At 68.3% G+C, this 55855-nt stretch carries 50 protein-coding genes and 2 tRNA genes (2 of these 52 cut by a window edge); 25 read left to right on the top strand and 27 right to left on the bottom strand.

The features are described from left to right. A protein-coding gene (locus ACXJLH_RS22660; protein ID WP_457353040.1) for a hypothetical protein crosses the window boundary here: on the top strand, positions 1 to 560 show its 3' portion. The gene continues 376 nt to the left of window position 1, outside the view; the window shows 560 of its 936 coding nt (coding positions 377-936); the start codon falls outside the window, past its left edge; its stop codon occupies positions 558 to 560. Between the two features lie 27 nt (positions 561 to 587). Here the strand turns inward: ACXJLH_RS22660 and ACXJLH_RS22655 are convergent, their stop codons facing one another. After that, positions 588 to 836 carry a DUF4936 family protein gene (locus ACXJLH_RS22655; RefSeq protein ID WP_457353038.1) on the bottom strand — a complete coding sequence of 83 codons (249 nt, stop codon included), beginning with the start codon at positions 834 to 836 and terminating at the stop codon, positions 588 to 590. Positions 837 to 838: 2 nt separating this feature from the next. Further along, on the bottom strand, positions 839 to 1717 hold the full coding sequence (gene ygfZ / locus ACXJLH_RS22650; protein WP_457446409.1) for a CAF17-like 4Fe-4S cluster assembly/insertion protein YgfZ: 879 nt from the start codon (positions 1715 to 1717) through the stop codon (positions 839 to 841). Positions 1718 to 1764: 47 nt separating this feature from the next. Between ygfZ and mltG the strand changes: the two genes are divergently transcribed. The 7 genes from mltG to ACXJLH_RS22615 all read left to right on the top strand — a co-directional run bounded on the left by mltG (position 1765) and on the right by ACXJLH_RS22615 (position 6638). Beyond that, a complete protein-coding gene (gene mltG / locus ACXJLH_RS22645; RefSeq protein ID WP_056201650.1) occupies positions 1765 to 2760 on the top strand; it encodes an endolytic transglycosylase MltG in 996 nt (331 codons plus the stop codon). Beyond that, complete coding sequence (gene tmk, locus ACXJLH_RS22640; protein ID WP_056201653.1) at positions 2757 to 3371, top strand: dTMP kinase; 615 nt, start codon at positions 2757 to 2759, stop codon at positions 3369 to 3371. Before mltG ends, tmk begins: the two co-directional genes overlap by 4 nt. Further along, positions 3365 to 4372, top strand: coding sequence for a DNA polymerase III subunit delta' (locus ACXJLH_RS22635; RefSeq protein ID WP_457446407.1), 1008 nt, complete (start codon positions 3365 to 3367; stop codon positions 4370 to 4372). The genes tmk and ACXJLH_RS22635 overlap by 7 nt, the downstream gene beginning before the upstream one ends. A 15-nt stretch (positions 4373 to 4387) precedes the next feature. Next, positions 4388 to 4828: a PilZ domain-containing protein gene (locus tag ACXJLH_RS22630; RefSeq protein ID WP_082532892.1), complete on the top strand. Its 441-nt coding sequence runs from the start codon at positions 4388 to 4390 to the stop codon at positions 4826 to 4828. Between the two features lie 15 nt (positions 4829 to 4843). Continuing rightward, entirely contained in the window at positions 4844 to 5629 is a 786-nt protein-coding gene (locus ACXJLH_RS22625; protein ID WP_056201658.1) for a TatD family hydrolase, read from the top strand. Continuing rightward, positions 5626 to 6300: an ankyrin repeat domain-containing protein gene (locus ACXJLH_RS22620; protein WP_457446405.1), complete on the top strand. Its 675-nt coding sequence runs from the start codon at positions 5626 to 5628 to the stop codon at positions 6298 to 6300. Before ACXJLH_RS22625 ends, ACXJLH_RS22620 begins: the two co-directional genes overlap by 4 nt. Before the next feature lie 116 nt (positions 6301 to 6416). Then, positions 6417 to 6638, top strand: coding sequence for a hypothetical protein (locus tag ACXJLH_RS22615; RefSeq protein WP_056201663.1), 222 nt, complete (start codon positions 6417 to 6419; stop codon positions 6636 to 6638). Between the two features lie 51 nt (positions 6639 to 6689). On the opposite strand, the gene efp is transcribed toward ACXJLH_RS22615, so the two are convergent. Both efp and earP read right to left on the bottom strand, forming a co-directional pair. Further along, positions 6690 to 7244: an elongation factor P gene (gene efp, locus ACXJLH_RS22610; RefSeq protein ID WP_056201666.1), complete on the bottom strand. Its 555-nt coding sequence runs from the start codon at positions 7242 to 7244 to the stop codon at positions 6690 to 6692. Between the two features lie 96 nt (positions 7245 to 7340). Further along, a complete protein-coding gene (gene earP, locus ACXJLH_RS22605) occupies positions 7341 to 8372 on the bottom strand; it encodes an elongation factor P maturation arginine rhamnosyltransferase EarP (RefSeq protein ID WP_457446403.1) in 1032 nt (343 codons plus the stop codon). Between the two features lie 31 nt (positions 8373 to 8403). Between earP and uvrC the strand changes: the two genes are divergently transcribed. The 7 genes from uvrC (at position 8404) to ACXJLH_RS22570 (ending at position 14456) form a co-directional block, all read left to right on the top strand. Further along, entirely contained in the window at positions 8404 to 10404 is a 2001-nt protein-coding gene (uvrC, locus tag ACXJLH_RS22600; protein ID WP_082532893.1) for an excinuclease ABC subunit UvrC, read from the top strand. A 168-nt stretch (positions 10405 to 10572) separates the two neighbouring features. Next, a complete protein-coding gene (locus tag ACXJLH_RS22595; RefSeq protein WP_457446401.1) occupies positions 10573 to 11100 on the top strand; it encodes a hypothetical protein in 528 nt (175 codons plus the stop codon). A gap of 67 nt (positions 11101 to 11167) precedes the next feature. After that, positions 11168 to 11734 (top strand): CDP-diacylglycerol--glycerol-3-phosphate 3-phosphatidyltransferase, encoded by a 567-nt coding sequence (gene pgsA, locus ACXJLH_RS22590; protein ID WP_439462939.1) that lies wholly within the window; start codon positions 11168 to 11170, stop codon positions 11732 to 11734. A 225-nt stretch (positions 11735 to 11959) separates the two neighbouring features. Next, on the top strand, positions 11960 to 12232 hold the full coding sequence (locus tag ACXJLH_RS22585; protein ID WP_056201680.1) for an HU family DNA-binding protein: 273 nt from the start codon (positions 11960 to 11962) through the stop codon (positions 12230 to 12232). A gap of 26 nt (positions 12233 to 12258) precedes the next feature. After that, positions 12259 to 12334: transfer RNA gene (locus ACXJLH_RS22580), tRNA-Val, on the top strand. A gap of 104 nt (positions 12335 to 12438) precedes the next feature. Beyond that, complete coding sequence (locus ACXJLH_RS22575; protein ID WP_457446399.1) at positions 12439 to 14352, top strand: peptidylprolyl isomerase; 1914 nt, start codon at positions 12439 to 12441, stop codon at positions 14350 to 14352. 28 nt (positions 14353 to 14380) lie between these two features. Further along, a tRNA-His gene (locus ACXJLH_RS22570) sits at positions 14381 to 14456 on the top strand. Between the two features lie 80 nt (positions 14457 to 14536). Here the strand turns inward: ACXJLH_RS22570 and ACXJLH_RS22565 are convergent. Further along, positions 14537 to 14971 (bottom strand): hypothetical protein, encoded by a 435-nt coding sequence (locus ACXJLH_RS22565; RefSeq protein ID WP_056201693.1) that lies wholly within the window; start codon positions 14969 to 14971, stop codon positions 14537 to 14539. Between the two features lie 102 nt (positions 14972 to 15073). Beyond that, positions 15074 to 15535, bottom strand: a complete 462-nt coding sequence (locus ACXJLH_RS22560) for an Lrp/AsnC family transcriptional regulator (protein ID WP_056202466.1) — start codon at positions 15533 to 15535, stop codon at positions 15074 to 15076. Between the two features lie 132 nt (positions 15536 to 15667). On the opposite strand from ACXJLH_RS22560, the gene ACXJLH_RS22555 reads away from it, so the two are divergent. Then, a complete protein-coding gene (locus tag ACXJLH_RS22555; protein WP_457446397.1) occupies positions 15668 to 17911 on the top strand; it encodes an aminotransferase class V-fold PLP-dependent enzyme in 2244 nt (747 codons plus the stop codon). 35 nt (positions 17912 to 17946) lie between these two features. On the opposite strand, the gene ACXJLH_RS22550 is transcribed toward ACXJLH_RS22555, so the two are convergent. After that, positions 17947 to 19026, bottom strand: coding sequence for an NAD(P)/FAD-dependent oxidoreductase (locus tag ACXJLH_RS22550; protein ID WP_056201698.1), 1080 nt, complete (start codon positions 19024 to 19026; stop codon positions 17947 to 17949). 157 nt (positions 19027 to 19183) lie between these two features. Between ACXJLH_RS22550 and ACXJLH_RS22545 the strand changes: the two genes are divergently transcribed. Next, positions 19184 to 20377, top strand: a complete 1194-nt coding sequence (locus ACXJLH_RS22545; RefSeq protein WP_457446395.1) for an MFS transporter — start codon at positions 19184 to 19186, stop codon at positions 20375 to 20377. Here the strand turns inward: ACXJLH_RS22545 and ACXJLH_RS22540 are convergent. From ACXJLH_RS22540 to kynB, 6 genes are all read right to left on the bottom strand, one after another. After that, a complete protein-coding gene (locus ACXJLH_RS22540) occupies positions 20367 to 21290 on the bottom strand; it encodes a DUF3616 domain-containing protein (protein ID WP_457446393.1) in 924 nt (307 codons plus the stop codon). The genes ACXJLH_RS22545 and ACXJLH_RS22540 overlap by 11 nt on opposite strands. Beyond that, positions 21290 to 23107, bottom strand: a complete 1818-nt coding sequence (locus ACXJLH_RS22535) for an aminopeptidase P family protein (RefSeq protein WP_457446391.1) — start codon at positions 23105 to 23107, stop codon at positions 21290 to 21292. Before ACXJLH_RS22535 ends, ACXJLH_RS22540 begins: the two co-directional genes overlap by 1 nt. A 111-nt stretch (positions 23108 to 23218) precedes the next feature. Continuing rightward, positions 23219 to 23893, bottom strand: a complete 675-nt coding sequence (locus ACXJLH_RS22530) for a Type 1 glutamine amidotransferase-like domain-containing protein (protein ID WP_457446389.1) — start codon at positions 23891 to 23893, stop codon at positions 23219 to 23221. A gap of 86 nt (positions 23894 to 23979) precedes the next feature. Beyond that, positions 23980 to 24807 (bottom strand): tryptophan 2,3-dioxygenase, encoded by an 828-nt coding sequence (kynA, locus tag ACXJLH_RS22525; RefSeq protein ID WP_457446387.1) that lies wholly within the window; start codon positions 24805 to 24807, stop codon positions 23980 to 23982. A gap of 101 nt (positions 24808 to 24908) precedes the next feature. Further along, entirely contained in the window at positions 24909 to 26162 is a 1254-nt protein-coding gene (kynU, locus tag ACXJLH_RS22520) for a kynureninase (protein ID WP_457446385.1), read from the bottom strand. Next, positions 26159 to 26800 carry an arylformamidase gene (gene kynB, locus ACXJLH_RS22515; protein WP_457446383.1) on the bottom strand — a complete coding sequence of 214 codons (642 nt, stop codon included), beginning with the start codon at positions 26798 to 26800 and terminating at the stop codon, positions 26159 to 26161. Before kynB ends, kynU begins: the two co-directional genes overlap by 4 nt. A gap of 261 nt (positions 26801 to 27061) precedes the next feature. On the opposite strand from kynB, the gene ACXJLH_RS22510 reads away from it, so the two are divergent. Further along, positions 27062 to 28669 carry a rhamnogalacturonidase gene (locus ACXJLH_RS22510; RefSeq protein ID WP_457446381.1) on the top strand — a complete coding sequence of 536 codons (1608 nt, stop codon included), beginning with the start codon at positions 27062 to 27064 and terminating at the stop codon, positions 28667 to 28669. Positions 28670 to 28745: 76 nt separating this feature from the next. Here ACXJLH_RS22510 and ACXJLH_RS22505 read toward each other — a convergent pair whose 3' ends face one another. Both ACXJLH_RS22505 and ACXJLH_RS22500 read right to left on the bottom strand, forming a co-directional pair. Further along, positions 28746 to 28985, bottom strand: a complete 240-nt coding sequence (locus ACXJLH_RS22505; RefSeq protein WP_457323539.1) for a hypothetical protein — start codon at positions 28983 to 28985, stop codon at positions 28746 to 28748. Then, positions 28982 to 29920 (bottom strand): LysR family transcriptional regulator, encoded by a 939-nt coding sequence (locus tag ACXJLH_RS22500; protein ID WP_457446378.1) that lies wholly within the window; start codon positions 29918 to 29920, stop codon positions 28982 to 28984. The genes ACXJLH_RS22505 and ACXJLH_RS22500 overlap by 4 nt, the downstream gene beginning before the upstream one ends. Before the next feature lie 141 nt (positions 29921 to 30061). Between ACXJLH_RS22500 and ACXJLH_RS22495 the strand changes: the two genes are divergently transcribed. The 3 genes from ACXJLH_RS22495 to ACXJLH_RS22485 are packed head-to-tail and all read left to right on the top strand — an operon-like array spanning position 30062 to position 32053. Further along, positions 30062 to 30946, top strand: a complete 885-nt coding sequence (locus tag ACXJLH_RS22495) for an MBL fold metallo-hydrolase (protein WP_457446376.1) — start codon at positions 30062 to 30064, stop codon at positions 30944 to 30946. Between the two features lie 5 nt (positions 30947 to 30951). Next, positions 30952 to 31647, top strand: a complete 696-nt coding sequence (locus tag ACXJLH_RS22490; RefSeq protein WP_457446375.1) for a DsbA family protein — start codon at positions 30952 to 30954, stop codon at positions 31645 to 31647. 13 nt (positions 31648 to 31660) lie between these two features. Beyond that, on the top strand, positions 31661 to 32053 hold the full coding sequence (locus tag ACXJLH_RS22485) for a nuclear transport factor 2 family protein (RefSeq protein WP_457446430.1): 393 nt from the start codon (positions 31661 to 31663) through the stop codon (positions 32051 to 32053). Between the two features lie 16 nt (positions 32054 to 32069). Here ACXJLH_RS22485 and ACXJLH_RS22480 read toward each other — a convergent pair whose 3' ends face one another. The 4 genes from ACXJLH_RS22480 to ACXJLH_RS22465 all read right to left on the bottom strand — a co-directional run bounded on the left by ACXJLH_RS22480 (position 32070) and on the right by ACXJLH_RS22465 (position 42945). Next, a complete protein-coding gene (locus ACXJLH_RS22480) occupies positions 32070 to 35195 on the bottom strand; it encodes a hypothetical protein (RefSeq protein ID WP_457446373.1) in 3126 nt (1041 codons plus the stop codon). After that, positions 35192 to 40495, bottom strand: a complete 5304-nt coding sequence (locus ACXJLH_RS22475) for a hypothetical protein (RefSeq protein WP_457446371.1) — start codon at positions 40493 to 40495, stop codon at positions 35192 to 35194. Before ACXJLH_RS22475 ends, ACXJLH_RS22480 begins: the two co-directional genes overlap by 4 nt. A 259-nt stretch (positions 40496 to 40754) precedes the next feature. Further along, positions 40755 to 41894 (bottom strand): ABC transporter substrate-binding protein, encoded by a 1140-nt coding sequence (locus ACXJLH_RS22470; RefSeq protein ID WP_457446369.1) that lies wholly within the window; start codon positions 41892 to 41894, stop codon positions 40755 to 40757. 292 nt (positions 41895 to 42186) lie between these two features. Beyond that, positions 42187 to 42945, bottom strand: coding sequence for a reverse transcriptase domain-containing protein (locus ACXJLH_RS22465; protein ID WP_457446368.1), 759 nt, complete (start codon positions 42943 to 42945; stop codon positions 42187 to 42189). A 669-nt stretch (positions 42946 to 43614) separates the two neighbouring features. Between ACXJLH_RS22465 and ACXJLH_RS22460 the strand changes: the two genes are divergently transcribed. Then, positions 43615 to 44517 (top strand): hypothetical protein, encoded by a 903-nt coding sequence (locus ACXJLH_RS22460; protein ID WP_457446366.1) that lies wholly within the window; start codon positions 43615 to 43617, stop codon positions 44515 to 44517. On the opposite strand, the gene ACXJLH_RS22455 is transcribed toward ACXJLH_RS22460, so the two are convergent. The 4 genes from ACXJLH_RS22455 to ACXJLH_RS22440 all read right to left on the bottom strand — a co-directional run bounded on the left by ACXJLH_RS22455 (position 44518) and on the right by ACXJLH_RS22440 (position 49481). Beyond that, positions 44518 to 45765: a hypothetical protein gene (locus ACXJLH_RS22455; RefSeq protein WP_457446364.1), complete on the bottom strand. Its 1248-nt coding sequence runs from the start codon at positions 45763 to 45765 to the stop codon at positions 44518 to 44520. A 125-nt stretch (positions 45766 to 45890) separates the two neighbouring features. Then, positions 45891 to 46667 carry a GH12 family glycosyl hydrolase domain-containing protein gene (locus ACXJLH_RS22450; protein WP_457446362.1) on the bottom strand — a complete coding sequence of 259 codons (777 nt, stop codon included), beginning with the start codon at positions 46665 to 46667 and terminating at the stop codon, positions 45891 to 45893. Between the two features lie 194 nt (positions 46668 to 46861). Continuing rightward, positions 46862 to 48487, bottom strand: coding sequence for an alpha/beta hydrolase family protein (locus ACXJLH_RS22445; protein ID WP_457446360.1), 1626 nt, complete (start codon positions 48485 to 48487; stop codon positions 46862 to 46864). 118 nt (positions 48488 to 48605) lie between these two features. Then, positions 48606 to 49481, bottom strand: a complete 876-nt coding sequence (locus ACXJLH_RS22440) for a LysR family transcriptional regulator (RefSeq protein WP_457446429.1) — start codon at positions 49479 to 49481, stop codon at positions 48606 to 48608. A 151-nt stretch (positions 49482 to 49632) separates the two neighbouring features. Here ACXJLH_RS22440 and ACXJLH_RS22435 point away from each other — a divergent pair, with 151 nt between their 5' ends. The 3 genes from ACXJLH_RS22435 to ACXJLH_RS22425 all read left to right on the top strand — a co-directional run bounded on the left by ACXJLH_RS22435 (position 49633) and on the right by ACXJLH_RS22425 (position 52487). Beyond that, on the top strand, positions 49633 to 50811 hold the full coding sequence (locus ACXJLH_RS22435) for an acyl-CoA dehydrogenase (RefSeq protein WP_457446358.1): 1179 nt from the start codon (positions 49633 to 49635) through the stop codon (positions 50809 to 50811). A gap of 273 nt (positions 50812 to 51084) precedes the next feature. Continuing rightward, positions 51085 to 51816, top strand: a complete 732-nt coding sequence (locus ACXJLH_RS22430) for a DUF6445 family protein (protein WP_457392488.1) — start codon at positions 51085 to 51087, stop codon at positions 51814 to 51816. A 212-nt stretch (positions 51817 to 52028) separates the two neighbouring features. Next, complete coding sequence (locus ACXJLH_RS22425; protein ID WP_457446357.1) at positions 52029 to 52487, top strand: YybH family protein; 459 nt, start codon at positions 52029 to 52031, stop codon at positions 52485 to 52487. Between the two features lies 1 nt (position 52488). Here ACXJLH_RS22425 and ACXJLH_RS22420 read toward each other — a convergent pair whose 3' ends face one another. The 4 genes in view from ACXJLH_RS22420 to ACXJLH_RS22405 are tightly spaced (at most 5 nt apart) and all read right to left on the bottom strand, a layout consistent with a single transcriptional unit that may run on beyond the window. Next, entirely contained in the window at positions 52489 to 53271 is a 783-nt protein-coding gene (locus ACXJLH_RS22420; RefSeq protein ID WP_457446356.1) for a glutaminyl-peptide cyclotransferase, read from the bottom strand. Between the two features lie 4 nt (positions 53272 to 53275). Beyond that, positions 53276 to 53617, bottom strand: coding sequence for a low molecular weight protein tyrosine phosphatase family protein (locus ACXJLH_RS22415; RefSeq protein ID WP_457352970.1), 342 nt, complete (start codon positions 53615 to 53617; stop codon positions 53276 to 53278). Then, positions 53614 to 54999, bottom strand: coding sequence for a TolC family protein (locus ACXJLH_RS22410; protein WP_457446354.1), 1386 nt, complete (start codon positions 54997 to 54999; stop codon positions 53614 to 53616). Before ACXJLH_RS22410 ends, ACXJLH_RS22415 begins: the two co-directional genes overlap by 4 nt. A 5-nt stretch (positions 55000 to 55004) precedes the next feature. Further along, positions 55005 to 55855, bottom strand: partial view of an ATP-binding cassette domain-containing protein gene (locus ACXJLH_RS22405; RefSeq protein ID WP_457446352.1) — the 3' portion only. 1165 nt of this gene lie beyond the right edge of the window; 851 of the gene's 2016 nt are visible here — the last part of the coding sequence; its start codon lies off the right edge, out of view; the stop codon is at positions 55005 to 55007.

Genomic DNA, 55855 nt, shown 5'->3' with positions numbered 1-55855 from the left:
CGGCATCCGATCTTGGCGGGGGAACCACATCACTGACGGCACTGGTGGCGGACAAGGCCGGCCTGAAGGATGCGCGAGTCGAACAGTCAAGAGGTCAGCAGGCGTATTGGGCCTATGGCTGGTCCTATCGATTGGCCGGCAAGCTGCGCTTCGTCTATCTGGACGGTGGGCGCATCCTCGTGTTGAGCGAGGGTGATCTGGAGGTCACGCTCGCGGGTGGCCAGGTGCTGCTGATGCGCAACCTGGCCATCACCTTCAAGACGCAAGAGGAAACCACCGCAGGGCAGTTCGACCTGATCTTTTCGACCGGCCGCGAGGCGGGGGCTTCCATCCAGGTCGACACCCTGGGTGAACTGCGCACTTCGGGAGCCAATGTGGGGCCGGAGCCGGGTCTGCTCCAGCTCAGTGGGCTGAACGGCACCAAGGTGCAGTTGGCGGGACGCTACGAAAGCGGCGTCGGCGGTCGCTTCAAGGTCAGCGCAGACTTCGCTGGAAGCGGGAAATTCACCGAGCTCACCGATGTCGATGACGAAGAGTTCTACCGCTGGTTCAATCAGTAGACGAGGCCGTGGTTGTCGCGGGACTCGTCAGCCCAGCATCTCGAAGCGCTCGATCTTGCGTTCACTCGCCAGCCAGGGCGCCATTGCCGCCGCCACCTGCGGCTCGCGGTGGGTCCAGCCTTCGGGGTAGATCTCCATCCACGTCCACTGCCCGTCGGCATTCGGCTCTGGCCTTTGCAGCAGCTCGATGGGCGCTTCGACACGAGCCTTGCGAAAGGCGATGAGTGCTGCCTCGACGTTGTCGGCGGCGACGCGGTAGTAGACGTAGAGCTGCACGGTCAGTCTTGGGGCGGGATCTCGTAGGGCAGGGCACGCGGCTGCAGCGTGGCGCCGGTAGCGCTGCCCAGGTGCAGGCTGCCGCCTTCCAATGCCGCGAGCTTGATCTCGGCGGCAATGGCGCTCCGGCCGCCCTTGGACCCGCTGCCCGCAACGACCCCAGCGGGTTGTTCCGGATCAGCGCTGTTGAAGATCTCCTGGCCGACGGTGGCGGGCGTATCCGCCTCGAAGACCTGCAGCCGGCGCTTCAGCGTGCCGCGGTACTGGCTGCGCGCGACGATCTCCTGGCCGGGGTAGCAGCCCTTCTTGAAATTCACGCCGCCTAGCACCTCGAAATTGATCATCTGCGGCACAAAGGCCTCGACGGTGGCGCCACGCACCCAGGCCACACCGGCCTCGGCTTCGGCCCAGGCCCAGTCGTCGGCCGTCATCGCTGCGCCGGTCGGTGCGGGTGCGTTGGCGGGCTGCACGCGCAGCGCGCGACCCGTGCCGGGCAGGGCGATCTGTACGGCTTCGCCATCGCTCGCCAGCGTCCAGACCTCGGCGGCCGGCTCGCCCAGCAATCCGTAGACAGCGAACTCGGCGCTCGCGTCGCTGAGCTTGCATTTGGCGCGCATGACGAACATGGACAGCCGCTTCAGCGTCGCCGCCAGCGTCTCGGCCGGCAGGGCCAGCAGAATCTCTTCATCACCGCCGCGCCAGCCCACCATCGTCGCCAGCAGCCGGCCCTTGGCCGTGCAGAAGCCGGCCAGGCGTGCGTGCTCGCGGTCGAGCAAGGCGAAGTCCTGGGTCAGCTGGCTGTGCAGGAAGCTGGCGGCGTCAGCGCCCTGGGCGCGGATCACGCCCCAGTCAGAGAGACGGAGTTGGGAGGCTTGCGACATGACGGGAATTATCATCGGCCCCCTTTTGACCGGGCTTTTCACAGGGCATGAAGTGGTTGTTGCGAGCGCTGCTCGTCTTGTTGTTGATCGCAGTGCTGGCTGCAGGCGCCGTCTGGCAGTGGCTGCGCAGCCCGCTGGCGCTGTCGGCGCCTTCGGTGGAGCTGTCCATCGAGCCCGGCACCAACCCGGTGGAGGTTGCCCGCGCGTGGGTCGCTGCCGGCGTGCAGACCGATACCCGCTTCCTCTACCAATGGTTCAAGTGGTCGGGCCAGGCCAAGCAGATCCGCGCCGGCAGCTATGAGGTCCACGCCGGCATCACGCCGCGGGAGCTGCTCGACAAGATGGTGCGCGGCGACCAGGTCATGGAGCAACTGCGCCTCATCGAAGGCTGGAACTGGCGCCAGGTGAGGGCGGCACTCGCCGCCGCACCTTCACTCAAGCCCAAGACGGCGCAGATGAGCGATGCCGAGATCATGACGGCGCTGGGTGAGCCCGGCGTGGCGCCCGAGGGTCGCTTCTTCCCCGACACCTATGCCTACAGCCGCGGTGTCAGCGACCTGACGGTGCTCAAGCGCGCCCACGCGGCGATGCGGGGCCGGTTGGCGGCAGCCTGGAGCAAGCGGGCGCGCGACCTGCCGCTGAAGTCGGCCGACGAGGCGCTGATCCTGGCCTCCGTCGTCGAAAAGGAAACCGGCGTGTCTTCAGACCGCTCCAAGGTCGCCGCCGTCTTTATGAACCGGCTGCGCGTGGGCATGCCGCTGCAGACCGACCCCACCGTCATCTACGGCCTGGGCGAAAGCTTCGACGGCAACTTGCGCAAGCGCGACCTGCTGGCCGACACGCCCTACAACAGCTACACCCGCGGCGGCCTGCCACCCACGCCCATCGCCATGCCCGGCGCGGCCTCGCTGCAGGCGGCGCTGAACCCGGCGGCCATCAAGGCGGTCTACTTCGTTGCCCGGGGCGACGGCAGCAGCGAATTCAGCGATGACCTCGCCGCGCACAATCGCGCGGTCAACAAATACCAACGCGGCGGCAAGTGACCGGTCGATTCATTTCTTTCGAAGGCATCGACGGTGCCGGCAAGTCCACCCACATCCAGGCGGTGGCCGACTGGTTCCGCGCGCGCGGCGCCGATGTGCAGTTGAGCCGTGAGCCTGGCGGCACGCCGCTGGCCGAGACGCTGCGTGACATCGTGCTCAAGGAATCCATGGGCTCGCTGACCGAGCTGCTGCTGATGTTTGCCGGCCGGCGCGACCATGTCGAGGCCGTCATCAAGCCGGCACTGGCCGCCGGCAAGACGCTGCTCTGCGACCGCTTCACCGACGCCAGCTTTGCCTATCAGGGCGGCGGCCGCGGCCTGCCGCTGTCGGTGCTGGAGCCGCTGGCCGATTGGGTGCAGGAAGGCACCGAGCCCGAATTGACGCTGTGGTTCGACCTGCCCGCCGAACAGGCCGCCGCCCGTCGTGCCAGCGCCCGTGAGGCCGACCGCATCGAGCAGCAGGACCTGGAGTTCTTCGAGCGCGTGCGGGCCGGCTATGCGGCGCGTGCGGCCAAGGCGCCGGGGCGCATCGTGCGTGTCGACGCCAGTGGCACGGTCGAGCAGGTAGGTGCCCACGTGCTGGCCGTCCTTGCAGAACGCTACCCATGCTGAACGCCGATCTCCCCTGGCTGCAGGCGCCGCTGGCCGATGCGCTGGCACGGGCGCGTTCGCATGCGCTGCTGGTGCAAGGGCCGGCCGGCGTCGGCCAGCTCGAACTGGCCGTCAAGCTGGCCCAGAGCTGGCTGTGCGAAGACCGTGGCCAAGCCCAACCCGCCTGCGGCCACTGCTCAAGCTGCAAGCTGTTCGCCAGCGGCACCCACCCGGATTTCCAGCTGTTGATGCCGGAAGCCCTGGACGCATCAGCCCGTGAGTCTCTCGGCCTGCCTTTCGAGGAACCCGACGCGCCCAAGGCCGGCAAGGCCAAACCCAGCAAGGAAATCAAGGTCGAAGCGGTGCGCAACCTGCTCGCCTTTGCCCAGGCGACATCGGCGCGCGGCAAGGCCAAGGTGGTCGTCATCTTCCCGGCCGAGGCGCTGAACGGCATTGCGGCCAATGCGTTGTTGAAGACGCTGGAGGAGCCCTCCGGCCTGTTGCGCTTTGCGCTGGCCAGCCATGACAGCGCCGCGCTGCTGCCCACCATCCGCAGCCGCTGCCAGCCGGTACCCTTGCCGCTGCCCGAACGCGCGGCCGCGCTGGCCTGGCTGGTGTCCAAGGGTGTCGACGGTGCCGAAGGGCTGCTGGATGCCACAGGCGGCCGGCCGCAGCAGGCGCTGGCCTGGTCCGAAGGCGGCTTAACCGATGCGGCGTGGCAGGCCCTGCCCAAGCGGGTGGCCCGCGGCGAGGTGGCGGCCTTGTCGGACTGGGCGCCACCGCGCGTCATCGATGCGCTGCAGCGCCTGTGCCACGACCTGGTGCGCCGCAGCCACGGGCAGCGCGGCCAGTTCTTCGCGCCGGCGGCCCTGCCTGCGCCCAAGCGCGCCGCACCGTTGCTGAGCTGGGACGCCGAACTGCGCCGCGCCGCCCGCCACGCCGACCATCCGCTGAACGCCGGGTTGTGGATCGAGGCCTTGGTGGCGCAAGCCCAGACGGCCATCTCGGCCGCCGCGCGCTGACTACACTCGCCCTTCATGAGCGACGCCCCCTCCTCCAAGTCTCCGCAATTCCAGCCCAGCAAGGTGAGCGGTAGCCTGCCCTTGCCCACGGTGAGCGGTCAGGGCGCATCGTCCGGCGCGCGGCCCAGCGTCATCCAATTGGTCTTCCGCGAGAAGTCGGCGCTCTACGCCGCCTACATCCCGGCCTTCACGGAAGGCGGCCTGTTCGTGCCGACGACGCGAGACTACAAGCTCGGCGAAGACGTCTACCTGCTGCTGGCCCTGCCCGAGGACAACCAGCGCTATCCGGTGGCCGGCAAGGTGGCCTGGCTGACGCCAGCCAACGCGTCGGGTGGCCGCACCCAGGGCGTGGGCGTGCGCTTCCCTGGTGACGAGAAGACCCGGTTGATCCGCGTCAGGATCGAGGAAATCCTGGGCACTGCGATCTCGTCGAGCAAGCCGACTCAGACCCTTTGATTCCTGTTCCCGTCGATGTTCGTTGACTCGCATTGCCATCTCAGCTTCCCGGAGCTGAAGCAGAACCTTCCCGCCATCCTGGCCGACATGCAGGCCGCGCAGGTCGAGCAGGCCATCTGCATCTGCACGCAGATGGAGGAGTTCGAGGCCGTGCATGCGCTGGCTCTTGAGCATGCCCAGCTGTGGGCCACCGTGGGCGTGCACCCCGACACCGAGGACATGCGCGAACCCGACGTGGCGGAACTGGTGCGCCTGGCCGCGCTGCCGCGTGTCGTCGCCATCGGCGAGACCGGGCTGGACTACTACCGCCTCAACGGCCGCAGCATCGACGACATGGAGTGGCAGCGCGAGCGCTTTCGCACCCACATCCGGGCCGCGAAGGCAGCGGCGAAGCCACTGGTCATCCACACTCGCTCCAGCGCGGCCGACACGCTGCGCGTGCTGGACGAAGAGGGCGGTGAGCAGGCCGGCGGCGTTTTCCACTGCTTCACCGAGACGGCGGAAGTTGCCCTGGCCGCCGTCGAACGCGGCTACTACATCTCCTTCTCGGGCATCGTCAGCTTCAAGAACGCCCAGGACCTGCGTGACCTGCTGAGGCTGCTGCCGCTTGATCGCGTGCTGATCGAAACCGACAGCCCCTATCTCGCGCCGGTGCCCTTCCGCGGCAAGACCAATTCGCCGGCCTATGTGCCCCATGTGGCCAAGGCGGTGGCCGATGCGGTGGGCCTGCCGGTGGAGGAGCTGGCCGCCCGCACGACGGCAAATACGCGGCGGCTGTTCGGCCTGCCCGAAGCGGCATGAAGAAGGCATGGATCGCCGCGCTGGCGCTGCTGGCCACGACGGCCCTGCGTGCCGCGCCCGCTGACGAACTCGCCATTGCCGCCGAAATGAACGACGGCCGCGCCGTGCTGGCTCTGCTGCTCAAGGGCGTGGACGCCAACCAGGCTGACTCGCGCGGCCGCAAGGCCATCTTCATCGCCGTGCGTGAAGAGTCGCTGCGCGCGCTGGACAGTCTGCTGGCTTCGCCGCAGACGCAGGTGGACGAAGCCAATGCCCAGGGCGAGACGCCGTTGATGGTGGCTGCCATCCGCGGCTCGCTGCCGGCCGTGCAGGCCCTGGTCAAGCGTGGCGCCGCCGTCAACCGCGCGGGCTGGACGCCGCTGCACTACGCCTGCAGCGGGCCGGACAACGGCGTGGCGGCCTTCCTCATCGCTCACGGCGCCGAGCTCAATGCGCGCTCCGAGAACGGCACGACGCCGCTGATGATGGCGGCGCGCTACGGCAACAGCGATCTGGTGCCTCTGCTCATCAAGGCGGGCGCCGAGCCGCGCGCGGCCAACGAGCAGGAACTGACGGCGGCCGATTTCGCCCAGCGCGGCGGCCGCGATGTGATGGCCAAGGAGCTGCGCCTGATCATTCAGGAACGCCAGCGCGGGGCCAAAGCTGCAGAACCTGCCAAGAGCGCCAATTAGTTCTCGCCCCGGGGGCCGTGTAGGGAAAAGTCTTACAGCGGCTAGCGCGCTGGGCCGACTGTTGCGCCAAGGCGCGGCTGCCTAAAGTGGAGTCATCGTCAAACACGAGGCCCACCATGCTGTCCAACACCCCGAATCTGGCTGACCCCTTCGCGATGCTGATCTCCCCCGCCGAGGTGATGAACGCCATCGAGCGTTCCGACCGCCTGGCGCGCCTGCAGAGCCGCATCTACCGCCCGCTGGACCGCCCATGGATCCCGGTCAAGGCTTCGGCCGATTTCGACAGCGAGATCGACGCCGAGCTGGAAGTCCCCGATCTGTCTGACGACGCCGAATAAAGAAAAACGCCCGCTGATGCGGGCGTTTTGCTGGAGGCCGGAGGCGTCTGCTTAGACGCGCTTGCGGTACTCGTGGGTGCGGGTGTCGATTTCGATCTTGTCGCCGTTCTCGACGAACGCCGGCACGGAGATCTCGAAGCCGGTGCCCTTCAGGCGGGCGGGCTTCATGACCTTGCCCGAGGTGTCGCCCTTGGCGGCCGGCTCGGTCTCGATCTCGCGCACGACGCTGGTGGGCAGTTCGATGGAGATGGCTTTGCCGTCGTAGAAGGTCACTTCCGCGGCCATGCTGTCTTCGAGGTAGGACAGAGCGTCACCCATGTTCTCGGACTCGACTTCGTACTGGTTGTACTCGGTGTCCATGAAGACATACATCGGGTCGGCGAAGTAGGTGTAGGTGCACTCCTTCTTGTCGAGGATGATCTGCTCCATCTTGTCGTCGGCCTTGAAGACCAGCTCGGCACCCGCGCCGTTCAGCAGGTTCTTCATCTTGATGCGCACGGTGGCAGCACCACGGCCACCACGGCTGTATTCGGTCTTCAGGACGACCATCGGGTCCTTGCCCTGCATGATCACGTTGCCGGCGCGGATTTCTTGAGCGAGTTTCATGGTGAATTGCGGTGTGAGGCGCCGGAGATTCCGGCTGGACGGCGCACCAGACTCCAGGAGAACCCGTCTCGGGTTGGCGCGGCAAAGCCCGTCATTCTAGCTGGAAACCCCTAAGAAGCCCTGCAGCTGCGTCAGCAAGTCGGGCTGCGCCGCCAATTGCGCACGCCACCTCGGCGCTTGCTCGGCGGCCTCGTCCAGGCCGGTGAGCGAGGCGGGCAAGGGGGTCAGGCCGTTCCAGCCACGCCAGACCGCGCGCCAGGATGCAGGCAGTTCGGCACGCGCCATGAAGGCTTCGAGCTTGGCGTGGTGGGCGTCGTCGTGCTGGGGATAGATATGCCAGACGAAAGGCTTGCCGGCCCATTGCGCGCGCACGAACGAGTCCTCGCCGCGCACGAAGTTCAGGTCGCAGGCCCAGAGCAGCCGGTCGTAGTCGTCCTGGGCCAGATAGGGCAGGGCGATGGTGCGCAAGCCTGGGCGTTCGTGAACCTGTGCCTGCAGCGGGCCGGGGCAGGCGAGCAGCAGCGTGGGCTCGCTGCCCAGCGCGTCGAGCAGAGCCGGCAGGGCCGCATTGGCATAGGCGAACAGGCTGACGACGCGCTCGCCAGGCAGCGGCGAGCAGCCCCGTTCAGCCAGCCAGGCCGCGCCATCGAAGCCGGCGATCCGCTTCAGCAAACCCGGTTCGCGCAGCAGGCCGCCGGTGCGTGGCGTGAAGCCGGGATAGAAGAAGTGCTTGGTCAGCCCCGCGCCCGGGCCGCTGAACTGCGGTGAGGCGAGGCCATGGCTGCGCTCGACATAGTCCTCGGCGCTGAGGTATTCGAGGTTGATCCACCGCGCTGGCTGCTGGCGCGCGGCCATGCGGGCCGCAAAGGCCGGCGGCAGTTCGCAGCCAAAGGCCTCGATGACGATGTCGCCGGGCTGCGCGAGCACGTCGCCCTCGGGCCAGGCGCGCACGTCGATGGCGGCGGGGCGGTCCGGTGCCATCCAGGCCAGGGCCGACGGCTCATCAATCCACAGCCTGGCCTCATCGCCGCGCGCCGCGAGGTCGCGTGCCAGCCGCCAGCAGACGCCCAGATCGCCATGGTTGTCGATGACGCGGCAGAAGATGTCCCAAAGCATCGGCGCTCTCATGGCCCGATTCTCCCAGGCCACAATTCCAGCCATGTCGAGTACGACCCCTTCCAACACCGATGCCGGTGATCCGCAGCAGTCTGAGCAGGTGGCCGAGCGGGCCGCCATCGCAACCGCCGAAAAGCAGCGCACCGCCGAGGTGGAGGCCGCCGCGCGCGAGGGCCGCGAAAGGCTGCTGACCGAAGTCAATGCGCTGCCGGCCCTGCCGGGCGTCTACCGCTATTTCGATGCCAAGGGCGAGGTGCTCTACGTCGGCAAGGCGAAAGACCTGAAGCGCCGCGTCAGCAGCTATTTCCAGAAGAACCATGGCGGCACCCGCATCGGCCTGATGGTGGCCCGCGTTGCGCGCCTGGAAACCACGGTGGTGCGCACCGAGGCCGAGGCGCTGCTGCTCGAGAACAACCTGATCAAGACGTTGAACCCGCGCTTCAACATCGTGTTCCGGGATGACAAGAGCTACCCCTATCTGAAGATCACCTCGCACGCCTGGCCGCGCATGGCCTACTACCGCGGTGCGGTGGACAAGCGGCACAAATACTTTGGCCCCTTCCCGAGCGCCTGGGCGGTGAAGGAGTCCATCCAGCTGATGCAGAAGGTCTTCAAGCTGCGCACTTGCGAGGACAGCGTCTTCAACAACCGCAGCCGGCCTTGCCTGCTGCACCAGATCAAGCGCTGCTCGGGCCCTTGCGTGCCGGCCGGGCAGACGCCCGAGTACGCGCGTGATGTGGATAGCGCCGAGCGCTTCCTGCGCGGCGAGACCAACGAGGTGATGGCCGCGCTGCAGGAGCAGATGGGCGCCTATGCCGAGCGCTTCGAGTACGAGCTGGCGGCCGAGGTGCGCAACCAGATCCAGGCGCTGTCCAAGGTGCTGCAGCAGCAGGTCATCGAGGAAAGCAGCGCCACGGGCCGCGACCGTGATGTCGACGTGCTGGCCGTCAAGGTGCAGGGCGGCAAGGCTTGCGTGAATCTCGCCATGGTGCGCGGTGGACGGCATCTGGGTGACCGCGCCTTCTTCCCCAAGCATGTCGATGACGCGACTGCCGTTCAGCTCAACGATGAAGAAATGCTGTCGCCTGAGCGGCAAGTGCTCGAGGCCTTCATGGCCCAGCACTACCTGGCCTCGCCGGCTCCCGGGTTGATCGTCGTCAGCGAGATGGTGGATGCGGGGCTGGCCGAAGCCCTCGGCATCCAGACTGGCAGCCGCGTGACTGTGCAGGCCCAGCCGCGCGGGCAGCGGCGCATCTGGCTGGAGATGTGCGTCAAGGGCGCGGAGCTGGCACTGGCACGGCTGCTGGCGGAGGAAGGCTCCCAGCATGCGCGCACGCGGGCCCTGGTCGACGCGCTGGATCTGTCGGTTGCCGAGATTGACAAGTTCCGTGTCGAATGCTTCGACATCAGCCACACGGCAGGCGAGGCGACGATGGCGAGCTGCGTCGTGTTTGAGAACCACCAGATGCAGAGCAGCCAGTACCGGCGCTACAACATCGAGGGCATCACGGGCGGCGATGACTACGCGGCCATGCGCCAGGTGCTGACGCGCCGCTACAGCAAGATGGCCGAAGCCGCCCAGCTGGGCACCGGCCGCCTGCCCGATCTCGTGCTCGTCGACGGTGGCCGCGGCCAGGTGTCGATGGCGCGCGAGGTTTTCGAGGAGCTGGGGCTGGACCTCGGCCTCATTGCCGGCGTCGAAAAAGGCGAGGGCCGCAAGGTCGGGCTGGAGGAACTTGTTTTTGCCGACGGGCGCGCGAAGATCTACCTCGGCCGCGACTCGGCGGCGCTGATGCTGATCGCGCAGATCCGCGATGAGGCGCACCGCTTTGCCATCACGGGCATGCGCGCCAAGCGCGCCGCGACCCGCACCGGCGGCTCACGGCTGGAGGACGTGCCGGGGGTCGGCCCGAAGAAGCGTGCTCAGTTGCTGCAGCGCTTTGGCGGCGTGCGCGGCGTGGCGGGCGCGAGCGTGGACGAGCTGTGCAGCGTGAAGGGCGTGTCGCGCGAACTTGCCGAGGAGATCTACCGCGCGCTGCACTGAAGTGCAGAACGCGCGAGTTGGCCGAAGAAATCTACCGCGCGCTGCACTGAGGTGTAGAACGCTTACGCTGCGTTGCATTGCGCTACCAGCGCCGCAGTTGCGGTGAGAAATTCGTCGCACCTCGAGCAGGGGACGAAGCAGAACAATGCGAGCCATGAGGAGAACGCCGTGCCCACCATCGCCCCCTTGAAACGCGCCGCACGCTGGCTGATCGGTCCGCTGCTGGCCGGCTGCGCGGCAACGCCACGTGCCCCGGCGCCTGTGGTGCCCACTGACGGCGTGCCACGCGCCGTGGTTCTAGAGCCCGCGCCGCAGCCGTCGCCAACCGTTGTGGCGGCCCCCAAGCCCGCCGGCTTGCCACCGCCCAAGCCGGTGCGCACCCACGACGAGTTGCGTCGCCAGGCCGCGGAGCGCCTCGTCATGGCCAACCCGGAAGGCAGCTTCATGACCAAGGCGCCCTCGCATGTACTGAGCGTCGTGGTGCTGGAGATCGAGGTCAAGGCCGACGGCAGCGTGCGCCGCGTCAACGTGGTCCGCAAACCCAGGTTTGCGCCGGAAACCCTGCAACTGGCCATCGATGCCGTCCATCGTGCCGCGCCCTTTGGCGACGTGCGCCGCATGCCCGAGCCTTGGAAGTTCACCGAGACCTTTCTCTTCGAAGAGGACCGGCGCTTCAAGCCGCTCAGCCTGAACTGAGGGCTGGCCGCCACAGTTGCGCCGGCGGCGCCCCGGGGGCTGGCGTCGACATGGGCACAATGCTGGCATGTTCCTGACGCTGCCGACTCTGCTGACCTGGGCCCGCATTGTGGCGATCCCGCTGATCGTCGGCGTGTTCTATCTGGAAATGACGCCGGCGCACCAGAACCTGTTCGCGACGGTTCTGTTCGTCGTGGTCGCGTTGACCGACTGGCTGGACGGCTATCTGGCGCGCAAGCTCAACCAGACTTCCTCCTTCGGCGCTTTCCTCGACCCGGTGGCCGACAAATTCCTGGTCTGCTCGGCGCTGCTGATCCTGCTGGAACTCGGCCGAGTCAACGCCTTCGTCGCCCTCGTCATCGTCGGCCGCGAGATCGCGATCTCGGCCTTGCGCGAATGGATGGCCCAGATCGGCGCCTCGCGCAGCGTCGCCGTGCACATGGTGGGCAAGCTGAAGACGACGGTGCAGATGGTGGCCATCCCCTTCCTGCTCTATGACGGCCAGCTTTTCGGCCTCATTCCGACGCGGCTCTGGGGTACCTGGCTGATCTACGCAGCCGTCGTGCTGACCATCTGGTCCATGGTCTATTACCTGCAGAAGGCCTTGCCGGAAATCCGTGCCAAGGCCCGCTAGGACGCCGTCCTGGTTCACGCCGGACGCCGAGTTGTATCGGGACTTTTCCCGCCCCGCCCACCGCCAGACGCGCGTCTAGAATCCGCTTCCCCGCGCGCGCCTTGGTCGCTTTAGTCGGCCTGTCACAGGCTGCGCAGTGCGCGGGATCGACATCTGCATCGCAGTCCTGCAGCCGGTCACGGTGCAGGGCTCAACAGTCCGCTGAATCGTCATGAGGGGGCACGAGTGAACAAGTCCGAATTGATCGAGCACATCGCCAAGCAGGCCGACATCTCCAAGGCTGCCGCAGGCCGTGCGCTCGAAGCCGTGATCGGCGGCGTCAAGACGACGCTGAAGAAGAACGGCACCGTCTCGCTGGTAGGCTTCGGCACCTTCAGCATCACCAAGCGTGCTGCGCGCGCCGGCCGCAACCCACGCACCGGCGATACCATCAAGATCAAATCGGCCAAGGTGCCCAAGTTCAAACCCGGCAAGGCGCTCAAGGACGCCGTGAACTGAACCTTCGGCCGATCCCGGTTTTCACCGGGCGCTTAGCTCAGTTGGTAGAGCACCTCCCTTACACGGAGATTGTCGGCGGTTCGAGCCCGTCAGCGCCCACCACCCGACCCCAGGGCGGCGTCCGCCGTCTCGCATTTAGAATGCGGCTCCCTCGAAGGCGAACCCCGGTTCGCCTTCGTCGCGTTTGATCCTCAAGGCTCCCCGAGATGTTTGAATTCGTCCGCCAGCACAACCGCCTGTTCCAGTTTCTGTTGATGCTGTTGATCCTGCCGTCCTTCGCCCTCGTCGGCATGCAGGGCTACACCAGCATGATGGGTGGTGCCAACACCGGCGTGGCAAGCGTCGATGGCCGCAAGATCACCCAGGCCGAATGGGACGTCGCCCAACGTGAGCAGGCCGACCGCATCCGCCGCCAGAGCCCGGGCGTCGATGCCAAGCTGCTGGATACGCCGGAAGTGAAACGCCAGGCCCTCGAAAACCTGGTCAACGAGCGCACGCTCAAGGCCGCCGCGGAGCACCAGCACTTCACGCCCAGCGTTGAGTCCGTCAACGCCCGCTTCTGGAATGACCCGCAATTCGCCTTCCTGCGCAACCCCGACGGCACGGTCAACAAGGCCCTGCTCGCAGCCCAGGGCATGACGCCTTCCATCTTCATGGAGCGCCTGCGCCAGGACTACGCCGTCCGTCAGGTCACGGCCCCCATCGAGTCCTCGGCTGCCGTCGGCGCCGCCAGCCCCAAGCTGGCCTTCGACGCCCTGCTGCAGCAACGTGAGGTGCAGTTGCAGCGTTTCGACGTCAAGGACTTCGCCGCCAAGCTCAGCCCGAGCGATGCCGACGTCGAGGCCTTCTACAAGGAACCGGCGAATGCCGCCAAGTTCCAGCTGCCTGAATCGGCCCAGATCCAGTACGTCGTGCTCGACCTGGATGCGCTGAAGAAGGACGTCAAGTTCAGCGAAGACGACCTGCAGAACTACTACAAGGAAAACGCTGCACGCTATGGCGTGCCCGAGGAGCGCCGCGCCAGCCACATCCTCATCAAGGTGGAGCGCAATGCGCCAGCCGAAGAGCGCGCCAAGGCCAAGGCCAAGGCTGAGGAGATCCTGGCGCAAGTGCGCAAGAACCCCGGCGAGTTCGCCGCGCTGGCCAAGAAGAATTCCCAGGACGAAGGCTCGGGCGCCAACGGTGGCGACCTCGACTTCTTCAGCCGCGGCGCCATGGTCAAGGAGTTCGATGCGGCGGTCTACGCGATGAAGCAGGGCGAGATCAGCAACCTTGTCGAGACCGATTTCGGTTATCACATCATCCAGCTGACCGGTACCCGCGGCGGCGACAAGAAGCCCTTCGAGGCCGTGCGCACCGAGGTCGAGAACGAAGTGCGCAAGCAGCTCGCCCAGCGCCGCTACTCCGAGGCTGCCGAGCAGTTCGGCAATCTCGTCTACGAGCAGTCCGACAGCCTGCAGCCCGCAGCCGACAAGCTCAAGCTGCAGGTCCAGACCGCCACCGTGCAGCGCCTGCCGCAGCCTGGCGCAGCGGGCCCGCTCGCCTCGCCCAAGCTGCTGGAAGCCGTCTTCGGCAACGATGCACTGCGCAACAAGCGCAACACTGAAGCCGTCGAGACCGGTCCCAGCCAGCTCGTGTCGGCTCACGTCACCCAGCACAACCCGGCCCGCGTGCCGCCGCTGGCCGACGTGAAGGACAAGGTGCGCGAGCAGCTCGTGCACAAGCTCGCCGCCGATCAGGCCAGGAAGGCCGGCGAAGCCCGCCTGGCCGCGATGAAGGCCAACCCGGCGGACACCGCCGGCCTGGAAGCTGCCGTCTCCGTTTCGCGCGCCAAGCCGCAGAACCTGACGCGCACCCAGCTCGAAGCCGTGCTCGGCGCCGATGCCGCCAAGTTGCCGGCCGCCGTTGGCGTGGCGGCCGACGACGGCGGTTATGTCGTCGTGCGCATCAACCAGCTGCAGCCTCGCGACGCCGCCGTCATCGACGACAAGCGCGCCGCCCAGCAGTACGCCGGCGCCTGGGCGCGTGCCGAAGGCGCCGCCTATCTGGCCGCTTTGAAGTCGCAATACAAGGCCGCCATCAAGGTCGAGGCACCGGCCTCGGCGGCCAGCGCACCCTGATTTATCGGTTATACTTTTTGGCTCTGCGGTGGCTGTAGCTCAGTTGGTAGAGTCCAGGATTGTGATTCCTGTCGTCGTGGGTTCGAGTCCCATCAGCCACCCCAAATAAAGCAAGGACCTGGAAGCGAAAGCCTCCAGGTCCTTTTTGCTTTTGGGCGGCCGCCGTACGCGGCCGGTTCACGCCTCAGCGCATCGTGTAGCCGCGCCCGTCCATGCAGGCTTCGACGGCGCGTTGGAACACACCGGCGTCGGACATGGCGGCCTGCTGAGTCGTCGCCCAGCGGTTGCATTCGCGGCTGTCGGCTTCCAGTTGGACGCCGCTCTGGCCGTTGCGCGGATAGATGATCGGCACGGCACGCGACGGCTGGGTGTAAACCGGTTGCACGGGCTGCACATACACCGGCTGCGGTGGCGGGGGCGGCGGCACATAGACCACCTCGCGCTCAGCCTGATTCGCCATCGCGATCAGCGGCACCGCCACTGCCAGGCCGAGGACCAAGCCACCGAGACCGGGGCCGCGGTGATGATGGTGATGGTGGTAGTAGCGGGGGCCGGCGCTCGCCAGGCCTTGGGCGGCCAGCAGGGCCAGAACAACAGAGGCGCGGACAAGGGTCTTCATGACAGGCTCGCTCAGGTCGAATGCGGTGAACTTAACGCTGCAATGCCTGTACGGTGTACTGCGGCTGCCCGCAATTTGCAACACGTCGTAGCAAATGGCGCGTCAACCGGCATAGCCCAAGGGCAATGCCGTCGTCAGCTTGAGTTCCTCCATGGCGAAGCTGGAGCTGACGTCGCGCAGCTGAGTGCCGGCGATGAGGCGCTTGTAGACCCTGTCATAGGCGGCAATGTCGGGCACCACCACCCGCAGCAGATAGTCCACGTCGCCGCTCATGCGATAGAACTCGACGACCTCGGGGATGGCCTGCACCGTGGCCTTGAAGGTCTCGAACCAATCCTGGCTGTGGGTGCTGGTGCGCACCGAGACGAAGACGGTGACGCCGACATTCACCTTCTGCGCGTCCAGCAGCGCCACCTGGCGTGTGATGACGCCCGATTCCTTCAGACGCTGGATGCGCCGCCAGCACGGCGTCGTCGACAGGCCGACCTGCTGCGCCACCTCGGCCGTCTGAAGCTCGGCGTTCTGTTGAAGGATGTCGAGGATGCGGATGTCTATGGAATCCAGTTTCATGGAATCGATCATATAAAGCATTGCATGCCCGGTCCGGGCGATTGAAAGCCGGCTTGCGCAAACCGTTTGTGCCCGAAGCTGGCAACAATACCGCCAGCGCATCCCACTGCCGCAGCGGCCAGCACCATGGAAATCTATCTCGACGCCAACGCCACCACGCCCGTCCTGCCGCAAGCCCGCGAAGCCGCCATGGCCGCGATGGCCGATGACTTCGGCAACCCCAGCAGCGTCCACAGCACCGGGCTGAAGGCGAGGGCGCTGATGGACGGCGTTCGGGCCCGTGCTCGCCGCGTGCTCGGGGCGAGCTCGGGCAAGCTGCTTTTCCTCAGCGGAGCGACGGAGGGCATCCAGACGGCCGTGCTGTCGGCGCTGAGCGCCTTGAGGGACGTGCCAACCCGGCCCAAGCTGCTGCTCTACGGCGCCACCGAGCACAAGGCGGTGCCCGAGGCCATCAAGCACTGGAATGCGCTGCTCGGCCTGAACCTGCAGGTGCTGGCCATTCCCGTCGGCCGCGACGGCCGCCATGACCTCGCCTGGCTGCGCGAGCACGCACCGCGCGCCGGCCTCGTCTGCACGATGGCGGCCAACAACGAGACCGGCGTCATCAGCGATCTGGATGGCATCGAGCAGGCGCTTTTCGGCAGCGCGGCGCTGTGGATGGTGGACGGCGTGCAGGCCCTGGGCAAGCTGCCGCTGCGCCTGGCCGAGCGCCGCATCGACTACGCGCCGTTCTCGGGCCACAAGCTCTACGCCCCCAAGGGTATCGGCCTGCTCTATGTGCGCGAAGGCGCGCCCTTCACGCCGCTGCTGGCTGGCGGCGGGCAGGAAGGTGCGCTGCGCTCGGGCACCGAGAACATGTCCGGCATTGCCGCCCTGGGCGCCGTGCTGGCGGCGCTGGAGGACGGCAAGACCTTTCGCGATCACGCCACCCTCGTCGCCTTCCGCGACCGCCTGGCTGGCGCGCTGCAGCAGGCCTTCCCCGGTCTCGTGTTCAATGCACCGCCCGAGGTCTGCCTGCCGACGACGCTGAACTTCGCCGTGCCGGGTGTCAGCTCCAAGCTGCTGCTGGACCTCTTCGATGCTGCAGAACTGCGCGTCAGCGGCGGCTCGGCCTGCAGCGCGGCCAAGGCCCAGCCGAGCTATGTGCTGGAGGCCATGGGCCTGCCGGCCTGGCAAGCGGCCGCAGCAGTGCGCCTGTCCTTCGGCCCGGTGGCCGATGCCGCCTTCATCGACGAGGCCTGCGCCCGCATCCGCATCTGTGGCGAGTCCCTGCGCGAGAGCTGCCTGGACCCGAGCGCTCCCGGCCAGGCCCTGCCGGCCGATGGCCTGACGCGCTTCGTTGTCGATGGCGCCTGCTGCTATCTGCTGGCCGATGCCGCCAGCCGCCGTGCCGTTGTCGTCGACCCGTTGCCCGAGCTGACCGAACGCCTGGCTCAGTGGCTGACCTGCCAGGGTTATGAACTCGCCGCCGTGCTCGACACCCACAGCCATGGCGACCACGCCTCGTCCGCGTCCGAGCTGCTCGCTGCCGCCGGCCAGTCGCGCGGTGATGTCGACGGCCTGGGCTGGCCAATCGGCGCCGACGCCATCGCGCTGGGCACCTCCCGGCTGAGCCGCATGCCGATTCCCGGCCACACCCAGGACTCGACGGCCTATCTGCTGTACGACGCGGGCGGATTGCGCCTGGCCTTCGTCGGCGACACCGTCATGCCCGGCGCCCTGGGCCGCAGCGACTTCGAACAGAGCGCGCCGCTGGCCTACGGCAGCTCGCTAGGCCGCCTGGAAAAGGCCGTCGGCCCCCACGCCCTGCTGCTGCCCGGTCACGACTACGACGACCGCTTCGCCAGCACGCTGGCCGTGGAGTGCGTCGCCCAGCCGCTGCTGGGCGACGTGCTGGGTGGCCGCATCGACGGCGCCGGCTTTGCGGCCGCCAAGGCCCAGCTGGAGCAGGGCCTGGCGCTGACCGAATACCAGACCGTGGCCTGCGGCGCGCGCGTCGACAGCGCTTGCCCGCTTGCTTCCAGCGAGATGAGCCTGGACGAACTGAATGACCTGCTGCGCGAGCACCCGCAGCTTCTGCTCGTCGATGTACGCGAGCCCTACGAGCAGCGCCTGGGCCAGGCGCCCGAGCTCGGCGCGGGCGTGCGCCGCGAGGCCGTGCCGCTGTCGGGCCTGCCCAATGCGCTGGCACGCTGGCTGACCCTGCCGGCCGAGACGCCCATCGTCTTCTTCTGCCGCAGCGGCAACCGCAGCGCGCAAGCCGCGCAGGCTCTACGGCGGCTTGGGCATGAGCAGGCCTGGAGCCTGGGCGGTGGCCTGGCGCTGTGGCCGCGGGCGCTGGCCGGTGCCGACGCCGCGCTCGCCATCTGAGCGCCGGACCTGAAACCAGTTTCAGCGTCCTGGGTTCAAAGCCGGGCGGCGACCTCTTCGGCCAGGGCCAGCGAGGCCGTCAGCCCGGGCGACTCGATGCCGAACAGCTGCACCAAGCCCGGCGTCGCGGTGTCGATGCGGAAGTCCGCCGCCGCCTCGCCCGGGCCGCTCAGCTTTGGCCGGATGCCGCTGTAGGCCGGCTGCAGCGCGCCCGCGGGCAGGCCCGGCCAGTAGCCGCGCACCTCGGCCTCGAAGGCCGGTGCCAGGGCAGGGTCGACGGCGTAGTCCAGCCTGGCCGGCGCGCGCTCGGTCAACCACTGCACATCAGGCCCGAAGCGCGCCTGGCCGCCCAGATCCAGCGTCAGATGCACACCCAGGCCGCCGTCTACCGGCAGCGGGTAGATCAAGTGCGAGAACGGCGCCCGTCCGGCGAGTGAGAAGTAGTGGCCGCGGGCAAAGCGCAGTGGTGGCACAGGCGTGCCCAGGGATTCAGCGACCTGCGCAGCAAACAGCCCAGCTGCATTGATGACGCAGCGCGCGCCCAGCTCGAAATCCTCCACCAGCAGCCGCCAGCCATCACCCTCCCGCGCGCCACCGGTCACCGCACTGGCCAGGGCCAGCGTCGCGCCGGCGTTCTCGGCGTCAGCCAGCAGGGCTGTCATCAGGCCATGGCTGTCGACGATGCCGCTGGACGGCGACAGCAGCGCACCCGCGGCGTTCAAGGCCGGCTCCAGCGCCAGCGTTTCGGTCCGACGCAGCAGGCGCAGGTCGTCAACGCCATTGGCCACGCCAGCCTCGGCGATCTGCTCCAGCCGCGGCAGGTCCTCGGCGCGTGTTGCCACCACCAGCTTGCCGCAGCGACTGTGCGCAATGCCGCGCGCCGCGCAGTAGTCGTAGAGCAGCATCTTGCCGCGCACGCACAGCCGCGCCTTCAGGCTGCCGGTTGGGTAGTAGAGGCCGGCGTGGATGACCTCGCTGTTGCGCGAGGAGATGCCCGTGCCGATGGCGCCAGCGGCCTCGATGACGACGACCTCACGCCCGCGCAGCGCCAGCTCGCGCGCGATCGCGAGGCCGACAACGCCGGCACCGATGACGGCAATATCCACCTGATCCATGAACGGAGTTTGCCTTGCCTAAAATGCGCGGCGCTTCGCGGCGAGTGCCGTGACGCCGTCTCTGCCGAGGGGTGCTGCGACGAGGGTCATGATGCCTTCGCCACGCTTGGTGAGGACGACAGGACAAGGGCGCCCTCTGTGAAGAAGAGGCTCCCGCATGCATTCCCCTCCCGCATCCCCTTCCGCATCGATACGCACCATCCTGCCGCTGGCCTTCGTCACCGGCGTCAGCATGGCCGCGATGGATCTCTACCTGCCCGCCGTGCCGGCCCTGCAGGCCGGCATGGGCATCAGCGTGCCCTTGGCCCAGGCCACCGTGGCCGTCTACCTGGCCGGCCTGGCAGGCGCCCAACTGCTGTGGGGCGAGCTGCTGAACCGCCTCGGTCCGCGGCGCTGCGTCGAGGTGGGCCTGCTGCTGCTGGTGCTGACCAGCCTGGGCTGCGCTTTAGCGCCCAACATCGAGACGCTGCTGGTGCTGCGCCTGCTGCAGGGTGTGTCGGCCGCGGCGGCCACGGTGGTGGCACCCACCGTCGTGCGCGCCACGCTGGCCGATGCCGATGTGGTGCGCGGCATCGCCGCAATCTCCATGGTCGAGGCCATCGTGCCCGCGGCCGGGCCGGTGCTGGGCGCGCTGATGCTGCGCGTGACGGACTGGCGCGGCACCTTCTGGGTGCTGGCGGCCCTGGCGCTGCTGTTGCTGCCGTGGGTGGTGAAGATCGCGCCGCGCAGGCTGCCTGGGCTCAACCTCGAGCACGACGCCGGCTATCTCGGCATCCTGCGCAACCGCAGCTATCTGCGGCTGGCCGGTTCGCATGCGCTGTGCATCGGCGCCTTGCTGACCTTCTTGGCCAGCGCGCCCCAGCTGCTGCAGCACACCCTGGGGCTGGGCACGGCAGCATTCGCGCTGCTGCAGGTGCTGGGTGTCGGCTCCTTCATGCTGGGCGCCTCGCAGTCGGGCCGGCTGGCCGCGCGCCTGGGCCATGCGCGCGTCGTGAGGCTGGGCAGCGTGGTGCAGCTGGTGGCCTGCACGCTGGCGCTGCTGGCTGCCTGGAGCGGGGCGCAGCTGCCTTATGCGGCGCTGGCAGCCTACTGGATGTGTTTCTGCGGCGCCCTGGCCATCCGCGGGCCGGCGACCTTCGTCGATGCCCTGGCGCTGCCGCCCGCCCAGATGGGCCGCGCGACGGCCTTGCTGGTGCTGGCGCTGCTTGCCGCCGGCGCCGTCGGTACGCAGTTGGTGGCGCCTTTCCTCGGGCATGCGGACAGCGCAGTGCCGTTGTTCAGCGGCGTGCTGTTGATGCTGCTGGCCAGCGCGGCGCTGGTGTGGCGCTATCCCTTGGTGCCTAAGGCTTGAGGTCCAGGGCGCGGAAGGCGCGCTTGCCCTTGTCCGCGTCCTTGCAGGCCTTCTTGCCGACCATCACGCCGCCGTCGTCGCTGAGCAGCGTGAGCAGCCCGTCCGGCCAGGCGAACAGCGCCTCCGGGCGCAGCGTGCCGAGTTCGGCCTTGACGGGCGCCGGCACATCGGTGGCCTTGCCGCTCCAGCGGAACAGCGCGAAGCTGCCCACGTCGGCCGGCGGGCCAGCGGCGATCAGATAGCCGCTGCCCACGCGCTCGATGGAGCGCACGCCGCGCCCACCCAGGTCCAGGCGGATGGCGCTGCCAAAGCGCGCTGGGCTCTTCCCGCTCACCAGCTCGGCCGGGTTCAGCAGCGGAATGACGAGGGCACGCCCCTGCGGAATCGGGTTGCGCAGGCCGATCAGCAGGCTGCCATCGGGCGCCGCGGCCAGGCCTTCGATGTTGAAGCCGCCTTCCGCCTCGGCCGCGCGGCCAGCAGCGTCGGAGAGTTTCAGCGGCGCCAGGGCCGGCGCCGCCAGCAGGTCGGCCAGCAGGCCCGTGTAGGGCTGGCCCACCGGCTCCACCGTCGTGCCGCGGATCTCGGTGGCGAAGAAGCGCAGCCGGTCTTCGCGTACCTTGCCGGCGCTGTTGCGCGCATGCGAGGCGATCCAGTAGATGCGGCGGCCGACCTGGGCCGCGCCTTCGAGGTCGGCTTCCTTGTCGGCCTTCAAGAACTTGTCGAGGTCGATCCCGCCGACGCTTTTGGCTTCGCCGCGCCTGTAGATGGTCAGCCGGTTGTGCTCATCATCGGCAACGACGAAATGACGCGCATCCAGCGCCACCGCCGCCGAGGCGTCGCACAGGCCCTCATAGCGCGTCTGCGCCGCGGCCGCGCCTACCGCACACAGCAGCAGCGCAGCCAGCGCGCGCATCAGGCCGCCAACGGCGCGGTGCGCAGCAGCAGCCAGGCCAGGGCCGGGCCGCTGACCTTGGCGCTCAGGCGCTCTCGCACGGTGGCGTGGTAGCGGTTCAGCCAGTCGATCTCGTCGGCGCGCATCAGGCTGATGTCGATGCAGCGCGTGTCGATGGGGCACAGCGTCAGCGTCTCGAACTCCAGCATCTCGCCGAAGGCGTTCTTCTCCGGCGTATCGATGGCGACGTTGAGCACCAGGTTCTCGATGCGCACACCCCACAGCCCCGGCCGATACAGGCCTGGCTCGATGGACGTGATCATGCCGGGCTCCATGGCCATGGCCGGCTCGGCAATCGCCTTGCTGATGCTCTGCGGGCCTTCATGCACATTCATGAAGTAGCCCACGCCGTGACCCGTGCCGTGGCCGTAATCCAGGCCGTGCTCCCACAGCGGCGCGCGGGCGATCGCGTCCAGCATGGGGCTGAGCGTGCCGCGCGGGAAGCGGGTGCGCGACAGCGCCAGCGTGCCCTTGAGCACCAGCGTGTAGTCGCGCTTCTGCGCCGCGCTGACGGTGCCGATGGGCCAGACGCGTGTGATGTCCGTCGTGCCACCCACGTACTGGCCGCCGGAGTCGATCAGCAGCAGGCCGTTGCCTTCGATCTGGGCGTGCGACTCGGGCGTGGCGCGGTAGTGCGGCTGGGCGCCATTGGCCATCCAGCCCGCAATCGTCGAGAAGGACAGGCCCACGAAGCCCGGGCGCCTCTTGCGCGCGGCCGTCAGCTGGGTGTCGACGTCCAGCTCGCTCCAGCGTTCGCCGCGGGCCATTGAGGCTTCGAAGTCGGCATAGAACTCGCACATCGCCGCGCCGTCCTCGGCCATGGCCTCGCGGATGAAGGCGGCCTCGGCGGCGGTCTTGCGGCTCTTCAGCAGCGTGCTCGGGTTGATCTGCTCGACGACGGCCACGGTGGCCGTCACGGCCTCGCGCAGGCCCAGGGTCACGCGGCGTGGGTCGATCAGCAGCTTGGCCGAAGCGGGCAGGGCAGCCAGGGCGGATGCGGCTTGTTCGTAGGGCGCCAGCTGGATGCCGTCCGCGGCCAGACGGGCCGCCACGTCGGCTGGCACCTTGCCGTCGCCAATGAAGAGGCGGCCGCCGGTGGGGTCCAGCAGCAGGTGGGCGATGAAGACCGGGTTGCACTGCACGTCGCTGCCGCGCAGATTCAGCAGCCAGGCCACGTCGTCCACGGTAGACACGAGGTGGTGGGTCGCCTGCACCGTCGCCATCGCGGCGCGCACGCGGGCCAGCTTGTCGGCGCGGGACACGGCGGCCTGCGGCGCGGCGTGCTCGTAGACGGGTTCGGTGGGCAGGCCGGGGCGGCTGTCCCAGGCGTCCTGCACGAGGTCGAGGTCGGTGCGCAGCGTGATGCCGGCGCGCTGCATGGCCGTGCGCAGGGCATTGGCCAGGGACAGCCCCAACACCTGGCCGTCCACGGCGATCGACTGGCCGGGTTGCAGGGCCTTGGCGATCCAGTCGATGTACTGCGTCGACGCGCCCGAGTTCATCTTCTCAAGCTGGATGCCGCTGCCGTCGATCTGCGCCTCGGCCTGGGCCCAGTAGCGGCTGTCGGCAAACAGGGCGGCCTGGTCGCGCGTGACGACAAGGCTGCCGACCGAGCCGGTGAAGCCCGACAGCCATTCGCGGCCCTGCCAGCGGTCGGGCAGGTATTCGGACAGGTGCGGATCACTGGACGGCACGAGCACGGCATGCACGCCGTGGGCGTTGAGGGCATCGCGCAGGCGCTCGATGCGCAGGCGGGTTTCGTGGGTGCGGGTGTCCATGGCGTCAGGACCTCGGTGATGGTCCCGCGCCGGGTGGGCTCGGGACCGTGAAAAGGGTGCCTGGGATTGTAGAAGCCGGGTGCACCATGCCGGTGGGCACGGTGCCTGCCGTCAGCGGGCGAAGAACTTCCAATGCCCTGCCGACACGACTTCCGCGGCGCCGTCCACCACCTTGATGGCGCTCTCGTCGTCGAGGGCGTAGGCCGGGCAGCCGATGCCGGCCGCCCATGCCTCGGCGGCGGCCATCGAGTTGCTCGGCCAGCCCGGGTAGTCCAGGTGGGGAAAGATCGCGAAATCGACCATGCCGAGCGCCCTGTCATCGCCCGTGATGGGCGGCCTGGTTTCGACGAAGGCCTCGCCGACGCACGGCGTCATGACCATGCTCCCTGCGCTCAAGCCCACCCACACCATGTCCGGCAGCGATTGCAGCAGGTCGGCCAGCCCCGACTGGCGCATCCAGTGGCACAGGTACAGCGCGTCGCCGCCGTTCACCAGCAGCACGTCCGCCTGCCGCACCCAGCCTTGCCAGCGCGCCCTGTCGATGCTCGGCAGCGCAGTGAGTTCCAGCACCCCGACCGACTTCCAACCCAGCTCGCACATCGGCGTGGACGGCTCCTGGCCGCTGATGAAACGCCACGTGTTGTCAGGGCTGCCGTGCGGATGCCCGTACAGCGCCGTGGGGATGCACAGCGCATGGCACTCGGCGATGGGTTTGCCCAGCAAGTCGAGCAGCGCGGCATGGATGCTCGCGTTGCGGATGCCGGCGGAGGTGAGGAGCAGTTTCATCGGGTCCTTTCCAAACCCGGCCGACCGGGCCGGGCCAGGAACGACGATCGAGGCCGGCCGAAATCGACAACGCCCGGCGTTTTTCCCTACAGCTCCGTGCGCAGCGCCCACAGCTCCGGGAACAGCACCACGTCCAGCATCTTGCGCAGATAGCTGACGCCGCCCGTGCCGCCGGTGCCGCGCTTGAAGCCGATGACGCGCTCTACCGTCGTCACGTGGCGGAAGCGCCAGAGGCGGAAGGCGTCTTCCAGGTCCACCAGCTCCTCGCCCATCTGGTACAGGTCCCAGTTTTTCTCAGGGGCGCGGTAGACCGTCAGCCAGGCTTCCTTGACGCCCTCGTCGGCCACGTGGGGCTGGGTCCAGTCGCGGCTGAGGTTGGCCGCTGGCACCGGGATGCCACGCCGCGCCATCAGCTTGAGCGCCTCGTCGTAGAGGGACGGCGCGTCATAGGCTTCCTTCACCTGGGCCAGCAGGTCGGGCCGGTGCTCGTGCGGCTTGAGCATGGCGGCGTTCTTGTTGCCCAGCAGGAACTCGATGCGCCGGTACTGCGCGCTCTGGAAGCCGCTGCTCTTGGCCAGGTAGGGCCGGATGGCGCTGTACTCGGGCGGCGTCATCGTCGCCAGCACGTCCCAGGCGTGCACCAGCTGCTCCATGATGCGCGACACCCGCGCCAGCATCTTGAAGGCCTCGGGCAGGCGGTCGGCCGCCACGTTCGCGATGGCGGCCTGCAGCTCGTGCAGCATCAGCTTCATCCACAGCTCCGAGGTCTGGTGCTGAACGATGAAGAGCATCTCGTTGTGGTCGGGCGAGAGCGGCTTCTGGGCGCTGAGGATGGCGTCGAGCTGGAGATAGTCCCCATAGCTCATGTCCTTGGAGAAATCGAGCTGGGCGCCGTGATGATCAGTGGTTGCCATGGGAATGCGTAGTGCCTTACCGAGTGACTGCCGTGGAACCGGCTTGCCGGGCCATTGGCAGTGCCCCCTTGAGGGGGCTCGCGAAGCGAGTAGGGGGTGGGTCAAGTCACCTTCGAGCGAGACGTGAACTGCGGCGCGTCCCAGGAGCGTGAGTCAAGGATGTCCCCCAGCACCCGCACCGCGCACGCCACATCGGCGAAACCGTTGTACAGCGGCGCGAAGCCGAAGCGCAGCAGCTCGGGGTCGCCGGCGCGGAAGTCGCCGATGACGCCCTGGGCAATCAGCGCCTGCATGACCGCATAGCCATCGATCCCCTGGGGCAGCGAAAACGACACCTGCGAGCCGCGCATGGCCGAGTCCCGCGGCGTGGCAATGACGGCGCCCGGCACGCGCGCCTCCACGCCACCGATGAAGGCCTCGGTCAGCGCAAGCGACTTGTTGCGCAGCGCCTTGATGCCGCCCAGTTTGTTCGCCGCGTCGTACACGTCCAGCGCCGTGTCCAGCCCCGTCATCGCCAGCACGGCGGGCGTGCCGCACTGGTACTGCTGGATGCCCGGCGCGGGCTGGTATTCGCTGTCGAAATCGAAGGGGTTGGCGTGTCCCAGCCAGCCGGTCAGCGGCTGCCACACCTGGCCCTCGTGGCGCGGGTGCATCCACACGAAGGCCGGCGCGCCCGGGCCGCCGTTCAGGTATTTGTAGCCGCAGCCAATGGCGAAGTCCGCCGCGCTGCCCAGCAGGTCGATGGGCACTGCGCCGGCGCTGTGCGCCAGGTCCCACACGGCCAGCGCGCCGGCCTGCTGCGCCCAGCGCGTCAGCAGACCCATGTCATGCATGCGGCCGGTGCGGTAGTTCACATGCGTCAGCATGAGCACGGCGCAGCGCTCGTCCAGCAGCGGCGGGATGTCCTCGGGCTGCTCGGTCAGGATCAACTCGCCGCCATGCGCCCGCACCACGCTCTGCGCGATGTAGTTGTCGGTGGGGAAGTTGCTGCGCTCGCTGATGACAACCTTGCGCTTGCCCTGCTGCAGTTGCAGCGCGGCATGCAGCACCTTGTAGAGATTGACGGAGGTCGAGTCCGCCACCAGCACCTCGCCCGGGCGCGCGCCCAGCCACGGCGCCAGCCGGTCGCCCAGGCGGCGCGGCAGGTCGATCCAGCCGGCGGTGTTCCAGCTCTTGATCAGGCCCTGGCCCCACTCCTGCTCCACCGCGCGCTGGATGCGCTCGGGTGTGGCGCGGGGCAGGGCGCCCAGCGAGTTGCCATCCAGGTAAGTGACGCCGTCGGGCAGCGTGAACAGCTCGCGCAGGCTGCGCAGGGGGTCGGCGGCGTCGAGCCGCTTGGCGTCTTCGATGTTCATTTGAGTTCTCGCAGAACGGCGCGCACCGGGCTGGCACAGGCGCCTTGTAGTTTGAGTGGCAGGGCGATCAGCTCGTAGTCGCCCTCGGGCACGTCGTCGAGCACCAGGTTCTCCAGCACGCGCAGGTCGTGGCGGCGCAGCTGCTGGTGGCTGTCCAGCACCTTGGAGTCGGCCGGGTCCACGCTCGGCGTGTCGATGCCGATCAGCCGCACGCCGCGCGCGGCCAGCCATTCGACGGCCTCGGGCGCGTAGGCGGTGAAGGCGGGGTTCCACACCGTGTCGGCCTCTTCGCAGCAACGCACCAGCACGCGCGGCGGCAGGTCGTTTTCGGCGTGCTGAAGATGCTCGACCGTGATCAGCGGCGCGGCGCCGATGGCGTGGATGACGCGGCAGCGGCCGAGATAGGTGTCCAGCGGCACGTCGGAAATAGCCGGCGCATCGTTGGTGTAGTGCAGCGGCGCATCGGCATGCGCGCCCACATGGGGGCTCATCGTGATGGCGCTGAGATTGACTGGGCAGCCGGGCGACAGCTGCGCCGTCCAGCGCAGGCTGTAGGGCTCGTCGCCCGGGAAGATGGGCGCGTCGGGGCCGACGGTGGGAGAGATGTCCCAGAGTCTGGGAGAGAGGTTGGAGCTCATGGCGGCGGCACCTTAGCGTTGCAGCGGCCCGTGTGGTGTCGGTTAATTCCAACTGGCTGTCAATCGGGCGCGGCAGCCGCCCTGGGCGCTGCACCTTCTCGCAGCTGCGGCTTTATGCCGTTTTAAGTGGAATGGACGGCCGGCACGGCAGGTGGTTGATCGCAACCGCGCAGCAGGGCCGGGTGATGTCAATATGCGTATGGGTCGGGGCGAATAAGTCATTGGTCGAATTGTTCGCGCGGACAAAGACTGTGCGGTTCCGTGGCGTTCAAGAAATTTACATTGCTACCTATACGCAGACATTTCCTGGCACGGGCCGTTGCGCTCGTTGCCGCGCTGCCGGCCTGCTCGTTGGCAGCGCCGCCCATACCAACGAGTTCGCTGTTCGACGTCAGGCGTTTCGGCGCCAAGGGCGATGGCCGCACGCTCGACTCGCCGGCGGTCAATGCGGCCATTGCTGCCGCGGCGGCCGCGGGCGGGGGTACTGTCTATTTCCCGCCTGGGCGCTACCTGTCGGCGTCGATCCGGCTCAAGAGCAACATCACGCTCTACCTGGAAGCTGGCGCGGTGATCGAAGCGGTTGACGCCAGCGTGGCGCGCTACGACCTGCCCGAGCCGAACGAGGCCGGCGGCAACTATCAGGACTACGGCCACAGCCACTGGCAAAACAGCCTGATCTGGGGTATTGGCCTGAACAACGTGGCGATCGTCGGCGGCGGCTTGATTCATGGCAAAGGCTTGATCAGCGGCCACGACAAGTACACCGGCTACTACACCGACAAACCGGACCAGCCCGGCGAAGCCGACAAGGCGATTGCGCTGCGCGAATGCCGCAACGTGACCTTGCGCGATTTCTCGATCTTGCATGGCGGCCATTTCGGCATATTGGCAACCGGCTGCGGCAATATGCTGATCGACCACTTGACCATCGATACCAACCGCGACGGCATGGATATCGACGGGTGCAACAACGTGCGCGTCACGAATTGCAGCCTGAATACACCCTGGGACGACGCGATCTGCCTCAAGGCCAGCTACGGCCTGGGGCGCATCCAGCACTGCGAAAACATCACGATATCGGATTGCCTCGTATCGGGAAATTTCGACGAAGGCAGCGTGATTGACGGCACCTTCAAGCGCAGTGCGCCGGAATACCGGTCGGGGCGATACGGCCGCATCAAGATGGGCACCGAATCGAACGGCGACTTCAAGAACATCACCATCACGAACTGCATTTTCGATGAGTGCCGGGGCCTGGCGATCGAAAGCGTGGACGGTTCGCACATCGAGGACCTGACGATTTCCAACATCACCATGCGCAATGTGGTGAACGATCCGATCTTCATACGCTTGGGCGCGCGCCTGCGCGGACCGAATCAGCCGCCGGTGGGCACGATCAAGCGCATCAATATCAGCAACATTGTGGTGTCCGGTGCGCACGTCAATCACGCCAGCACCATTGCCGGGCTGGAAGGGCATCTGATCGAGGATATTCGCATCAGCAATGTGCAGATAGAAACGCAAGGCGGCGGCGATGCGGCCTGGAGCAAGGTGGTTCCGCCCGAAAACGCAAACGGATATCCGGAGCCCGGCATGTTCGGCAAGGCCCCGGCGTATGCGTTTTACATGCGCCATGTGAAGGCCATCGAGGTTCATCACGTCAAGGTTGGCTACGTCAAGCCGGAGGGGCGAACCGCGGTCGTGCTGGACGATGTCAGCGATGCCAGCTTCCATGCCGTCAATCTGCGGCGCGGGCAGGGCGGGGCGGCGCTGTTCGCGCTGCGCGGGGTCAGCGAATTCTCGGCCAGGGATGTGCGCGGCATGCCGGACCGCGAGGTCCAGGGGCGTGTGGATGCGCTGACATTTTGAGGGGCTCGCGGCCGGCCAGCGCCTGACCCTGCACCTGAGCGGCCGCCAGGCCGGCCTGCGCGAGCTGTCGCGCCAGTTAAAGACGCAGCTGCCGCTCCAACGCGTCCAGCTCCTCGGCCAGCCCGAGGCGGCGGCGCCAGTCTCGGCCGGCCTTGCCGTACCAGTACTCGGCGTCCTCCAGGTCGCCCTCCTGCACATGCACCAGGGCATGCAGCCAGGCGGCCTCGGGCGAATCGTGGCGCTGCACCTCGTCGTGCGCCTGCACCCATTGGCCGGCGCGCAGCAGCGCCAGCACGTCGAGCAAGGGCTGGTTCATGCAGTCTCCTCGTGCGCAGCCGCAGGGGCGGCGTTCAGTTCACGGTCCCAGGGCTCGCCTGCGAAGCGTGCCGCCAGGAAGTCCACCAGCAGCCGCAGCGCCAGCGGCTGGTGCTGGCGCGACAGGTAGATGGCATGGATGCCCAGCACCTCGGGCTGGTGGTCGGGCAGCAGGGGCAGCAGCCGGCCGGCGCGCAGATCATCGCCCAGGTAGTAGGTGGGCAGCATGCCCACACCAGCCCCGGCCAGCACGGCGCGGCGCAGCACGGCGGTCTCGTTGGTGTGCAGGCTCCATTCCACCGGCACGGTGATCAGCTCGGCACCGCGCATGAAGCGGTACTGCTTGCCGATGCCGAAGGCGTGGGCCACGCAGCGGTGCTGGCGCAGCTCGTCGGCGGTGCGCGGCGTGCCGTGCTGCTGCAGATAGGCCGGCGAGGCGCACAGCACCGAGCGGCACACCGCCAGCGGGCGGGTGATCATGGCCGGGTCCAGCGTGTTGGTGATGCGCACGGCCAGGTCGACCCGCTCGGCCACCAGGTCGGCCGCCTTGTCGGCCACCGACAGCATCACTTCCACCTGGCGGTACTGGCGCTGGAAATCCACCACCGCGGCCGTCAGCTGCGCTTCGGCCAGCGAGCCCGGCGTCGTCACGCGCAGCAGGCCGGCCGGCTCGCGGCTGCGCTCGGCGGCCAGGTGCTGGGTCTCCAGCGCCAGGTCCAGCATCTGGCGGCAGGCGGGCAGCACGGCGCTGCCGGCGTCCGTCAGGCTGACGCGGCGCGTCGTGCGGTGCAGCAGCCGCGCGCCGAACCAGTCCTCGGCCGCCGCCAGATAGCGGCTGACCATGGCGGTGGACATCTCCAGCTGATCGGCCGCCTGGGTCAGGCTGGCGCGGTCGGCCACCTCGACAAAGACGCGCATGGCGGTCAGGCGATCCATGTTCTCTTTCCTGATTGCGGCGAATTACGAAATAAACAGTCAACCGAATCGGTCTTTATCAACCATACCGCAAAACCTAGAGTTCGCTCCACACCCCGCCGACACCTCGGCACGTCCCCCTGATCACCACCGGAGATGCTCATGTTCCCTCTCAGCCAACTCGCCCGCCGCCTGCTGCCCACCCTGGCTCTGGGCATGGTTGCCACGGGCAGCGCCCTGGCCCAGGCCCCGCTGGCCGTCAAGGTCTACAACGCCGACGGCAACAGCTTCCACGTCAACGCCGTCGTCATCAGCGGCAAGACCGAGGCCCTGGTCATCGACAGCGGCTTCACCCGTGCCGACGCTCTGCGCGTGGCTGCCAACGTGCTGGACAGCGGCAAGACGCTCAAGACCATCTTCATCAGCAACGCCGACCCGGACTACTACTTCGGCGCCGAGACACTCAAGACCGTCTTCCCCCAGGCCCGCGTGGTGACCACGCCCGCCGTGCGCGAGAAGATCCAGGCCAAGCTGGCCGGCAAGCTGGCCTTCTGGTCGCCCAAGATGGGCGCCAACGCGCCCCAGCAGCCGATCGTGCCCGAGGCCCTGCAGGGCACAACCCTGACCGTCGACGGTGAGACCATCGAGGTGCGCGGCACCACCGGCGTGCTGGCCCACCGGCCCTATGTGTGGATCCCGTCCATCAAGACCGTGGCCGGCAACATCGCCATCTTCGGCAACCTGCACGTCTGGACGGCCGACACCCAGAAGCCCGCCGAACGTCAGGCCTGGCTGGCCCAGCTCGACGAGATCGAGGCCCTGCAGCCCGCCACCGTCGTGCCCGGCCACATGGCCGCCGGCACCGCGCTCGACACCAGCGCCATCCGCTACACCCGCGACTACCTGCGCCGCTTCGACGCCGAGGCCGCCAAGGCCAAGACCGGCGCCGAGCTCATCGCCGCCATGAAGCAGGCGTATCCCCAGGCCGGTCTGGGCATGGCCCTGGACATCGGCGCCAAGGTCAACAAGGGCGAAATGGCCTGGTGAGCACCATGACGAGCCCTGTCCTCCACTACATCTACGACCCCCTGTGCGGCTGGTGCTGGGGCGCCGCGCCCCTGGTGCGCGCGGCCCGCGGCCTGCTGCCGGTGCGCCTGCATGCCGGCGGCATGATGACCGGCCCGCAACGCCAGCCCGTCACGCCCGAGTTGCGCGCCTACGTGCTGGCGCATGACCAGCGCATCGCCCAAGCCACCGGCCAGCCCTTCGGCGACGCCTACCGCGACAGCCTGCTGTGCGACCCACAGGCGGTGTTCGACTCCGAGCCGCCCACCGCCGCCATCCTCGCCGCCGAAGCCCTTGCCGGCCGCGGTGCGGACATGCTGGCCGAGCTGCAGGCCGCCCATTACGTGCAGGGCCGCCGCATTGCCGAGCCCGCCGTGCTGATCGAGCAGGCCGTTGCCATCGGCCTGCCAAGGGCGGAATTCGCGACCGAGCTGGGCCGCCAGAGCCTGGGCCCGGTGCAGGCCCACATCGAGCAGACGCGCAGCTTCATGGCGCAGACGGGCGCGCGCGGATTCCCGAGCTTTCTGCTGGAGACCCAAGCCGGCCTCAGCCGCGTGGACGCCTCGGCCTATCTGGGGCGGCCGCAGGACTTCGCGTCCGCCTTGCAGGGCATGCTTGGCCAGGCGCCAGCGCAGCCGGGCGACGCAGCCGCGCTCTGCAGCATCGATGGCTGTGCTTCGTGAGCCGGAGGCAGGCGTGAAGAGCAATCTGCAAATCATCAGCGACCACTACGCCGCCTCGGCGCGCGGCGACATACCCGCCATGATGGCCGACATGGCCCCCGACGTGGCCTGGACGGAGATGGCCGGCTTCCCCTGCGCGGGCACCTGGATCGGCCCCGCGGCTGTCGTCAGCAACGTCTTCGCGGTGCTGGGCCGTGACTGGGACGACTATCGCTTCACGCTGGAGCAGCTCATCGACGGCGGCGAGCAACTGGTCGCCCTGGGCCACTACAGCGGCCGCCACCGCGCCACGGGCAAGGCCGTGCATGCGCGGGTGGCCCACGTGTGGCGGCTGAAGACGGGGCGGGTGGTGGCCTTCGAGCAGTTCACCGACACCTTGCTGGTGGCCAGGGCGATGACGGCCTGAGCCACCGCCGCCGGCGTCACACCGGCGTGGCGGTGACCCGCAGCAGCGGCGCCTCGCGGCCGACCGGGTCGACCAGCACCAGCGCCAGCTGCAAGGCCGGCACCGGCGGCACGGCAGGCACGGCACGCTCGATGACGAGGTCCAGCGCGCCGCTGTCCAGCGGCACCGCGGCAGCCTCGGGCGCCCAGTCGCCGTCATCCAGCTTCAGATGCACCTGCACCCTGAAGCCGCCCACCGCGCGTGGGTGAGCCACCGGGCCGCCGCGGATCGCCAGCGTCAGCCGCCACGTGCCGGCTGCGGCACCGGCGCCTACCGTTGCCGTCACGCTGCCGTCCGGCAACGCCGGGATATCCGCCGGCACGAACATGGCCATCGCGGGCGCGGACGCGCTGCTGAACGCGCCCGGCGCGTCCAGGCGCTGCGCCGGCTGGAGCGGCTCGACGGCGCCGGCGGGTAGCGGGATCTCGGCCACGCCAGGCGGCAGGCGGCGCTCGGGCGGCATGCGCAGCTCGGCCCAGTAGTGGTAGCGCACATAGGCGCTCAAGCCCTCGGGCGTTGGCGAGTCGCCCACCTCGGCGACGAACTCCCCGCCGCCGCGTCGCAGCATGCCCCGGCCGATCTCGCGGGCGTAGAGCGCCTCGGGCACGCCGCCGCTGGCGCGCCGCAGCCGGTACTCGGGCGGCTGCGCGTCCGCGGCCGGTGGTTCGTCGAACAGGCCCGGCTCAGCGGCGCGCAGCGCCACCAGGTCCAGGCCCGGCGCGCGCACCGTGACGGTGGCCACGCCGCTGGCCGGGTCGACGCGGGTCTCCACCTGCGGTGCGGGCGGGCGCCGGTCGCTGGGCACGGCCACCGGCAGCAGCGGGCAGCTCTCGAATGCGGCCTCGTTGCCCTGGCTGCTGAGTGGCACGAAGCGCAGGAACTGCACGGTCTCCAGCGCCCGCGGCAGGCGCGTGTCGAACAGCACGCTGCCATCGCCGCCGGGCGTCAGCGGCGTGTCGGTGAGCAGGCGGAAACGGTCGCGCAGCCCCAGGCCTGCCAGGCCCCGCTGCGCGCCATCGACGGCCACCTCGGCGCGGGTACGGGGCCGCTCGCCGTCCATCAGCGCGATCTCCAGGCCGCGCGCATCCGCCAGGTAGGCGCGGTAGCGGGCGCCGGCCACGCCGGTGAAGCGCAGCCGGAACTCGACATCGGTCGCCGGCGCCGGGCGGCTGCTCCAGACGATGGCGACGCCCGTCTGCGGCACCGGCGGTGTGCGCGGGTCGTGGATGGCGATGGTCGCTGCCACGGTGGGGCCGGGCGTGCCCGCGTCATCTTCAAAATGGGCCGTCGCGGTGACGGCGCGGCTTTCCATCGGCAGCAGCGCAGGCAGCTCGAAGTCGAAGTGCAGCACGCCGCCGTCCTGCGGCGCCGCGGCGTCCTGCAGTGCGCCATCAAGGTCGATCACGACGCGCGACAAGGGCCGCGAGCCGGCCGTCATCTCGTGCAGCGCGGGCACCACCACCGACCAGCGCACGCTGCCGGCCACGGCCGCCGCGTCGCCAGCCGCCCGCCCGACCAGTTGCAGGTGTGAGCGCAGCACCGGCTGCGGCATGGGCGGCCGCGGCGGCGTCGGCACGACGACCTCGGTCGCTGCGCCGAAGCGGCCGAACACGTCGGCCAGGGCCACGCGGTAGCTCCAGGGCGCGTTGCCGGCGTCGATGTTGGCATCCGACACGATGCCGAAGACGCCGTCGTGCAGCTTGTCGGCGTTGCCCAGCATGCGCGGGGCGGCGCGCTCGGCGGGGTCGGCATCGGGCGTGGCGGGGGTCAGGTCCACCATGTCATGGCGCGTGCGCCAGCCGTCGGCCTCCAGCCGGCCCAGCGCCACCAGCGTGGCCAGCGCCGGCGTGGCGATGCGCAGCTGCTGGCGGAACCGAATGCTCGGCCCCTCGTCCTCGCGTTGCCAGCCGGCATCGCCCAGCAGCACCTCGGGTGCGGCTGGCAGGTCGGGCGGCGGCGCGGCCAAGGCGGTGGCCACGAAGGCACGCAGCGTCAGCCCATGGCGCTGCACGGCCAGTTCGGCCGGGCCGCGCAGCCCGGGTTGCAGTTGCATCAGCCGCTCGATCAGTTCCAGTTCCGTCGCGTCGGCGTCAGGCAGCTCGAAGCGCATGGCCGGGCCGACGGCAAACAGGCCCGCCGCCAGCCAGCCGCGCGCGCCGGGTGGCTGGAACGGGTTGTCAGGCACGAGCAGGTTGTCCAGCAGCGTGGCGGTGCCCAGGTACCGCCCTGCGCCAGGGTCCAGCGCCTTCATCAGCAGGCTGCTCTGCACCCATTCAGTGGCGCGCTGCCACGGCCGGCGCTTGCCGTTGAGGGCCACCGCAGCCTCCCAGAGGTGTGTGCGCTGTACCAGCGACGGCGGCTTCTCCGCGTCGCCCACCAGGCGTTGGGTGTCGTCGTCCAGGTCGGCCTGCAAGGCGGCCACGCGCGCGCGTTCGGCAGAAGGCGGCAGCGCATCGAAGGGGCCGTCGGGGCGGTCGGGGCGGGTCCAGCGCTCAGGCGCCGCACGCTCGGCGCGCTGCAGCGCAACCGCGGCGCCTTCGCCGCCTGCATACCAGGGCTGGTCGCCCTCGATGGGCAGCGACAGGCTGGCGAAGGGCTGCTGGCCGAGCAGCGCCTCGATCGCCCGCCCGGCCGAGATCCCCCAGCCTTGCAGCGTGACCCGACCGCGGCCGCGCAGGCGCAGGCCGGTGATCTGCGGCGCGGCCACCAGCCAGCGCGGCGAAGACCGAGCCGCCACGACACGGTCGCCGCTGCGGCCCAGCAGGGCCAGCTCGCCGCTGCCCTGGAAGCGCGCCTCGATGCCGGCCACGCGGGCGTCGCTGGGCGCCTCGAGCTGGCGGCGGCCGATGAGCTGGCCGCCCCCGACGTCGAGGTTCAGCGCGGGCAGCAGCCGGCCGTCGCGGGCGAACCAGTCCATGGCCGGCGCATCGGTCGCGGACGCCTCCACCGGCCACACCAGAAAGGGCGCCAGTGGAAAGCCGAGGGCCGCCGACGGGAACAGGCGCAGATGCGTGCCCTTGGGCAGGTCGGGGTCGGGGGCGACGATGCCGGCCGCCGCTGCGTGGGCCGAGAAATAGCGCGGGTCAACGAGCCAGCTGTTCATGCGGCCTCCTGGGCAAAACTGGGCTGTAGCGGAACTTCAAGCAGCCCCTGCAACGGCTTGGGTGGCAGGCCGATGGGCTGGTCGGTGCAATGCAGGCGCAGCCTGGGCATGACCCACGCGAAGCCGATGCCGCGCCGCGTGCGCCGCGGCACGAAGGGCACGGACGCGGCGAACAGCAGCCGCGAGCCGCTGCGGTCGCGCAGCCGCACGTTGAAGTTGGCGCTGTTGGCGCCGCTCACGAGTTGCAGGTCGGTCACATCGAAACGGCCGTCTCGGTGCACCGGCTCGGGCGATTCGATCAGCGCGCCGGCGCACAGCCAAGGTGTTCCCGCGGCCACCGGCGGCAGCCACAGCAGGCTGATGCGCGGCTCGGCGGCGGCGGGCCAGCCGTCCATCCCGAGGCCGTCGAGGAAGGCATCGAAAGCGGCGTCGTCCCCCTTGCTGACATGCGCGGCCAGCACCGTGCCGGGCTGCAGCGCCACGTCGCCCTGCGGGTGACCCGCCAGGCCGCTGATCGGGAAGTGCAGGCCCGCCAGCATCTCGGTGCCGGTGGCCCAGCGCGAGGTGCGAAAGCTCACGCCGGGCAGCCGCCCGTCCGCCACGCCTTCCCGCTTTGACTTGGCCAGCGCGAACACCTCGTACCAGGTGTCGCGCGTGAGCGTCACGTCCACGCGCAGCTCGGCCACGTTGGGCGCCAGGCCGCAGGTCGAGGCGAGATAGGCATTGGCGATGACGGCGGCGCTGCCGGCCAGTTGTGTGGTGCTGGTGACCCAGGCGAGCTTGGGCACGAGCAACTGGTCGGGCTCCACCTCCTCGGGCTGGTCGAGCCGGCGCAGGCCGCACAGCAGCTCGTACTTGTAGGCCGCGGCCAGCAGCGCCACGTGGCCCGGTGCGAAGCGCATGCGCACGGGGTCGTGGGCAAACCGGTGCAGTTCGCTCTGCGCGGGCTCATAGCCCAACAGGTAGCGCTGGAGCATGGCCGGGTCGAAGAAATCGCGCTTGCGGTGGATCAAGTCGAGATAGGCATGCGTGCTGGGTGCCGGCTTGCCGCCCGCCCCGAGCAGCGGCGCGGTGCGAAACCAGTAGCTGCGCACGCTGTCGGTCGTGCCATCGGCGGCTTGCGGCACCAGCACCTGCTTTTGGCCCTTGTCATCCACCTCGTACAGCGTGCCGGACCAGCGCATGCGCACATCGATACGGTACAGCCGCCCGGGGTCGAGCACGGCGCGGCGCGTTTTCGATGGCTTTGCGTCGGCCTTGGGCGGCCCGTCGTCGGCAGCCTTCTTCTGCTTGGCCGCTTCGGCTGCCGTGGCGGCATTGCGCGCCGCAGCGGCAGCGGCCGCCGACAGCGTGATGCCGCCCAGCGCCAGCAAGCCCAGCCGCGTCCCTGCGACGCAGCTCGCCTCGATGAGCTTGACGGCGCCGTCGGCGGGCGGCAGCCAGCGCACGGCCAGCCAGCCGTCGCCCAGATCCGCTTGCAGATCGGGTGCCCAGCGGCGCGCCAGGTCGTCGACGACGACGAAGGGCCGCACCCCGGCGGCATTGGCCTGCCAGTCGGTGGCGCGCACCACCAGCCACAGGCGCGGCTGCGTCAGCGCCTCGTCGGGCACGATGCGCAGGTCGTGCCGCGGCTGCACGCGCTGGAAGGCGAAGTCGATGCGCGGCGTGAACTGCACGGCGCCGGGGTCGAGCCAGGCGTTGAACTGCCGCCCGTCCAGCGACTGCGGCGCGAACGGCCACACGCGCGGGCCGGTGTAGCCCATGTGCAGGGGCAGCAGGTTCGCCGCGGTCTTGTCGAGCACGACGGGGGCTAGCGCGGGCTGCGTCAGCAAAAGCTCCACGCGCGCCCGCACCTGGCTTTGCAGCGGGTCGGCGCTGTGCGGGTCGGGCGGCAACCGGAAGCCACTGCCTTCGCGCGCGGCCGAGCCGCCCAGCGCCCAGCCGAAATGTGCATCCGCCCGCAGATGACAGATGTCGGCGAGCGCCTGCAGCGGCTTTCCCGCCACGCCTGCGCCCGCGTCGCCCACCGCATGCATCCACGGGTCGCGAAAGGGCGTCAGCAATAGCAGCTCGGCCGGCTGCGGCTGGCCGCCGGCATCGCCATGCTTGCCTCCGTGCCAGGCACTGCTGAAGGGCCCGGCGACCACCACGTCGGCCTCGGTGGCGTCGATCAGCGCCACGTCCAGCAGCTCCCAGTCGTAGCTGAGCAGATCGCTGCCGAGGGGCTTGGCACGCAAGCCCTCGGGGTAGCCGCCGGCATCGGGGAATTGCGCCGAGGCGAACGACAGCTTGGGCGCGGTACTGAAGGCCAGCAACGGGATGCTGTCGGGCCACACCGCACTCTCGGGCGTCGCATCCTCGGGCTTGGTGGCCAGCGGCGCCAGGCGGTGGTATTGGTCGTCCACCAGCGAATGCCCGTGGCCATCCAGCGGGTGCTCGGGCTCGGGCACCTTGTCCTTGGGCGACGGGCTGCCGTACTCCAGCGTCACGCACTTGCGGATCTCGTCGAAGAACAGGTCGATGCTGCCGCACAGCTCGGCCTTCACGTGCGGGTCGGAACCGTCCACCAGCACGACGTTGATGGTCGCGTCGATGCCTACCGAGAAGATGCCGATGTGCAGCCCGCCGCCGATGGTGCCCGCGCCGACGAAGCTCATCGGGTGCGTGGCCACCAGGATGTCGGCCCGCGCGAACACGTCCGCCCAGACCACGGGCTTGAAGCCATAGACGATGTCGAAGCCCACGCCGAAGGCAAGGACGAAGCTGCCCGGGGCGGCGCAGAAGGTGCCGCCGCGCGGCCAGTTGTTGATGCCGTTGCCGCGGATCATCAGATAGGCGTCGGAGCTCTGGCCCACGATGTCGGGCAGGAAGATGGAGCGCACCGGGCCGCGCTCGCGGCTTTCGGCGGGGTAACCGTCGGCGCCCAGATGGATGAACCAGTCCGCTGATTCCGTCGGGAAATGCGCGCCCACGGGCACCGTGGTGGTGACGATGTGCGGGATCTTGTACTCGCCCTCGACGGCGATGGTGACACCGTCGGCCGGGTCCACCAGGATGACGCCCTTGGCCTGCAGCAGCGACAGGTCGTTGCCGCCGCGTGCGATCTTCATGCGCGGGCCCATGTAGCGGCCTTCGACCGAGCCGCGCACGATGATGTCCGGTGTGGTCACGAACAGGCCGGCACGGGCGCTGAAGGTGAAGCCCATGTCCGGCGCCGTGCCGATCACGGCCTCCAGGCCGAAGCTGAAGGCGCCGGTTTCCTCCACGAACATGCCCGCTTCGCGGTAGTCCCAGTCCAGCGCCGCCTGCACCGGGTCATCGCCCGGCGGCACCGGCTTGGGCTTGGCGTTGATCGCGAACATGCCGCCCACGCCGTAGATCGCCAGGCCCGAGTTGGCCAGCGGCAGCGGGCCGGGCAGGTCCACGCCCAGCGCCAGCTTGAGCATCTCGCCTTCGGTCTCGATCTCGGCGCTCGCGCCCAGCTTGCCCAGAGGCATGATGCTGGCTTCCATCGCCGCACGAAAACCATTGGGCGTCAGCATCACCGCGCCGCTGCCGGTGATCATGGGCTGCAGCGCGATGGACGCTTCCAGCCCGCGCAGCTCGCCGCTCAGCTTGCCGTTCTCGTCGAGCGTGCCGCGGATGGTGCAGCCGCTCACCTTCACCGGCCCCAGGTCGAGCTTGAAGCGCAGGTCCACCTCGATCCACATCGAGCCGCGGCCCGAGCGCGTGCCCAGCACGTCGAAGAGCGAGCCCGGCCCCTGCACCAGCCAGCCGCCGGGGTCTTCCACCTCCATCGAGCTGCGGGCGTAGTCGAGATGGAATTTCTCCAGCCCGGGCTTGTCGGGGAAGATGCTCAGCACCACCTCACGCACCCGCACGCGCAGCGGCTGGTTGGGCTGCATCTGCACTGACAGCACGCCCACGTCAATGCCGGTGACGGTGGCCGCCACCGAATAATCGAGCTTCAACCGCACCGCGTCGCCGCCCGGCAGCTTGGCACCGCTGCTGATCAGCTCCGCGCCGTGCAGCACCAGCTCGCCGTGCTCCAGGAAGCTCGACAGCCCCGTGGCCGCCACCAGCAGCGTCTGCAGCACCACGCCGCTGTCGTCGCCGCCGGGCGGTGGTGGCTGCTGGGCAATCAGCGCGGTGGCCAGCGTGGCCGCGGTGACGGCGATCTTGGCGCCCAGGCCACCCGGCGTGCTGTCGATCTTCAGCAGCCCGTCCGGCCCCTGGCTTTCCAGCGCCAGGCTCATTTCAGACGCGGGCGCCGCGGCGGCCGATCCCGGCTTGCGCGCATAGCGCAGCCGCGCCAGCACCGGCGTGCCTGCCGCAAACGTCAGCGCGTGGCCGAAGTTCTCGGTGCGGCCGTTCAGTGGCAGCTCCATCACCGCCTCGACCAACGTGGGCACGAAGCCGTCCAGCCCCGTGGCCGTGGGGTCGCGGCATTCGATGCGCACGGCAATGGCCGGCCGGTCGCCGTCGGCCGGCACCTGGGCATTCACGATGAGGTCGATGCCCGGCGTGGGCGGCAGGCCGAGCTGCAGCCACGCGTCCACCGCATGGCCGCCGAGGAAGGGCACGCCCTGGGGCAGGAAGAAGCGCGCGCGGTTGACGGCAATGCCCTGCCAGGCGGGTGCGTCTGCAGGCGTGGCGAGCGCGACGCCATCGACCACCACGCCGTCCGCCGGCCCGGCCTCGCTGGAAAAGTCCAGCACGATGCCGTGCGTGAACTCGAACCCGAAGCTGGTGCCACCCAACAGCACCGTGGGCGGCTGCACCTGCAGCACGACGACGTCGTCAGGCGCCTCGCGGTTGGGCGACAAACTCAGCTTGACGCTGCCACCGGCCTGCCCCTGCAGCACCAGGAACAGGCCCTGGCCGACGAGTTGCACCGGCGGGTTGCCCGGGGCGGCCGTCAGCGACTGGCCGTCTGCCGCCAGCGTGGCCGCCACCAGGCCGTGCGATGCCACCGAGCGCGCCAGGTTGAATAGCGGCCGCTGCGCGCCTTCCTCGAGCGACACCGCCAGTCGGAAGCCCGTGCGCGCGCCAGGCGCGCCGTCGAAGGACAGGAAATAGTCGCGTTCGGGAACTGCATCAGGCGGTGGAACCAGATGCAGGTTGAACACACCCAACGCCTGCTCGTCCGCGGCCAGCAACATCCGGCCTTTTTCGGTCTGATCGGACAGCACCGTGGTGGAGACGATCTGCAGCGTGGAAAGCAGTACGTCCACCGGCACGCTGGTGATGAGCTCGGCCAGCAGCTTTTCGTCGGACAGATGTTGTCTGGTGCTCTTCATACGTCCCTGCCTCGCCTTGCTGCGGCCCATGCATGCGCCGGCCTAGGCGGCGGACTGTTGGACGTGGGGCGGGCGGGCGCCATCCCGCAGAACACAGGGCGGGAGCGGGCTGCTGGGCGGCCCTCCATGGCCGCGCGCGCCGGTGCACTCCGGCGCCTTCATCAATCGGGAGGAAGAGGTGCGTGCTGGGGTGTGCGCGAAGCCGCGCCGTTAGCAGAAGAGGAAGAGGGCGAGGGCGGGCGAGCGCCGGGTCAGCCTCTCAGCGGCGGAACTTGCCGCTCTGGTCAATGATGGCCAGGTCCACATAGTCCAGGCCGCTGTGGTCGGTCGGGCTGTAGCCCAGCTCGATGCCGCCCAGGTCATAGCGGCTCATGCCCTCCAGCGCCTTGCGCAGGCCGTCGCGCGTGGGCTGCTTGCCGGCGCGCTTCAGGCCTTCCACCAGCACCTTGGCCGACACATAGCCCTCGACGACGGTGGGCGTCACGTCCACGCCGGCCTTCTGGGCTGCCTCGGAGATCTCCTTGATGATGGGCTTGGCGATGGAACGTTCATAAGGGAACACCTGGCTGACGATGACGCCGTAGCCGATGTCGCCCAGGTCCTTGATGAAGCCCATCGAGGCGTTGTTGGACAGGGTCACCAGCTGCGCATTCGAGCCCGCGGCGCGCACCGCCTTCATGCCCTGCACAACGGCCGTGCCCGAGCCGATGAACATCACCGCCTGGGGCTGCTTCTCCAGCAGCTTGGGCACGATGGGGCCGAAGTCGGGCTTGGCGCGGTCGTACTTCTCGTGGGCCACGGGCTTCTTGTTCGTCTTGGTCAGCCCGGCCATGGCGCCCTGCACGGCGTCGTCGCCAAATGAGTCGTCCACCTGCACGATGGCGATGCGCTCCATGCCGATCAGGCTCAGGTGCTCGATGGCCCGCTCGGCCTCGCGCTGGTAGGTGGCGCGCACGTTGAACAGCCACGGGTGCACGGGCTTGTGCAGCACCATGGCGCCTGTGGACGGCCCCACCAGCGGTACCTTGTGCTCGGTCAGCAGCGGCATGATGGCCTGCGTATGGGGCGTGCCGCGGTTCAGGAACAGCGAGATGACGCCCTGGTCGATCAACTGCTTGGCATTGGTGACGGCGATCTTGGGGTCGAACTTGTCGTCAAGCGACACCAGGTTGATCTTCTGGCCATTGACGCCGCCGCCGGCGTTGACGATGTCGAAGTAGAGCTTGGCGCCCTTCGTCGCCTCACCCACGCTGGCCGCCACCTGGCCGGTGTGGCCGGCGGTCTGGCCGATGGTGATCTGGGCATGGGCGGTGTTGGCTGAGAAGCCGGCCGCGAGGGCTGTTGCCGCGGCGGTAGTCAGGAAGCAGCGGCGGGCGAGCTGCCGGAGGGAGGTCTTCATGTTGGCTGTCTCCAAGGGGCCCCTGGGTGCGGCGGCTCTTGGTGCGCTAGGTGGCCTGCTCGCGGGTGTGCAATTCAAGCATGCGGCGTGCGTCGGCAGGGCGTCGCCGGCGTGTGGACTTCACGTATGCGTGGCGCCGGTGCTTGCTTGAGATCCAGCGGGCAGGTCACCTCCACGGGCGACCAAGCCAGCACTACAAATTTAAGCCCCCCGATCCTGCGGGACTTTAGATTAAGGACCTTACCGCGATCCGATGTTATCTCCACAGGTTGAAATCTTCGCTGGATTCCAACTAGACTAAAACTCCGGCTTGAGCGTCGTTGATGGACGTTACATAACTCTTAATGCCTGCCTTAGAAGGCGGTCCTGTGGCGATGTCGAATGCGTTTTTGAGTTCGAGCATGCGCTGCTGACGGATCTGCATGCCTTGATGCCAGACTTCTACGTTGAATGCAGTAATTAGCGGTGCAGGGCCTTCCTGTTTTTCATCGTTCAAGTCAAATGCCGACTTAACGGCCAGAGCCGCCAATTCCTGAAGGTAGCTCAGCAGCACTGCTTCGTCGCTGCACGATACGACAATATCGTCTACATAGACGCTAACAACCACGCCACCAATCTTGGATAGCTGATCCAGCCGTTTGCCAAGGGCACTGTCAAAAAGCGCCAATGACGCCAATAGCGGCGATTGGATAAATCCGTACGGCAGCATGTACCGGTTGGCTTGAGTGGGATGGCGTACGGTACTGTCGTTTGCATATTCGCGAGCGACCGAATAGCCAACGCGCGATTTGAGACAGCGCGTGATTCGAGACCTATTCACGCGACTAAAGAAGTCGCGGATATCGAGATGCAGGAACGCCGTGCTATTTAAATGCGCCTTAAGCGCAGCTACATGACCACCTTGACGTAGATGGTAGTAGTAGCCCGGCGGGGTCCAACATTTCCGTACCGCCAGTTTAATTTTCATACCAACGATTCGGGCCTCATCTGATGGATGAAATACCCATTTCCCTGGCTTTAGCTGATACTTGTGAATCCACTTCTGCTGCATGCGCAGGATAGTTATTTGCCATGTTCACGAGTGCAGCTGCAAGGCGCATTGCGGCGCTTGCAAAATTAATGCACGCGAGAACCAGGCGATGTTTACGAAAATTGTTCATAACATCTCCTTATCTCTATCCCTGGCTGACCCAGCGCTACGCGCATGGCGAAACACTAAACAGCATGGCGAAACTGAGGAGTACTCAGGGACACCTAAGTAAATCACATAGTGACAGTGAGACAAGGACGCTAGGCAGCAAGTGCCTAATGCCAGGGCGCGCGGATGCTAGCAGCGTCTAGCGTGTTTGTGGGGATTGCCGTCGAGAGGTCAAGCTCATGTCGATCATGCGCAGGCAATGGCGCCTCATCGCCTGTGGTCTCAAGGGATCGGGTCGGGTTCAGCGGGGGCGGGGGGCGGGGTCAAGTCTTAAGTTTTAAGTCTTGTCCGACATCGTGCGCGAGGATCCGAGGATCGGGGTCAGCCGAGGATCGGCGAGGATCGGGGTCAGGTCTCAACTTTTAAGTCTTACCGGGCATCGTGCGCGCCCGTTTGCCCGCGAGCAATTCATCGTGCAGGTAGAGGATGTGCAGGGCGCGACCACCGCCTGTTGCCGTTGACAGGCCAGCGATGCAGGCGCAAAACGGGGCGTTGCCGGATTCGGCACGCGGGGAGCGCAGCATGAACGACGTTTCGCAGGCGGTTCGCAGCTCTTGGCTTCTTGCCGCACTTGTAGGCCTCCTGCTCTGTACGCCGGCGCTGGCCGACCCCGTGCCGGTGGTGCATTTTGAGCATGAGGACGTCGACAAGTTCGGTGATCTGTCTCAGAAGAATGTGGCTCCCTGTCCCAACATGGCCTGCGGGCCGGTGGCAGCCGTCAACTCCTTTGTCTTCCTGCAGCGCGAGTACTCCCTGATCTACGGCTCCAAGCTGATCCCGGCAGTCGATGGCACCAAGCCCACTCAAGCCGAACTTATTGCGGTTGCCGCCGACCTGGCGAAGAACTACATGGACACCTGCTGTGAGAAGGGCACTCACATCACGAACTTCATCAACGGCAAGCAGAAGTACTTCGACACGGTGGCGCCCAACACCACTGTCATCCACGGGCAAGTGAAGGACTGGGATCCGGTTGAGGGCGGTGCCAAGCCCGACAACATCGACGAAACCAACCCGACGCCGCAATTCCTGCTGAACGAGTTGAGCCACAACCAGGATATCGAGCTGCTGCTCGACTTCGGCACCGACGGTGGCCACTACGTCACGCTGACCTCTTTGTTCTGGAGCGACGACGACGGCGACGGAAGCATCGACGCCGGTGAGGCCGCGAACATTGGCTATATCGATCCGGAGGATGGCAAGTCCACCAGCGCACGCCTCGGCGAGTTGGCGGGCGCCCTGACCGTTCAGTACCTCAGCCCGGTCACGGGCAACGTGCGCAGCGGCACGATCTTTGCCGCCATCGCGGAGTCGCCCGAGCACCGCACCAACCCTGAACCCGCAAGCGCGGCCCTTGTGCTGGCGGCGTTAGCGGCCGTGTGGTGCGTCAGGCGCCGGTCGGCCTCTGCAGACCGAGGGGGATGACTACCAACTCGCCTGGAATGAATCCCCGCTGAACCGGCTATCACCCGTGATCGCTCCCATGTCCACGAACTCAAAGTCCGACGCCCGCAGCGACTTCAAGTTCGAGATCGTCGCGTCTTGCCACTGCGCACTGGGCTCGCCCTGCACGTACAGGTCGGAGCCGATGTCGGCGACGTAGAGGCCATAGCGCTGCATCGCCACCGCGACGGCCTTGGCCTGGGCGCTCCAGGAGGCTGGCGGTAAGAAGCTGGCCTTCAGGCGCAGCACGGCGCCAAAGGGCACGCCGCCGGCCGTCTCGCCGCCGGCGTGATGGCGCGCCGGCCAGACGTGGCTGCGGGCCAGCACGCTGTCGCGCAGCGTGACGCGCAAGGCATGGCGGATCTCGCCCGCGCTGGCTTCGTTTGCCCGCGCCAGCAGCGGCAGCATGGGCAGGCCGGCGGCGTCGCCCGAGGTCCAGGTGTCGGGTCGCATGGCGTTGCTCTTCAGGTCCCACGCAGCCGTCGAGTAGCTGTACCACTGCGCGTTGACCTTGTAGCTGGCGTAGCTTTCCCACAGTCGGCAACTGCCTTGCTCGACCACCAGCACATGGCGGTCACCGCATTGCTGGGCGTCATTGCAGGCGCCGCCCTCGGCCTTGAGCAGGTCGTCGCGCGGGAAGGGGAAGCGGCGGTTGGGCGCGGTCAGCGTCGTGCAGTCGCGCACGAGGCTGTAGCCGCCGCCCACGGGTGCGCCGCAGTCGCTCTCGTCGGGCGCGCCGTCGCCGCTGCCGGCGCGTGGGTCGGTGGGATTGAAGGCCACCGTCGGCCAGCTGCTGGTGGCCGTGGCGGCGGTGCTGCCGTCCACCACGTTGTACGGAATGCCGTAGTAGTCGGCCGGCTGCTGCTGGTTTTCGCTGGTGCCCCAGTCGGGATGAAATGACCTCGTCGCGCCGATGCTGGTGATCCACGCCGCGCTGCTGGCGTGCACGGGGAAGCGCTGCGCGTCGTCGATGCGCGTGTTGAACACGGCCGTGGCGGGGAAGACATCGCAGCCGCCGATCTGCGGCGCGGCGCCGGGTGCGGGGGAAGGCGTGGGAGCCGGAGCAGGGGCCGGCGGAGGTGGCGGCGGCGCAGGAGAGGGCGTGGGAGCGGGCGATGGGGCTGGCGGCGGCAGGGGGCTGCCACCACCGCCGCCACAGGCCGTCAGGCCGACGGCCGTGGCCAGCAGGACGAGCCCGCCGATGCTCTTTTTGATCGGGTCGCTTTGCATTTGTTCTTCTTCAACAGGGCGCCGGCCGAAGTGCCGGCGGCCATGTTGAAACAAGTGCGTCGCAGCGAGCACGCCCAGGTGTACGGGGATGTAAGCGCGGCCGTGCTGGCCGCGCTTTGCCGCGGCTACCTCACGGTGACGGAGAAGTTCCTCGACCCGAAGTTCATGCCGCCCGACGACGACGTGATCTCGAAGCCGTACTGCACGTCACCCACGACCAGGTCGGCCATCCATCCGAGGTTCCTCAGGTAGTTGAGGATGCCCAGCACGTCGATGGTCGTGTTGTTCGTCTTGGAGGTGCGCAGGAAGGAATAGACCATGTTGGCGCCGTTGTTGCCGCGGTAGACGTTCCAGGTGGCGCCGCCCACGTTCACGTTGGTGTAGACGGGGATGGCGCAGCCTTGCGCGTTCCAGTTGTAGGAGATGGGTTTGACGTTGCCGCAGCCGGCCGCGGTGCCGGTGTAGTTCAGCCACAGCATGATCTCGTGGGCGTTGTTGCCCACCCAGACGTCGAAGGTCGATGACCAGGCGCCGCCGGCCGGCGTGGTGGCGGCGATGGTGGACGACAGCTGCGACAGCGAGCTGATGGTGCGGTTGACCGCGTAGCCGATGTGCGGATAGGACTTGATCCCGCCGGTGTTGGGCTGGTCGGACCAGACACCCCAGTCGGCATTCGAGTTGACCCAAATGGTCTGCGGGCCGACGGCGGCGCCGCCGCACGGGCCCCAGACGTCGTTGTTGAAGTTGTAGCTGCCGTAGTTCCAGCTGGCGAACAGGTTGGGGGCCGAGCAGGATGACGTGGCGGGCGAGGAGGCCCCCCAGGTGGCGGCCTGCGCGCCCGGGGAGGCGAGGGACATGACGACAAAGGCGGCAGCGCCCAACGCGCGGTGGATTGATTTCATATGTCTCCGTTATGGTTGAAAGGGTCATCGCCCATGACCGCTACCTTGTGAATGGCAGCGTTGTCATGGGCAAATAAATTCGAGCCGCGAACAATTAGTTCGACCATCGGGCTTACCCGCTGATGTGAAACAAGTCGTCGGGCCGGCTCCGCTTCGCCGTCGTATGCGAGCGTGCGCTTGGAGCGATCAGGCGGTCAGCGCTTGTCGGTCCCTTGCCCTGTCAGCCCGTGCGCCTTCAGCCAGCGCACCAGCGTGGGAAAGTAGTCGGCGTGAAAGCCCGTCGTCGTGGCCGCCTTGTGGCCGCTGTCGAGGTCGGTCGCCCACAGGCCGTGGGCGGCGTGGTCGAGGAGGGTGATCTGGTGGTCGCGGTTGCCGGCTTGCGCGAGGGCCTGGCGCAGCAGCGCCACGCTGCGCTCGACCGGCACGAAGGCGTCGCGGTCGCCGAAGACGGCGAGCATGGGCACCTTGACCTGGGCGTAGGACGGCATGGGGTCGAAGTACCAGAAAGTCTGGGCGCGCCGGCTCGGTAGGTCGGGCAGCTTCTCGTGGAACTCCACGAGGTGGGCCCAGCGCGCGTCGAGCTTGGTGCGCGCCGCGTCCTGCAGCCACTCGCGGCCTTCGCCGGTCTTCACCCAGTGCATCAGGCGGCGCTCGTAATCGGCCGCTTCGGCCACTTCGGCAGCGCTCAGGCCTTCGTTGCGGGCACTGGTCTCGACGCGGTAGATCTCCTGTTCGGCCGCGGTGACCGACGGCCCGGACTGGGCGATGACGAAGGCGACGTCGCTGCTGCGCGCTGCCGCGATCGGGGCGACCCAGCCGCCCTGGGAATGGCCCCAGACGCCGATGCGCTGCGGGTCGACGCCCGGCGTCTGCTTGAGCAGCCGGACGGCCGCGACTGCGTCGTCGGCCAGGTCGGTGAGGCCGGTTTCGCGCACGTCGCCCTTGGACTCGCCGACGCCGCGCTTGTCGTAGATGAGGGCGGCCAGGCCCTGGCTGACGAAGAACTCGGCCTGCTGGCGGTAGGCCTCGCGCGGTGCGTCGGTGGACATCGGCGACAGCACGACGGCGGCATGCGGGCCGGGTGTGGGCGGCAGCATCAAGGTGCCACCCAGGCTCAGCGCCCCGTTGGTCCAGCGCATCGGGCGCTCGACGATGTCCACCCGCTCGCCAATCTGCGGCGCGGCGCCGTTCTCGCTCCACAGCAGCCGCTCGGCCTGGCCTTGCGCGGGCAGGCGCTTGAGCGTCAGGCGCACCGGCCACGGAGATTGAAGCGATGGCCCCGCGGTGGCCTCGCCCGCGCCGCGCTCGAACAGGAAAGCCCAGCGGCCGGTGCCGAACTCGATGACGGTCGGCTGCGGGAAATCGGTGAACGAACCGACCGACACGAGCCGGCCGTCACGCAGCCGGTACAGGCCGGGTGTGATGGTGGGCTGTGGCGGCGACGCGACCTGCACCATCGACAGGCGGCAGTTGTCGGTCGCCACTGAAAGCAGTGCGTCGCCCTCACGCCGGGCCGTGCAGGAGCCACTGCCCATTGCGGCCGGCAGCGTGAAGCCGATGCGGCCATCGCCCATCGTTGCGCCGGGCAGCGGCTGCCAATCGCCACCGGCGTTCACGCCGCCGCCAGGCATGGCGTAGGCCAGGCGCGGCTGGTTGTCGACGAGTTCGGTGCGCAGGCGCCAGAAGGAGGGGCGGCCGGCCACCTCGATCAGGCCGGCCCATTCGCCGCGGGTGGGTTCAGCATGCGCGCCGGTCAGCGGGGCGAGCAGGAGGGAGAGCAAGGCGGCGCCGAATCGGGCGCAAAAGCGGGAGCGGGTCATGAAAAAAGTTGTCGGATCAGTCGAACGAAGCCGGCATCTTGCTGAGCCGAGGCCGGCGGCGCCGCCGCGTTGCGACGGATTGCGGGATGGCAACGATGAAAAGTTGCACAGCGGCCGGTCAGCCCGCCGGCCGTGCGGCCAGGAAGCTTTCCCGCAGCACCGCCTCGGCATCCTTGCGCCACGCCGCAAACACCGCAGACGCCTCGATGGCTTCGGCCAACGGCCGGAACACCGCGCCCTGCACGCCCGCGCGCTGGAAGGCGGCCGGCACGATGCTGATGCCCATGCCCTGCGCCACCAGCGACACGACCGACAGCCAGTGCCGTCCCTCGTGCTGCAGCCGCGGGTAGAAGCCGTGCTGGCGGCAGATCTCGACGATGCGGGCGTGGTAGTCGGGTGAGCCCTTGCGGGAGAAGAGGATGAAGGGCTGGTCGCTCAGCGTCGCCAACGGAATCTTCTTCAGCTTGGCGCCCGGGTGGTTGGCGGGCAGGCAGGCGAGGAAGGGTTCGCTGTAGAGGGGCTGCGAGGCGAGGGCGGGGGGCAGGCGGTCGGTGTGGACGAGGCCGAGATCCAGCTCCTGCCCCAGCAGCGCCTCGATCTGGTCCTGCGAGTTCAGCTCGATGACGATCACCTCGACCTTGGGGTGGCTGGCCTGGAAGGCCTGCAGCCACGCGGACAGGCCGTTGAACAGCGTGGAGCCGACAAAGCCCAGTCTGAGCCGTCCCACCTCGCCGGCCTGCACCTCGCGGGCGAGGGCGCAGGCGTCTTCGGCGCGGTCCAGCAGGGCTTGCGCGCTGGTGCGGAAGGCGTCGCCCGCGGGCGTGAGGCGCACGCCCTTGCTGTCGCGGTCGAACAGGCGGGCGCCGACGCTGGCCTCCAGCTGCTGGATGGCGACCGACAGCGGCGGCTGCGAGATGGCCAGGCGCTGGGCGGCGCGGCCGTAGTGCAGCTCCTCGGCCAGGGCGATGAAGTAGCGCAGGTGGCGGAACTCCAAGGAGCGGGTAACGGTGTCCGTTGTCTTGGCAATAGGCATTGCGAATCGTCGAAGTCGTTTCTTGAATTGGACACGAATCGGGTCGCGGCGCAATACTTCTGCCATTCGCGCCCGGCGCTTTTGCCGGGCGTTGCTCATTAGGACGCGCACCATGGCCACCAAGGCAAGCTTTCACTGGGACGACCCGCTGCTGCTGAACGAGCAGCTCACCGACGATGAACGCATGGTGCGCGACGCCGCCGCGGCCTATTGCACCGATCGCCTCAAGCCGCGCGTGCTCGAGGCCTTCCGTAACGAGAAGACCGATGCGAGCATCTTTCGCGAGATGGGCGAGCTGGGACTGCTGGGCCCGACCATCCCTGCCGAGTACGGTGGCGCCGGCCTGAATTACGTCAGCTACGGCCTGATCGCCCGCGAGGTGGAGCGTGTCGACTCGGGCTACCGCTCGATGATGAGCGTGCAGTCGTCGCTCGTCATGGTGCCCATCAACGAGTTCGGCAACGAGGCCACCAAGCAGAAGTACCTGCCCAAGCTGGCCAGCGGCGAGTGGATCGGCTGCTTCGGCCTGACCGAGCCCAACCACGGCTCCGACCCCGGCTCCATGGTCACGCGCGCCCGCAAGGTCGACGGCGGCTACGAGCTGACCGGCAGCAAGATGTGGATCACCAACAGCCCCATCGCCGACGTCTTCGTCGTGTGGGCCAAGGACGACGGTGGCCAGATTCGCGGCTTCGTGCTGGAGAAGGGCGCCAAGGGCCTGAGCGCCCCGGCCATCCACGGCAAGGTGGGCCTGCGCGCTTCCATCACCGGCGAGATCGTCATGGACGGGGTGTTCTGCCCCGAGGAGAACGCCTTCCCCGAGGTGCGCGGCCTGAAGGGCCCCTTCACTTGCCTGAACAGCGCGCGCTACGGCATCGCCTGGGGTGCGCTCGGCGCCGCCGAGGACTGCTGGCACACGGCCCGCCAATACACGATGGACCGCAAGCAGTTCGGCAAGCCGCTGGCGGCCAACCAGTTGGTGCAGAAGAAGCTGGCCGACATGCAGACCGAGATCACGCTGGGCCTGCAAGGCTGCCTGCGCCTGGGTCGCATGAAGGACGAGGGCACGGCGGCGGTGGAGATCACCTCCATCATGAAGCGCAACAGCTGCGGCAAGAGCCTGGACATCGCCCGCATGGCGCGCGACATGCTCGGTGGCAACGGCATCTCCGACGAGTTCGGCATCGCCCGCCACCTGGTGAACCTGGAGGTGGTGAACACCTATGAGGGCACGCATGACATCCATGCGTTGATCCTGGGGCGGGCGATCACGGGGATTGCTGCGTTCTGAGAATTGGAAGGCTGACGGGCGACCCCTGCAGGCTGGACGACCGGCGCCAGCGCTGGCCTCACCTATCATTCTGGGCACCGCAGTTGACGGGCCGTCAGCCGTGTGGGCTCACCGCCATATTCACCAGTCGAAAGACAACGCTGCCAGTACGCCGGCCGCGTAGCTCCTTCCTTTCGGGCAGAACTGCGCACCTCGCCATCGCAGCCCTTCGGACGAGCCCGCCGCGGTTTCCAGGATGAACGAACACAAGACAGGTTGGAGAGGAGCGCCGTGTTGACAGAGTGGCTGGACGCCGAGGGTCGTTTTTTTCATCCCGAGCCGAGCGTGCGGGTCGTGCCTCTGCCGCATGGCAGCCACTGCGTGGTGGTGGACAACGCCCTGGCCAATCCGGAGGGCGTGCGCCAATGGGCGGCCTCGCAAGCTTTCCGGCCGCCGACGCACTTTCCTTATCCGGGCTTGGTGCTCGACGCGCCAAAGGTGCTGGGCGAGCGGATGGCCGATTTCTTCGCGAAGCATGCGCGCGCGCCGCTCGGTGGTCGTCGCACGCTGCATCAAGAGGCGCGGCTGTCATTGCTGAACACGCCTCCCGAGGCGCTTGATCACCGGCTTTGGCTATGCCACCGCGACGTTGTGCTCGTCGACCGAAGTTTGTTGTGCGCAGCCAGTGTGCTGTATTTGTTTCATGACCCCGCGCTGGGGGGGACCAGCTTCTATCGCCCACTGCGGGACCCGCAAGAGATCGACCGCGTGCTGGAGGACAGTTTCAAGCTGGACGGCCCGACTTTCAGTGCGCGCTACGGGTTAGAGCCGGGCTACATGAAAGGCGACAACGCGCATTTCGCGCGTGTGGCCAAAGTCCTCGCGGTCTGGAACCGCGCCATCTTCTACGACGGCTCCCTTTTTCATTCGCCTGACGTGGATCAGCCCACGCTGCTGAGCTCCGACGCGCTTCAAGGCCGCCTCACGCTGAACGGTTTTTTCACGTGCAAGCGCCAGGCGGCGTGAGCGGCAGCGCCAGCTCACGCTCGGCGGACCGGCCAGCACTTCTGGATCCGGCCCGCGTCTACCGGGGAGCGGGTGACGAAGAGGGGCGAGCCGTGGTTGCTGCCGACCCCGGGTGCCGAGCAACACGAGCAAGACCGCAAACGCGCTGGGTGACTTGAGGCAGGGCGTGGCCCGCGAGGCATGCTCGTGGCTTCCAGCAAACGGAGAAGCCGATGACCACCCGCCGCCATGCCCTGCTTGCCGCCGCCACGCTGCCTGCCGCTGCTTCGGCCGCGTCGGAACCAGGCTGGCCGTCAGCCGACGAAATCGCCAGGCGGGTCGAAGAGGCTCGCGCCGCCGAGACCGCCTTTGCCGCGGCCTTCGCAGCACGTGACGTGGCGGGGTTCCGGCGCATGCTGGCGCCCGACACTATCTGGATGGGCAAGGCGCCGCTGCACGGTCCCGACGCAGTCATGACGGCCTGGAACGGCCTGCTGACTTCGCCCAAGCCGCCCTTCAGCTGGTCACCCGACCTGGTGCTGGTGCTGCCCAGCGGCGACCTGGCGCGCACCACCGGGCCAGTGCTGGATCCCGATGGCAAGGTGACGGCGCGCTTCCAGTCGGTATGGCGCCGCAAACCCGTCGGCGGCTGGGAGATCGTGTTCGACTTCGGCACAGAGGTGTGCCGCTGAACTACTTCTTCGTGAGCTGAATCTCAAACAGCTTCGGCCACAGCTTGCCGGTCACGAACAGCCGCTTGGTCTTGGCGTCGTAGGCAATGCCGTTGAGTACGGCGTCCGGGCTGCTGCGCAGGTTGTCAGGCAGCAGGCCACCCAGGTCGATCCAGCCGGTCACGCGGCCGGTCTTGGGGTCGATGCGGGCGATGCGGTCGGTCTGCCAGATGTTGGCCAACACCTCGCCGTCCACCCACTCGAGCTCGTTGAGCTGGTCGACGGGCTTGCCGTCGGCCGTCACGCGCACGCGGCGCAGTTCCTTGAAGGTCAGCGGGTCGAGGAAGCGCAGCTCGGGGCTGCCGTCGCTCATGACCAGCTCGCGGTCGTTGTGCGTCAGGCCCCAGCCCTCGCCGGGGTAGTTGAACTTGCGCCACAGCTTGAAGGTCTTGAGGTCGAGCACATAGGCGGTCTGCTCCGTCCAGGTGATGCCGATGAGGCGGTCACCCCATTGCGAGATGCCTTCGCCGAAGACTTCGGCCGGCAGGTCCACCTGCTGCACCACCTTGCCGGTCTCGATCTCGACCTTGCGGATGCTGGAGCGCCCACGCAGACCGGTGCCTTCGAACAGGAAGCCGTCGTGGAAGAACAGGCCTTGCGTGAAGGCCTGGCCGTCGTGCGGGTAGCTCTTGACGACCTTGAAGCCCTGGACAGGCGTGGCGGCGATAACGGGCGCGGTCAGTGCCGCGGCGATCAGTGCGAGGGCCGCGCGCCGCTGCAGAAAAGAGGAGAAGGTAGAACGCATGCCGTCAGCCTAGCCGAAGCAGCGGGGGCACAGCTGTCTGCAACAGTTCGACCAGTTCGGGGTCCATGAAGCGGTAGTCGTCCGGGATGTCCAGCACATGCAGTTCCTTGCCCGCCAGCGATGCGGCGTGGTCCTGCATGAGGCGCGACCGGTGCTTGCTTTCCATGACGAGGATGACGTCGGCCCACTCGAGGTCGGCAGCGCTGACCTGCTTGCGCGCGCTGGCGCTGGTGCCGGCCGAGCGCACGTGCAGGGCCGGGTGGCGGCGGAACACCTGCTCGGCCGTTGGGCTGCGCCACTGGTTGCGGCTGCAGATGAACAGGACCTTGAGCCTGTCTGGGCTCATGCCCCGCCGAGCGACTTGAACAGCGCCGCCTGCCTGACCCATTGCTGCAGCCGCAGGCGGATGCGTCCCTGCTCGGCGTCGAGCACGGCGCTGCGCGTCTGCAGCCAGTCGGCACGGGCCACGGCGCCTACCTCGTAGCGCAGCGCGGCCAGGCGCTCGTTCTCGGTCGCCTCGCGCAGCCGGCCTTCGTTGGCGGCAAGCTGCTGGGCCACGCGCTCGGCCTCGATGCGCTGGGTCTCGATGTCGGCCAGCGCGCGTTGCAGTGTGTCGCGCAGGGCGAGCGCGGCGGCATCGAGCTCTGTGCGGGCGCCGTCGCGCTGCAGGGCCAGGCGCTGCCAGTCGATCATCGGCACGATGAGATTGGTGCCGAGAGACGCCAGCGGCTGCGACAACCAGTCGCGTGCATGGCTGCCGCCCGTACTGAGCCCCGCCGAGAAGGACAGGCGCGGGTAGCGGTCGGCCTCGCTGACGCGCAGCCGGGCCAGGGACGCATCCACACCGAAGCGGGCCTTCTGCACATCCGGGCGGCGCGCGAGCACCTCGGCGGGCTCGGCCAGGCGCCAGCGTGGCGGCTCACCCGCCGGCAGCGCAGCCTCGGGCGAGGGGCCGGGCAGGGGCTCGTCGAGCAGCAACGCGAGGATCTGGCGCTGCAGTTGCGCGTCGGCGGCGAGGTCGGCCAGGCGCGACTCGGCGGCCTGCAGGTTGACGGCAATCTTGTCGACCTCGATCGGCAGCAGCTTGCCTTCACGAACGCGGGATCGCGTCAGCTCCAGCGTCTCGCGGGTCAGCGCGAGCTGGGTCTCGGCCAGCGGCTTTTGTGCGCGGATGGCGGCCAGCGTCCAGTAGGCCTCGGCCACCTGGCTGCGGATGGACAGGCGGGCGGCGTCGATGTCGGTGCGGGTGGCCTCGGCATTGGCGCGCTGGGCGGCCGTGCTCTGGGCCAGGCGGTCCCACAGGTCGAGTTCGTAGCCGACGCCGATGGACGCGCCGTAGCTGCGGCTCCAGCCGGTCGAGGTCGTTACGGGAATCGTCACGCCGCCGACCTCGACGTTGCGCGTGCTGCTCTGCGTCTCGATCGGGCGGCTGGCATTGGCCGACAGGCTGGCGCTCGGAGACCAGCGCAGCGCGCTCTGCTCGGCCAGCAGTTGCGCTTGCTTCCAGCTCAGCGCGGCGCGGGCGATGTCACGGTTGGCTTCCAGTGCGCGGGCCTGCAGCGCGGCGAGCTGGGGGTCCAGCAGGCCGGCCCAGTCGGGCGCCGCGTCGCCGCTGCCCAGGCTCCAGGCCGTGGGCACCGGTACGTCAGGTGCCTTGGCCGCGGGGCCGACGGCGCAGCCGGCCAGCAGCAGCGCAGCCAGGGCGATCGAGGTCAGTCTTGTTTTCATCTTTTCTACTCCCGTGCCAGCGCGTCGACCGGGCTGAGAGCCGCCGCACGGCGCGCGGGCAGCGTGCCAAACACCAGGCCTACGCCGCTGGACACCGCAAAGGCCACGCCGAGTGCCGCCCAGCTGATGACCACATGCAGATGCTGCTGGGCCGCGTTGACGGCCTGGGCCGCCAGCCAGCTCAGGCAGACACCCACAAGGCCGCCCAGGATGCACAGCACGACGGCCTCGATGAGGAACTGCAGCCGCACATCGCCCTGGCGCGCGCCAACGGCCATGCGGATGCCGATCTCGCGGGTGCGCTCGGACACTGACACCAGCATGATGTTCATGACGCCCACGCCGCCCACCAGCAGCGAGATGGCCGCGACGCCAGCGAACAGCGCCGCCATCGCGCTGGTCACGCTCTGGAACTTGCGGAACTCCTCTTCGCCGTTCCAGGTGCCGAAGTCCTCGCGGCCGTGCAGGGCCTTGAGGCGGTGGATGATCTGCTCGCGCACCTGCTGGGGCGGCACGGTCAGGTCCAGCAGCACGTCGAAGTTGTCGACGTCGGCGCGCGCGTCCAGCTTGCGCGAGAAGGTGGTGTGCGGGATGTAGAGCTGGCCCAGCCAGCTGCCAAAGCTGAAGGCGCCGCCCTCAGGGGCGACGACGCCGACGACGGTGAAGGGCAGGGCGGCGGTGGGCGGTGGTGGCGCACCCGGTTGCTGGGCGGCCTGGGCGTCAGGCGCCATGCCGGGGTTGACGAAGACGAGCTGGCCCAGTGGCGACTCGCCTTTCTTGAACAGCGCGTCGCGCGATTTTTCGTCGAGGACGACGACCTGGCTGCGCGTCTCGAAGTCCATCGCGCTGAGGTAGC

It is taken from the genome of Roseateles sp. P5_E4 (assembly GCF_054049255.1).
Note: the sequence above shows the minus strand (reverse complement) of the source record. Positions and strands in the feature narration are given on the sequence as shown.

Bases quoted from the DNA above. Each gene is read 5' to 3' on its own strand.
- ygfZ (WP_457446409.1), bottom strand. From the start codon at position 1,717: ATGTCGCAAGCCTCCCAACTCCGTCTCTCTGACTGGGGCGTGATCCGC.
- mltG (WP_056201650.1), top strand. From the start codon at position 1,765: ATGAAGTGGTTGTTGCGAGCGCTGCTCGTCTTGTTGTTGATCGCAGTG.
- ACXJLH_RS22635 (WP_457446407.1), top strand. From the start codon at position 3,365: ATGCTGAACGCCGATCTCCCCTGGCTGCAGGCGCCGCTGGCCGATGCG.
- ACXJLH_RS22630 (WP_082532892.1), top strand. From the start codon at position 4,388: ATGAGCGACGCCCCCTCCTCCAAGTCTCCGCAATTCCAGCCCAGCAAG.
- ACXJLH_RS22625 (WP_056201658.1), top strand. From the start codon at position 4,844: ATGTTCGTTGACTCGCATTGCCATCTCAGCTTCCCGGAGCTGAAGCAG.
- ACXJLH_RS22620 (WP_457446405.1), top strand. From the start codon at position 5,626: ATGAAGAAGGCATGGATCGCCGCGCTGGCGCTGCTGGCCACGACGGCC.
- ACXJLH_RS22615 (WP_056201663.1), top strand. From the start codon at position 6,417: ATGCTGTCCAACACCCCGAATCTGGCTGACCCCTTCGCGATGCTGATC.
- efp (WP_056201666.1), bottom strand. From the start codon at position 7,244: ATGAAACTCGCTCAAGAAATCCGCGCCGGCAACGTGATCATGCAGGGC.
- earP (WP_457446403.1), bottom strand. From the start codon at position 8,372: ATGAGAGCGCCGATGCTTTGGGACATCTTCTGCCGCGTCATCGACAAC.
- uvrC (WP_082532893.1), top strand. From the start codon at position 8,404: ATGTCGAGTACGACCCCTTCCAACACCGATGCCGGTGATCCGCAGCAG.
- pgsA (WP_439462939.1), top strand. From the start codon at position 11,168: ATGTTCCTGACGCTGCCGACTCTGCTGACCTGGGCCCGCATTGTGGCG.
- ACXJLH_RS22575 (WP_457446399.1), top strand. From the start codon at position 12,439: ATGTTTGAATTCGTCCGCCAGCACAACCGCCTGTTCCAGTTTCTGTTG.
- ACXJLH_RS22565 (WP_056201693.1), bottom strand. From the start codon at position 14,971: ATGAAGACCCTTGTCCGCGCCTCTGTTGTTCTGGCCCTGCTGGCCGCC.
- ACXJLH_RS22555 (WP_457446397.1), top strand. From the start codon at position 15,668: ATGGAAATCTATCTCGACGCCAACGCCACCACGCCCGTCCTGCCGCAA.
- ACXJLH_RS22550 (WP_056201698.1), bottom strand. From the start codon at position 19,026: ATGGATCAGGTGGATATTGCCGTCATCGGTGCCGGCGTTGTCGGCCTC.
- ACXJLH_RS22545 (WP_457446395.1), top strand. From the start codon at position 19,184: ATGCATTCCCCTCCCGCATCCCCTTCCGCATCGATACGCACCATCCTG.
- ACXJLH_RS22540 (WP_457446393.1), bottom strand. From the start codon at position 21,290: ATGCGCGCGCTGGCTGCGCTGCTGCTGTGTGCGGTAGGCGCGGCCGCG.
- ACXJLH_RS22535 (WP_457446391.1), bottom strand. From the start codon at position 23,107: ATGGACACCCGCACCCACGAAACCCGCCTGCGCATCGAGCGCCTGCGC.
- ACXJLH_RS22530 (WP_457446389.1), bottom strand. From the start codon at position 23,893: ATGAAACTGCTCCTCACCTCCGCCGGCATCCGCAACGCGAGCATCCAT.
- kynA (WP_457446387.1), bottom strand. From the start codon at position 24,807: ATGGCAACCACTGATCATCACGGCGCCCAGCTCGATTTCTCCAAGGAC.
- kynU (WP_457446385.1), bottom strand. From the start codon at position 26,162: ATGAACATCGAAGACGCCAAGCGGCTCGACGCCGCCGACCCCCTGCGC.
- kynB (WP_457446383.1), bottom strand. From the start codon at position 26,800: ATGAGCTCCAACCTCTCTCCCAGACTCTGGGACATCTCTCCCACCGTC.
- ACXJLH_RS22505 (WP_457323539.1), bottom strand. From the start codon at position 28,985: ATGAACCAGCCCTTGCTCGACGTGCTGGCGCTGCTGCGCGCCGGCCAA.
- ACXJLH_RS22500 (WP_457446378.1), bottom strand. From the start codon at position 29,920: ATGGATCGCCTGACCGCCATGCGCGTCTTTGTCGAGGTGGCCGACCGC.
- ACXJLH_RS22495 (WP_457446376.1), top strand. From the start codon at position 30,062: ATGTTCCCTCTCAGCCAACTCGCCCGCCGCCTGCTGCCCACCCTGGCT.
- ACXJLH_RS22490 (WP_457446375.1), top strand. From the start codon at position 30,952: ATGACGAGCCCTGTCCTCCACTACATCTACGACCCCCTGTGCGGCTGG.
- ACXJLH_RS22480 (WP_457446373.1), bottom strand. From the start codon at position 35,195: ATGAACAGCTGGCTCGTTGACCCGCGCTATTTCTCGGCCCACGCAGCG.
- ACXJLH_RS22475 (WP_457446371.1), bottom strand. From the start codon at position 40,495: ATGAAGAGCACCAGACAACATCTGTCCGACGAAAAGCTGCTGGCCGAG.
- ACXJLH_RS22470 (WP_457446369.1), bottom strand. From the start codon at position 41,894: ATGAAGACCTCCCTCCGGCAGCTCGCCCGCCGCTGCTTCCTGACTACC.
- ACXJLH_RS22465 (WP_457446368.1), bottom strand. From the start codon at position 42,945: ATGCAGCAGAAGTGGATTCACAAGTATCAGCTAAAGCCAGGGAAATGG.
- ACXJLH_RS22460 (WP_457446366.1), top strand. From the start codon at position 43,615: ATGAACGACGTTTCGCAGGCGGTTCGCAGCTCTTGGCTTCTTGCCGCA.
- ACXJLH_RS22455 (WP_457446364.1), bottom strand. From the start codon at position 45,765: ATGCAAAGCGACCCGATCAAAAAGAGCATCGGCGGGCTCGTCCTGCTG.
- ACXJLH_RS22450 (WP_457446362.1), bottom strand. From the start codon at position 46,667: ATGAAATCAATCCACCGCGCGTTGGGCGCTGCCGCCTTTGTCGTCATG.
- ACXJLH_RS22445 (WP_457446360.1), bottom strand. From the start codon at position 48,487: ATGACCCGCTCCCGCTTTTGCGCCCGATTCGGCGCCGCCTTGCTCTCC.
- ACXJLH_RS22435 (WP_457446358.1), top strand. From the start codon at position 49,633: ATGGCCACCAAGGCAAGCTTTCACTGGGACGACCCGCTGCTGCTGAAC.
- ACXJLH_RS22425 (WP_457446357.1), top strand. From the start codon at position 52,029: ATGACCACCCGCCGCCATGCCCTGCTTGCCGCCGCCACGCTGCCTGCC.
- ACXJLH_RS22420 (WP_457446356.1), bottom strand. From the start codon at position 53,271: ATGCGTTCTACCTTCTCCTCTTTTCTGCAGCGGCGCGCGGCCCTCGCA.
- ACXJLH_RS22415 (WP_457352970.1), bottom strand. From the start codon at position 53,617: ATGAGCCCAGACAGGCTCAAGGTCCTGTTCATCTGCAGCCGCAACCAG.
- ACXJLH_RS22410 (WP_457446354.1), bottom strand. From the start codon at position 54,999: ATGAAAACAAGACTGACCTCGATCGCCCTGGCTGCGCTGCTGCTGGCC.